The following is a 57,671-nucleotide window of genomic DNA, read 5'->3' on the forward strand; positions in this document are numbered from 1 at the left end:
TAAATCGCAAACAACAATTGTCATTGTTTTTTGTTTTATTGATGGGATTAACAGCTTGCTTTAAAAGCTGCAAGAGGCAGCAAAAATGAACGAAACAACTTAATCATAAATATCAAATGACTCTAAAAATTGTACTGCTAACCATACTCATTGTCGGGCTTTCAATTGCCGGAATTGCGATTAAAATGTTTTTCAAAAAAGGGGGTGAATTCCGCAAATCATGTGGAAGTGTAGACCCTACCACCGGAATGAAAATAGGGTGCTCCTGCGGCGCAGGAGGTGAGGGAAACGGAAGTTGTAAGAATAAAGAAGATTAATTTTTATTTTGTTGCGGGCGCTTCATTTTCGATGATTGCCAACAGCCCTTTACTGCCCCATGTTTTTAACTCATCATTTTTATCTGAGTAAATGATGTATGCTTCAAGTTCGGGATGCTGATCGAGAAAGGCTTTTGTTTTTTCAACACCCATTACCATAAATGCTGTTGCATAAGCATCTGCGGTCATACAATCATCAGCCAATACTGATACGCTCAAGGCTGTGTGTTCTACCGGGAACCCTGTTTTAGGGTCGATGGTATGCGAATATCTTTTTCCATCCTTAATGATATATTTCCTGTAATTGCCCGATGTTGCCAGCGCTTTATTTTCGAGTTTAACTACTGAATTCAGGGTTCTGGCCGCATCAGCATCTGCAGCGGGTTGCTCTATTCCAACTCTCCACAGCTCTTTTTTCGCTTTGGTGCCTTTAGCCAAGACTTCTCCTCCCACATCAATCAGGTAGTCTTGTATGCCTTTTGATTCAAGAATCTGACCAATCAAATCAGCTGAATACCCCTGCGCAATGGCATTAAAATCAATCATAATGTCGGGGTTTTTCTTCACAAGCTTGCCATTGATCAACTGCACATTTCTATAGTCAATCAGGGGCAGAATACTGTCAATTTTTGCTGAATCAAGTTTCATAGGGTCGGTAAAACCAAATCCCCAGGCATTGATAAGGGGCATAACGGTAATGTCAAAAGCTCCGTTGGTTTTGACCGAAACTTCCATTGCTTTATTAAAAACGGCTGTAAAATTATTGTCAGCAACCACATCCGTATCATTCCTGTTGAATCGTGAAATGATGGATTGATTCAGGTAATTGGAAGCCGAATAGTCAAAAGCTTTAAAAAAACTATCAATAGAGGGTTGTAAATCCTGCTCTTCTTTGTCATAATATGTTATGGCATAATATGTTCCCTGGGCAAGCCCGTTAATTTTAAATTCCTTTTTTGGGGTATGAGGGCCACATGACCATAAGGTAAAATTGATTAAAAAAAGAATAGAAAGGAACTTCTTCATGGTGCTTGACTGATTGATAAATGTTGTTGGCTAAATTAGTTAAATATGAAACTGGTGATATTAAAAAACGCCCAAAATATTTTGGGCGTTTTTTGAATGTAATGCGTTTAGGTTCTCTATCCGCCAAAGTCATCAAATGCAATATTCTCTTTGGGCACACCCAGGTTATCAAGCATTTTGAAAACAGCAGAGTTCATCATCGGGGGTCCGCAAAGGTAAAATTCAATTTCTTCCGGTTCGGGATGTTTGCTGAGATAATTGTCAAGAACTACCTGGTGAATAAATCCCTGGTAGCCAGTCCAGTTGTCTTCTGGAAGAGGTTCTGACAGGGCAATGTTGAATTTGAAATTCGGGAAGTTCTTTTCAATGGCTTCAAATTCATCATCGTAGAATACTTCACGTAAGGAACGGGCTCCGTACCAATAAGTTACTTTTCTGTCAGTTTTTTCGGTGTGAAACATATGGAATATCTGGGAGCGAAGAGGAGCCATGCCGGCACCACCCCCGATATAGAGCATTTCCTTTTTGGTAGGTTTAATATGAAATTCACCATAAGGCCCTGAAACCATTACTTTGTCGCCTGGTTTGCGCGAGAAAATATAAGATGAGCAGATTCCCGGGTTCACATTCATAAACTGATTTTTGGCTCTGTCCCAGGGTGGTGTTGCAATACGGATGTTGAGCATTACAATATTTCCTTCGGCAGGGTGGTTGGCCATTGAATATGCCCTGTAAATTGGCTCAGGGTTTTTCATTTTTAAATTCCAGATATTGAGTTTGTCCCAATCTTCACGGAATTTATCTTCAACAACTATGTCCTTGAAGTCAACATCGCACTTGGGAACATCAATCTGGATATAACCACCTGATTGAAAATCAAGTGTTTCGCCTTCGGGAAGTCTGACAACAAATTCCTTGATAAATGTGGCAACATTGCGGTTGCTAACCACTTCGCATTCCCACTTTTTAATGCCAAAAATTTCTTTGGGAATACTGATTTTGAGGTCTTCGCGCACTTTAACCTGGCAACCCAATCTCCAGTGGTTTTGTTGTTCTTTGCGTGTGAAATAGCCTTTCTCGGTAGGTAAAATTTCACCGGCTCCTTCAAATACCTGACATTTACACATGGCGCAGGTGCCTCCTCCTCCGCAGGCAGAGGGCAGAAAGATTTTTTCGGTAGCAAGTGTACTCAACAAGGTAGAACCTGGTTGAGCCTCAATTTCTTTTTCATCATTGATGGTAATTTTAACTTTACCCGGAGGGGTGAGTTTGGCGCGTACATAAAGGAGAACGCCAACCAAAAGAAGTATGATGGTTAAAAATACCACGATACTGATTAGTACAATCATTCCGGTTCCCATATCAGTTTTTTCTCAGTGTTAATTTAAAAATCAATTGAAGTTTTAGAGTTTAATTCCCATAAAACTCATAAATGCAATACCCATCAAACCTGTAATAATAAAGGTGATACCCAGTCCTCTTAGTGGCTTGGGTATATTTGAATAGCGTATTTTTTCACGGATTGCTGCAATAGCAACAATGGCAAGAAACCATCCGATGCCGCTGCCCAGACCGAATGCAGTTGCTTCAGCAATAGATTCGTAATCCCGTTCCTGCATAAAGAGAGAACCTCCCAGAATTGCACAGTTAACAGCAATGAGAGGGAGGAAAATTCCCAGCGAAGAATAAAGGGTAGGGGAAAATTTCTCAATAATCATTTCAACCAGCTGAACCATGGATGCAATTACTGCGATGAACATGATAAAGCTTAGAAAGCTCAGATCTACGTTGGCAAATTCACTGCCTAACCATGACAGGGCCCCTTCGCGAAGCAGGTAATTGTTGATAAGATAATCAACCGGGACGGTAATACCCAGAACAAAAACAACCGCGATGCCCAGACCAACAGATGTTTTAACTGTTTTTGATACTGCCAGGTATGAACACATACCGAGGAAGTAAGCAAAAATCATGTTGTCAATAAAGATGGATTTGACGAAAATATTTATCAGGTTTTCCATTTCTTGCAGGATAAAATAAAGTGACTAATTTTCTTCTTGAAGGTCAGGATTTCTCGAACGTTGAACCCAAATGATGATGCCAACCACAACCAGGGCCATAGGAGGCAGAATCATAAGTCCGTTGTTAACATATCCCAGGTCATAAAAAGCTTTGGGCATTACATGATAACCCCATATTGTGCCTGAGCCGAGTAATTCGCGGAAAAATGCTACAATGACCAGGATTACTCCGTAACCAAATCCATTCCCAATCCCGTCGACGAAGGAATGCCATGGCTTATTGGCCATTGCAAATGCCTCCAAACGTCCCATAATGATGCAGTTGGTGATGATAAGTCCTACAAAAACAGAGAGCTGTTTACTTACATCATAAACATATGCTTTAAGTATTTGGTCAACCAGAATTACAAGTGCTGCAATAACCACAAGCTGCACAATAATTCGGATTCGGGGCGGGATGGTATTGCGCAACAGCGAAATCAGCAGGTTTGACATAGCCGTAACCACAGTTACTGACAGTGCCATTACAAAAGCCGGTTCAAGTTTGACTGTAACAGCAAGTGCTGAACATATGCCAAGCACCTGCACTGTGATGGGGTTATCTTTATTGAGAGGCCCGAGCAGCAGCTTTTTAGTCTTTGCAGAGAACAAAGGTTCCTTTTCGGTTTTTACAGAGCTCATATAGCTTTTTGTTTTTTAATATACATTACATAATTTTCCAGACAATCTTTGATCATGTTACTAACACCTACACTGGTGATTGTACCTCCTGAAATGGCATCCACGCCATGTGAAGGGTTGATGTTGGAATTGTTGACGCCTCCTTTAACCACTTTAATGGATACAAAATTGCCGTTTTCGTCAAGAATTGTTTTACCGGGAAACTGGGAAACAAACATGGGTGTTGAGATTTCAGCACCCAGGCCAGGCGTTTCTCCTTTGTGACCGAAAGTTACACCTACAACAGTGGATAAGTCGTTTTTGAGCGCGATGTTTCCCCAAACGGGACCCCACAACCCCATCCCATACATAGGAATGATGTACATTTCTTCTTCTCCAACTTTGCATGCAAACAAAGGAAATACAGGCTGTTTGGTGCTTTTTCCGGCTTTAAAGTCCTGTTGGGCTTTAAGTTCTGCTTTCAGGTCGATGAGAAATGCTCTTTGGTTGCCTTTTTCAAATTTTCCGTTGGCATAAACACTTACTTCTTCGCCTTCGCTGGTGATTGTGATCTCTTTTACAATATGCTTATCGTAAAGTTCTTCGGCGTTAGCGGTGGTTGATTCGATGTTGGCAGACCGCAGGATGTCCTGAATTTTCTCAATTTTAACATTTCTTTCCTGCGCAGGTTTCAGCAATATTGCTGCAGCGGAAAGCAGTGCTGCTACCAGGATTACCATGATAGAAGCATATCTGAATATATAACCGTTACTGAACATTTTATGGTTTGTTTGGGTAATACAGATAAATTAATTGTCAGGCTTTAATTGGCTTTGCAGCTCGTTTCAGCCTCTTTTTAATGTTCGATTCTACCACGTAATGGTCAATGAGCGGCGCAAATACGTTTAAGAGAAGGATTGCAAGCATCATTCCTTCGGGATAAGCAGGATTTAGTACCCTGATAAGCACCGCCATCACCCCGATAAGGAATCCGTAAATAATTTTGCCTCTGGCTGTTTGTGCTGCTGTAACAGGATCGGTGGCCATAAAAACAGCTCCGAAAGCAAAGCCGCCCATTACCAAATGGTAATAAAACGGGACTTCCATATAAGCATTAACGGCCAGCAGGTTAAGTAAACCGCCCATAAAAACGCCTCCCAGCAAAACAGAAATCATAATGCGAAGACTACCTATGCCTGTAACAGCAAGAATTACTGCTCCTATTAAAATGGCCAGGGTAGAAGTTTCGCCAATTGAGCCCGGAATAAATCCCAGAAACATATCGCTGAAAGAATGTGAGAAGTTTACAACGCCTGTGCTAACGCCAGCAGCGGCTTCAGCTAATGGTGTTGCCCCTGAAAAAGCATCGGCCTTTTCGGCAATCCAGACTTTGTCGCCTGAGATTTGTGCCGGATAGGCAAAAAACAGAAAAGCTCTGGCGGTAAGTGCAGGATTTAGTATATTCATTCCAGTTCCACCAAACACTTCTTTGCCGATTACCACAGCAAAGGCAGTGGCAACTGCAACCATCCATAAAGGGATATCGGGTGGAACAACAAGCGGAATTAACATTCCGGAAACCAGAAATCCTTCGTTTACTTCATGATGCCTTATCTGAGCAAAAATAAATTCAATGCCCAGGCCAGTTACATATGAAACGATAATAATCGGTACGATTTTCGCGGCGCCAAATAATACTTTGGCCCAAAAATCAACCGTTTCTCCCTGTGAAAGAAAATGTTGATGACCGGCATTCCAGATTCCGAAAAGCAGAGCAGGAATCATGGCAATAACCACCACACTCATGGTTCGTTTCATATCTATACTGTCACGGATATGACTTCCTTTAAAGGTGGTTTTGTCAGGTACAAAAAGAAAGGTTTCGAAGGCATCAAATGTTGAGTGCAGCTTTTCGAACTTCCCGCCTTTCTGGAACTGAGGTTTGATTTTATCCAGGTAGCTTCTGAGCGCTTTCATTCAGTATTGTGTTATTTTTCGATTGAATTAGAATTTAATATTTTAATCTCAAAGAACCAGGCTGTTATCAGCTCATTTCTTTTCGCATCAATTCAAGTCCGTGACGAACGATTGACTGAATTTCGGTTTTCGAAGTGTCAATAAATTCGCATAAGGCAAAGTCTTCAGGTTCAATTTCGTAGATACCCAGATTTTCCATCAGATCGATATCTTCAGCCAAAATGGCTTTGATGAGCTGAAGCGGATAAATATCCATGGGTAATACTTTTTCAAACTGGCCTGTCATTACATAAGCCCTTACACCTCCATGCATGTTGGTGTCAAAGTTATACGCTTTGTTGGGGGTGAGCCATGAGAAAAATGAGCGTGAAAAGCTGAATTTATTTAAACCTGGTAAAGCCCATCCAATAAATTCATGGTAATCTCCTTCGGGAATAACTGTAAGCAGTGAGTCGTAAAATCCCAGATAGTTGTTGGGTTTTATCTGCGCTCCGCTTAATACATTTCCTGAAATGTAGCGAAGATTTCCTTCGGTGGTATTCCCTTCAACCAGTTTGGAAACGCAAGCGCCTCTTCTGGTTTTGAAGTATCCTGTTTTTTTGACTTCCGAGCCTGCAAGGGCAATGGTGATTTCAGAATTGTAAACCCCTTCCGTAAAAAGCCGTCCTATGGTAATTACATCCTGTACACCAGCAAACCAAACCAGTTCGCCTTTGTTAATCGGATCGATATGATGAATCTGGATGCCTGTGTTGCCGGCAGGATGTGGGCCACTAAAAGTGTTGATTTGCACATTGCGGCTGCTTAAAAATTCTTTGGCCGTAGTTTTATTGCTGACATTCAGATGTACTTTGCCGCTGGTAAGCTTAGCGAGTACGTCAAGTCCTGTTTGAAACGCATTGCCATTGCCATTCATGATAAAATCATAATCGGGCGCCAGCGGGGCTGTGTCAAAAGCTGAAACATGAATGGCCTTGGGTGAGCTTTCCGGATCGGCAATAATACCATATGGACGTTGCCTCACCAGGGGCCATAACCCGCTTTTAAGAAGTTTTTCGACAATGGCTTCACGGGTAAGATCTGATGGATTAGCTGTTCCAAACTTTTCTTGCTCATAAAGACCGTCGGATTCAATTCTGACTTCAAGCAGGACTCTTTTATCGCCTCTTTTGATTTCAGTTACTGTGCCACTGACCGGAGATGTAAATACAATGTTTTCCCTGTATTTATCAATAAATAGTGGCGTTCCTGCTTTCACTCTGTCGCCTTCTTTTACCTGCATTCTGGGAAAAACGCCGATAAAATCGGTGGGTTTGATAGCAAATTGTTGGGCGGTAACTTCCCTAAGGGTTTTTTCGGCCTCTCCTTTCAGCCTTATATTCAGTCCCTTATTAATTCTGATGGTTTTGGACATATTATTTTAAATTTCTGACACCTCTTTGTCTGCTGAATCTGAAATGCACAAACCGATATATTTATATTGGTACATGGGAATACATGGTATTCACCACTATATCAAGCCGCAAAAGTAAGGATTTTGTACCAAACGGTATGCACATAATTGCATCATTTTTGCAAATTTTAATCCTGATGAATCATTATTTCCCGACAAGGCAATGATCGCTTATTCTTTTCGTTCTTCCAGTCAAAAATGCTCAAATGCGGATAATTAAATGATTTATCCTTCGGAATGAATCATTTGTTATTTTTGTAACAAATCACCCCAATAACAAGCTTATGTTATCTATTGTTCATCAGTTCACAATAAGAATTTTAGTTTTTATTCTTGCTTTTCTGTTTATGACCGATGCTTTCGGGCAACAGGATGCGCAAAAGCGTAAACGGGTTAAGTCAGAAGTTGTTGATAAACAGGCCGAACGCAAGTCAGGCCAGGATAGTTATTTTGAATCGTCGTTTTTGCGATATTCTGATTATAATTATAAAGAGTCTGTTACCAGTGTTTTGTTTCATAGGTTGGGCTGGGAGCTTACTTCTCCTGTTATCGTTTATGGTACTGATGAAAAACTGTTTCTTTCATTTGATGATTTGGATGGCGACTATCAAATATGGCAGTATACTGTTATACATTGTGATGCTGACTGGAAGCCGACCGATATGTGGCCGAATGAGTATATTGAAGGGTTTACCGATGATTATATCCGTGACTATCAATTTTCATATAATACTTTACAGCCATTTACCAGCTATAGCCTTATAATTCCGAATGATCAGTTTAAGTTTACCTTGTCAGGAAATTATATTTTGAAAGTGTATCCCGAAGGGCAGCCTGATATGCCAATTTTAACCAGACGTTTTATGGTTGTTGAGCCTAAAGTATCAGTTAAGGCGCTGGTAAAGGCTGCCAGCACAATTAATGAGCGTTTTACTCATCAGGAAGTTCAGTTTTCAATTTTTACTGATGCCTATCCTATTAGCGAACCATTCAGAGATTTAAAGGTTGTTGTGCAGCAAAATAACCGTTGGGATAATGCTTTGCGAAATCTGAAACCCATGATGATCCGGGGGCATGAACTTGATTATCATTATACCGATGGGTCTAATATTTTTGAGGCTGGAAATGAATTTCGTTACTTTGATATAAAGAGTTTGAGATATAATTCAGAGAGAGTGAGAGCCGTTGAGAATCGTGCTGACGGATACCATGTTGAATTGTATCCTGATAAAGTCAGGGCCCAGGCACCTTATATTACATATGGTGATATTAACGGGCGAAGGCTTTTAAAAACTGAAGATGCCAATGATGCGACCAGAGAATCGGAATATGTCTGGGTCGATTTTTTTCTGCCTTATGCCGGGCCTTTGGTTAATGGCGGCATTTATATCATGGGAGCTCTGACTGACTGGCAGTTTAATGCCCCGGGTAATAGTCCGGCAAATGTGGAAGGTTACGGTAGAATGGAATATAATTACGCCCGGCAGGGTTATGAATCCACACTTTATCTGAAACAAGGGTATTATAATTATTTGTACGCTTTTCTGCCTGATGGAAAGGGCGTTGCAGAAACCGGGTTGATTGAAGGAAATCGTTTTGAAACTAAAAATTCTTATTCCATTTTTGTTTACTATCGTGAACCGGGCGCCAGATATGATAAACTGATAGCGGTTCAGGTGGTTGATAACTAATCATGGCTTAATGGATGGATTGTTTTTTGAGAAAAAGAAGAATTTTTCATCCCAATGCATGCGCCCTTTTTTCTGGCTTATATTGGCTGAAAATTTAGCCTGCAGATTCGCGTTGTGCTGGTGTTTCAATGGTCATTTAAAATTTGCATTTCCGGATGGATTTATTGGTTAGATTTGCAAATTGAAAAAGCAGCTGGTTTTTTGCTGGCTACTTTACGTAAATTATTCAATATAAATAAGATACATTTATTAAGTCTGTTATTTTGTTGGTTTTATCAATCAGAATCTTTAGCAAATTGTTTGATATATAATAGTTTCAGCTGAAGCAAATTGGTTAAAATAATTGAGAACAGGTGTTTAAGTTGAAACTTTAGTAACACTAAGGTTGTCTTATTTGGATTGAGTGAATTCTTTTTTTATTAAATCAATCAATATTTTAAGTCATGCTTGAATTGCAGGAATTTTCAACATCACGAAATTTTAATGTCAGAAAATATCTGGTATACCGTGCCTGGACAGACGCTGCGGAGCTGGAACAGTGGTGGGGGCCTAAAGCTTCAACATTGAAAGTTCTTAAACTGGAATTACGTCAGGGTGGATTGTTTCACTTTTGTATGAAAGCCTCTGATGGCAGCGAAAGTTGGGGGAAATTTGTTTTTAATGAAGTTATTCCCGGAGAAACACTTTCTTTTATTGCTTCATTTTCGGATGCTTCAGGCAATACCGTGCGAAATCCGGTGAACGATATCTGGCCACTTGAGGTGCTGAATACAGTTTTGTTCTCAGAAAGAGAAGGTAATACTGTGTTGAAAATTTCGGGGAAACCACTACATGCCACTGATGAAGAATGCATGGCTTTCTATAATGCTTCTGAATATCTGAAGGAAGAATTTGACAGTTCTTTTGAACGGCTTGAAGTTCTTTTATCCAAAACAGGGGTGTAATTTTTTCAACACCCGGTTCATCAAGTGTATTGTTCGTTTCTATAAGGGTTGTCAGGCCGGCGTTTTCATTCTGTCATCTAATTTTTGTGATAGTCTTGTGAACAGTTCAGGTATGGGTAACTGTTTTGCTTTGATTGAGAGGATACTTGAGAAAAAGCCTGTTTTACGAAGGCATTTCCGAAGCATTCACCAGCCTGCAAAATATCAGAAAGGCTGTTAAAATTTGCCATTATTTACATACCAATAGTGACTCAAATTGATTTTTCGCGTAAGTTTGACATCCCAAAAATCATCCGATTATCTGAATGGAAAACTTTATAGTATCAGCCCGAAAATATCGCCCTGCCGTATTTGCAACAGTAGTTGGCCAGTCATCAATTACCAACACGCTAAAGAATGCGATTCTTAATCAGCAAATAGCTCAGGCTTTTTTGTTTACAGGTCCCAGAGGAGTGGGAAAAACTACCTGTGCCCGCATTATGGCCAAAACCATCAACTGCCAGAATCTTACAGCAGAAGGGGAGGCTTGTGATCAGTGCCAGTCATGCAAATCGTTCAATAATTCTTCTTCGTTTAACATTTATGAGCTTGATGCTGCATCTAACAATTCGGTAGATGATATTCGCAATTTAGTCGACCAGGTTCGCATACCACCTCAGATGGGTAAGTATAAAGTGTATATCATCGATGAGGTTCATATGCTTTCTTCCCAGGCTTTCAACGCTTTTTTAAAAACGCTTGAAGAGCCTCCGGCGTATGCCAAATTTATTCTGGCAACGACTGAAAAGCATAAGATTATGGCAACCATTCTCTCGCGTTGTCAGATTTTTGATTTCAGGAGAATCAGCATAGAGGATATTGCGCATCATCTTGCTTTTGTGGCCCAGAGTGAACATATTGAAGCCGAGCCTGATGCTTTGCATGTTATTGCACAGAAAGCAGATGGTGCCCTGCGCGATGCCCTGTCTATGTTTGACCAGCTGGTGAGTTATGCAGGTAACAGGCTTACGTATAAGCAAGTAATTGAGAATCTGAATGTTCTTGACCATGATTATTATTTCAGGGTAACCGGCTCTATTCTTGCCGGAGATATCAGTAATACTCTTTTAACGCTGAATGAAATTATTGATAATGGGTTTGAAGGTCAACATTTTATTACCGGCCTGTCGCAGCATTTGCGCGATTTGTTGATTTGCCAGGATAAGGATACGTTAAAATTGCTTGATACAAGCGCAAATATTAAAAATCAGTATTTGCAACAAGCCGCCATTTGCAACCAGCGTCTGCTGCTGAAAGCGCTCGATATTTGCAATGAGTGTGATATCAATTACCGGTTAAGCAACAATAAACGATTACATCTTGAAATTACCATGATGCAATTGTGTATGCTTGTTCAGCCTGATTCCAATGCGCCGATTGTTGCTGTTGCCCAAGCTCCGCAAAGCCGGCCAGAGCCCGCAGTAACTAAGCCGGCACCGACAGTGGCATCGCCACCACCCGTTGTTGCTGAATCTAAACCGGTTGAACCCGTGGTGCAAAAAACGTTAGCTCCGGCAGCAGCCAGCCCATCACAACCGCAGCCATCGCATCGGCAAGAGCCGGCGACTCCCCCCAAACCTGAACCTGAAAAGAAACCTGTTGCCAGCACTCAGCCGGCTGGAGTTAAACCGAGTTATACAGGCATGAATATAGCCAGCCTGATGAATCCTGGTTTGAAAAACATGGTGCAGGAATCAGGTAAAGAACAGGAAACCACAGAAGATGAACTACCTGAACAGCACGAGGAATTTACACAGGCCGATTTGGAATCAGTATGGAAAGAAATGGCTCAGAGTGTTGCCCGTGATTTGCCTAATTTACTTAACACTCTTTTATGCCGGGAGCCCATGCTGCACGACGAATTAAGAGTGGTGATTACTGTAGATAACAAAATTCAGGAGGATGAAATATTTAACAACCGCCCTGAAATTACAAGGTATCTTCGGGTAAAACTTAAAAATACAGGCATATCAGTTGAGTCGGTAATTTCAGATAAACCAGTGGAAAGCCGCAGGCCATATACTGACACTGATAAGTTTGATGCCATGGCTCGTGTGGTTCCTGAAATCAAAAAAATGAAAGATCAGTTGAACCTTGATATTGAAATGTAAATGAATGCAGCCTGTTTAACTTGTCTATTGTGAATTTTAGCAAATAGTTACAATGACAAACCGGGGTGCAAAGCTTTAGAGTTTCAATGTTGAGGAACTGCTTTTCTGTTTTTGGAAGACTGTATGATTAGAAAACAGGTAATCTGAAAAGGATATTTGAGAATACGATCATCAATACCAGGGCAAGAGGATACACGGCTGCATATGCAACCTGAGCAATTCCACTGTCTGATTGCGTATTAATTGCAGCCAGCCCCGGCGTACTGGTCATGCCTCCGGTAATCACACCCAGGAGGGTTAAAAAATTCATTTTCATCAGGTATTTACCAATAAATAAAGCTGTAATCAAGGGTAGTAGTGTGATTAGAGCTCCGGCAATCAGGAGTTCGGCGCCATAATTATTGAAGGTTTCAGCTATGTGCCCTCCGGCTTCGCAACCGACCGTGGCCAGAAACATCAGCAGTCCGAGTTCGCGGAATAGTTGGTTGGCATTGCTCGACATTGACCATATAATCGGCCCAGTTTTGCCAATGCCGCTTAAAATTAATGCTGTAGCAAGTACACCTCCTGTAATTCCCAGGCTAAAATCAAACAGTCCGAATACGGGTACACGTATCATTCCGATAAGCACACCAATTGCAATGCCGAGTGTAATAGGCAAAAAGTCGGTTTCCGATAAGCGTTTATCGTCGTTACCGAGTAGTTTAACCACTTGCCGCATACTTTCGCGGCTAGCAGCTACCATAAGCCTGTCGCCAAAGCGGAGCATGGTGAAGTGCATAGGCCTGAGTTCAATTCCGCTTCTGCGGATGCGAACAACGGTGGCATCGTAATTGGCGCCAAGGTTTAATTTTTGCAATGGTTTGTTGATGACTTGTTTACTTGTAACCAAAATCCATTGGACATCGTGACCTTTATCCAGTTCAAGCGCTTCATCTGTTTCGGGGCCAATAAGTAATTTTACGTTTTCAAGATCTTCCCTTGTTCCAAGCGCTCTGATTACATCTCCTTGATAAAGAATGGTTTCGCGCGATGGAGTTGTTGTGATGCCAAGGTGTTTAACTCTCGATATTACACATTTGGTATTGGTTCTGAAACGTAAATCCTTTAAAGATTTCCCGTTGATGTTTGGATTTTCAACCCTGAAATTTCCGGGAATAAAGTCGGGATAACTCTGTTTCAGACTCTGATTGAATTCTTCTTCACTTTTTTTGAGATTGATTCGTAGAATTTTTGGAATCAGGCTCACAAACAGCACAACGCCCACTACACCAAAAGGATAAGCAATTCCGTAGCCAATTGAGGCCAGGGGTGATTTGCTTATTTCAACAGCAGCTGCCAAACCGGGGGTGCTTGTCATGGCTCCGTTAAACAGTCCGATGGCCAAAGACTGGTCAATGTCAAGTATGTTTATTATGCCCCAGGTCGTTAACGCGCCTCCCGCTATAATAATAGTGGCAATGATAAACAACTGTTTCCCGTATTGTTTGAAACTTCTGAAAAATCCGGGGCCCGATTGTATTCCGATTGTAAATATAAACAGCAGAAGTCCGATATACTGATATTCGGAAGGTAATCTGAACCCAAAATGCCCCAGCAGCATGGCGATAAAGATTACTGCAGAAATGTCGAGAGAGAATCCTTTGATTTTGAGCCGCCCGGCCATTAATCCCAGGCTAATAATGATAAAAAGAGCCAGATAGCTTACCGAAATAATGTTGTCCATTCAATGAAATTTTCGGGGCAAAGTTACAAAACAGCTGAATGAACAAATAGATATCTTTTTAAACAAGAAGCCGCAAAGATGTTTTAGTTGCTGAAAATCAAATGGTTATTAAAGTGAAAAATAAAATGCCGGGCAAATTACCGTGTTATTGTAAAATGCCTGGCATTGTGTTCATTCCGTTTTAAATTTACGATACGGAAATTTTCACCATCTGTTGAAGGTGGGGTGAATGTTCTGCAGTTTTTATTTATTCACCGTTTCATTGGCAAATATGAGTTCACCAGATTGAACATCAATTTTGATAGAAGAGTCTCTGATTAGTTCGCCTGAAAGGATTTTTTTTGATAAAGTATTGAGAATGGCGCGTTGAATAACCCTCTTTACCGGCCGCGCTCCATATTGAGGATCAAAACCCTTTTGCGCAATAAAATGGATGGCTTCATCGCTGATGTTTAGCTGAATGTCATTTTTTTTCAATGCCTGGGTAAGGTTATTTATCTGAAGTTTTACCACCTGGTTGATTTCGTTTTCGGTAAGTGGCTTAAACATGATGAGTTCGTCAATTCTGTTTAGAAATTCAGGCCTGATGGTTTGTTTGAGCAGGGTCATCACTTCTTTTCTGGTTTCTTCAAAAATGGCATCATCATTTTTTGGGCTTGGGTGACTGAGTTTCTGGCTGATAATATGCGATCCCATATTGGAAGTCATAATAATAATGGTGTTTCTGAAATCGGCAGTTCTGCCTTTGTTATCAGTCAGACGGCCATCATCCAGTACCTGAAGAAGAATATTAAAAACATCGGGATGTGCTTTTTCTATCTCGTCGAGGAGTACTACCGAATAAGGTTTTCTTCTGACTTTTTCGGTAAGCTGCCCGCCTTCATCGTATCCTACGTAGCCCGGAGGAGCGCCGATAAGCCTGGAGACAGCGTGCCGTTCCTGATACTCTGACATGTCAATTCTGACCATTGCGTTTTCGTCGTTGAAGAGGAATTCTGCAAGTGCTTTGGCCAGCTCTGTTTTTCCGACTCCGGTGGTGCCCAGAAAAATAAATGATCCAATGGGCTTGCGGCTGTCCTGCATGCCGGCTCTGCTTCTTCTGATGGCATCTGCAATGGCTTCAATGGCTTCGTTTTGCCCAACCACGCGCCGGTGCAGTTCATCTTCAAGGTTCAATAGTTTTTCACGCTCACTTTGCAACATTCTGTTGACCGGTATCCCGGTCCATCTTGAAACAATTTCAGCAATTTCTTCGGCACCTACTTCTTCTTTAATTAAAGCGGTGTCGGCTTGCATTTGATTTAGTTTTTCCTTTAGCTGCAGAAGTTTTTGTTCTGTTGCTTTGATTTTGCCATACCTGATTTCTGCGACTTTCCCGTAATCACCTTCTCTTTCAGCTTTTTCAGCCTCAAATTTAAACTGTTCAATATCTTTTTTGCTTTTTTGAATTCCGTCAACCAGCTCTTTTTCTGAATTCCATTTTGCGGCCAGCGTATTGCGCTCTTCATTCAAATTGGCAAGTTCTTCGCTAATTGATTGGATGCGATGGTTGTCGCCTTCGCGCTTTATGGCTGCTTTTTCAATTTCAAGCTGTTTAATTCTGCGCTCAACCTCGTCAAGCTCTTCGGGTACTGAGTTGATTTCAAGCCTGAGTTTTGAGGCTGCTTCGTCAATCAGATCTATGGCTTTATCGGGCAGAAAGCGGTCGCTGATGTAGCGCTGCGAAAGTTCAACTGCCGCAATAATGGCATCGTCCTTGATTCTGACCTGATGGTGCGTTTCGTAGCGTTCCTTTAGTCCGCGCAATATCGAAATAGCGCTTAAAGTGTCGGGTTCATCCACCAGTACAACCTGAAAGCGTCGTTCAAGCGCTTTGTCTTTTTCGAAGTATTTCTGGTATTCGTTTAAGGTAGTTGCGCCAATAGCCCTGAGCTCACCGCGGGCGAGAGCCGGCTTCAGAATATTGGCTGCATCCATCGCTCCTTCACCGCCTCCGGCTCCAACAAGGGTGTGAATTTCATCGATAAACATGACTACCTCACCCTCTGATTCGATAACCTCGCGTACAACACTTTTTAACCTTTCTTCAAATTCACCTTTGTATTTGGCGCCTGCCACAAGTGCGCCCATATCAAGCGAGAAAATTAGCTTTGATTTCAAATTTTCAGGCACATCTCCATTAATTATTCGGTGAGCAAGCCCTTCGGCAATAGCTGTTTTGCCCACGCCCGGCTCGCCTATTAGAATGGGGTTATTTTTAGTTCTGCGGGTCAGGATTTGTAATACCCGTCTTATCTCTTCGTCGCGACCAATTACCGGGTCAAGTTTTCCGGCACGTGCCAGTTCGTTAAGGTTGCGTGCATAACGGTTAAGCGCATTCCATGTTTCGTCAGAGGTAACTGTTTGAGCAGTAGCGCCTTTTCGCATTTCACGGATGGCTGCCTTTAGTGTTTTTTCGTTTAACCCGGCGTCTTTCAAAAGCTCTGAAATCCGTCCCCCATTTGCCAAAATGCTCAATAACAGATGCTCGGCCGTAATGTATTCATCTCCTGTTTCTTTCGCAAATACTGCTGCGCCCTGTATTACTTTTAACGACTGGTTGCTAAAGTACTGCTCACCGCCTGTAACCGTCGGAAGTGATTTTAATTCCCGCTCCAAAATGTTTTGAAGTAAAGCTGTGTCAATACCGGCTTTTTTAAGTAAAAATTTGCTGATATTTTCATCTTCGGAAAGAAGGCTCTTGAGTATGTGAGCTGGCTCAATTGCCTGATTGTTCTGTGCTGCAGCAATTTCCTGGGCCTGCTGAATGGTTTGCTGCGATTTTATGGTGAATTGATTCAGATTCATGGTGTCAGTTTTAAAGTTTCAAAACAGTGTCAGCATTTGATGCAACAAAATTTTTGCCACTGGTAAAAGTTTAATTAATATCTGACTAAATGGCATATGATGTGGGCTGGTTGTGTCATTTTGGCGTGTCCTTTTTTTGTTGAAGAAGTAAACAAAAACGAAAAACTCCTGTTACCTTTGCGTTTTAAATACAGTGTTGTTAATTAAATTTTCAAATTATGGCCAACAGACTAATGGATCCCATAGGCAGATTAATGGGGTTAAGGTATAAATCGCATCCGTGGCATGGCGTTGATATTGGAATTGATGCCCCCAAAGTATTGACAAGTTTTGTGGAAATGGTTACCACAGATACGGTTAAATACGAAGTTGATAAAGTTTCAGGCTATTTGAAAATTGATCGCCCTCAGAAGTATTCTAATGTTTCTCCTGCTTTGTATGGGTTTATTCCCCAGACTTTGTGTGCTAAAAAAGTTGCTGAATATGCAGTTTCTAAAACCGGAAGAGATGAAATAGTTGGGGATGGTGACCCCCTGGATATCTGCATTCTTGCTGAAAAAAGTATTTCGCATGGTGATATTCTGGTTCAGTCTATTCCGATAGGTGGATTTAGAATGATTGATGGAAATCAGGCTGATGATAAAATTATTGCTGTTATGAAAAATGATGCTGTATACGGCGAATATACTGACGTTGAGCAATTGCCTGCGCTTGTGGTTAACCGTTTAAAGCATTATTTTCTTACTTATAAGGATTTACCAGGCACTGAACGTGACTGTGAAATAACACACACTTATGGCCGGGAGGAAGCTTATGTTGTTATAGAGGCTTCAATGGAAGATTACCGGCAGAAATTTGAAAATCTCGACACATTGCTTTCTGAAGTTTAATTTATTCTCAATCGTTTTTGTGAGAAGCCTGTTGTCGCAGGCTTTTCTTTTTTGTTGAAATAGTGGATACTGATAATCATTGTTTAAGCTTGACTATCTTTGCAGATAGTTACAGATAAAAATTATAAAAAGTTTCATAAGTATCTGATGAATATGATGGCCCAAAATTCGCGAAAAACCCTTGTAATCGGAGCAAGTGTCAATCCTTTACGTTTTTCAAATATTTGTATTCATGATCTTGTTGCTCATCAGATACAGGTGGAGGCTTTAGGATTAAAACCCGGTGAAGTGTCAGGTGTAACAATTCAAACGGGGCAACCTCCGTTAAATGATATTCATACTGTTACGCTTTATATCGGACCCCGGCATCAACCCCAATATTACGATTATATATTGGGTTTAAAGCCCATTAGAATAATTTTTAACCCGGGAACATGGAATGATGAATTGGCTGAGATGGCTGTAAAGCAGGGTATTAAAGTTGAAAACGAATGTACCTTGGTGATGCTTTCAAACGGTGGATTTTAATCTGTCAATGTTTTCAATCAACTTTGTACGAAATTCTATCTTTTTACGTTATCAGGCAAACGTTGGATAAAAATCAGTAATTTAGCCCACTGTTATTAATTTATCCGTGCAATAACCGGAACCAGTTTAGCATGATGAAGCAATCCGCCTTACTCAACATCGTATTTCTGTTTGCATTTACTGCAATTTTTACTTCAGGTAATACAGCTTATTCGCAAAATGCGACAACTTCCATCAATGGAGGAGTATATTGTCCTGATAATGAATTAATCATTCCTGTAGCTGTTGCGGATTATTCAAATGTTGATTCTATTTATCTGAAACTGAATTTTCCGGTCAATACATTAACATATCTGAGTTACCGACTTCCTAATACCTTGTTAGAAACAGGTTTTCTTACTGTAAATGCTTCTGCCGGAACAGTAATCATCATCTGGCATTCTATCGCGCCGGTGAGTATCAGCAGTGGTAATCTCTTGCAACTTATATTCAGGGCCGGTTCAACCCCGGGAGCCGCTGTTTGGGATACCGAAACTGGTTATCTGCATCAGGCCGGTGGTGGTCAGTTGCTTACGGATTATGTTGATGCTGAGTTTGAATTCCTTCCTAAAATGTCAGTTGTTTTAGAAGAACTGGATGCAACCTGCTCGGGAAAGTGCGATGCCAATATTGCAGCTTCGGTAAGTGGTGGTGCGCGCCCTTACCATTATTTATGGAACGGGCAGCCGGCATTGTTCGACAGTATTAAAACACAGGCCTGCAGCGGAAATAATATTTTGAGTGTAACCGATGATAATGGTTGTGTCTTAGATACCACCTTTATTGTGTCTGAACTCCCTGCCACTAAAATTGAAGCACAATCCTTACCCGATACTGTTTATATTCAAAATCCTGTAGTTAGATTTTCTTTTACCGAAGATCTGAGTATTGTTGATTGGATTTGGGATTTTGGAGATGGCAGCGAAAAGTCCAGAGAACGGATTCCTGTTCATGTCTTTAGCTCAGCTCAAACCCCTGATTTAGATGCATACATTGTAACGCTTACTGCCATCAATGAGTTGGGCTGTGATACGGTTATTTCAATGAGTATTCCCATTGCCGAGGCTGAAGTGCACATTCCCAATGTGTTTACTCCGCCAACTGATCCCAATGGCACTTTTAAAATTGCGAAGAAAAACGACAGCGCGCTCACCGATAGTGAATTTATACCCATCGTAAACGAATTTATGAGGGTAGAGGTCATCATTATCGACCGTTGGGGACGAAGAGTTTATCACAACACGAATTACAAGAACGACTGGGATGGGGATAACCTGCCTGATGGTACTTACTTTTATAAAGTAAATACCTTCGGTTATTTTAAAGATCGTTCCTATACCGGAGCCGTTACTATTATCAGGGAAAAAAACTAGGGACTTAATTTAGTTTCTTTTCAAAGTCCATCTTGTTCAATTCGGTATGTTTGATGGCCGAAAGCTCATTTTCAAGTTTTTCCCACTCTGATGGATCACCTGTAAGCTCAATGATAATAAGCCCGCCCACTCCGCAATTATCGTCATCGGGTTCGTGCAAACCCAGTCGGGTTCTTATCGAACAGCCATATTTAGTTAGAACATTCTGAACGTCAGAAGCAACCTCTTTCCGGTCACTCACATTTATACCCATTATTCTGGTTATTGCCATAATTCAAGGATTTAATAGATGAATGACATTTTTTGCATTTCCAGTCCGCCAATATTTGTAATTTCATTCTCAAACTCAACCCATTGCTCCTGATTTCCGGTTAAATGAAGAATAATTACACCGGCTCTGCTGCATGTGTTTTCATTCAATTCGTGAAAACCCAGCCTTGTGTTGATAAGATGGGCGTATTTGCTTAACACCAGCTGGGTTTGGCCGGCTTCCTTTATTCTGTCACTAATCATGAGTCCTATAATTCTCGTTTCCTTCATTGCAGGGCTTTTTCAGATTGATTAAAAATACAAGTCTCTTTCACCTGATTGAACGCGCAAGAGCCTGATACGTAATTCATTAATGTTTACAGATTCTTCATGCTCCTGTAGTTCGTTCAGGTTTTTCTCAATAACTTCCCATCCTTTTTTACGGGTATCGGCGGGTGCGTAATCCTCAAGATATTCAGCCAGTGTAAGCATCGCATTGGGAGAACAAAAGCGCTTGATAAACCCCGGAACAGAAAATTCCATAAAATGCTCGCCAGTGCGTCCGCGGCGATAACAGGCGGTACAGAATGATGGTAAAAAGTCGTTGGAGACCAGTTCATCAACAATTTCATTTAATGAGCGGTTGTCATTGATTTGAAATTGTTCGCGGTTCAGATCCTGCTCTTCATTTTGAGAGTCAGAATAAGAGCCGAGTTCAAGTTTGGTGCCTCCGTCAATTTGTGAAACGCCAAACTGAATCACTTCGTGGCGAAGTTTAGCATTCTCCCGGGCTGTAAGAATCATTCCAGTATAGGGCACTGCCAGCCTGAGAATAGCAACCAGGCGGGCAAAATCTTCGTCACTAACCGTGTAGTCTTCTCCAAGGTCAAGCTTAGATGCGTTTTGTATACGTGGAAACGAAATGGTGTGCGGGCCCACGTGGTAGCATGCTTCCAGATGGTTGGTGTGTCTAACAAGAGCCATTACTTCATAGCGCCAGTCATAAAGTCCAAATAATGCACCGATTCCAACATCATCAATACCTGCTTCCTGAGCACGGTCAAGTGAAGTGAGCCGGTAATCAAAATCGCGTTTTTTGCCACCCAGATGATAATTTTTATAGGCTTCAGGATGGTATGTTTCCTGAAAAATCTGGTAAGTGCCAATGCCTGCTTCTTTTACAGTTCTGAATCCTTCTATTTCAAGCGGAGCTGCGTTGATATTTACTCTTCTGATTTCGCCCGGCCCTTTTTTGACCCCGTAAACAGTTTTTACAGTATGGGCAATGTATTCAGGAGAATATTCGGGATGTTCGCCATAGACAAGTATCAGCCGTTTCTGTCCATTGTCTTCGAGGGCTTCCACTTCTTTGATTAATTCCTGATCGTCAAGTGTTTTTCTGACAGCTTCCTTGTTCGAAGCCCTGAACCCACAGTATTTACAGTTATTGGTGCACTTATTACCTACATAAAGGGGGGCAAATAATACGATTCGGTTGCCATAAACCCGTTTTTTAAGCTCGCGAGCCCCTTCTTTTATTTCTTCAATCAGCTCAGGGTCTTTTGCATTGATGAGAATGGCAGTTTCGCGTAAGGTAAGCCGTTGTTTATTGAGTGATTTAGCAATAACAGCCTGAACTTTCTCACGATCAGAGCTGGTTTCATTAATTAAGTCCCATAATTCCTGAGGATCAATAAAGGGTTTCATCCTCTGGTCTGGTATGGTGCATTTTTCAGGTGTAAAAATCATTATATATTGATTTTAAGGAAGATGTAAGTTTAAATAATTTAAGTACAAAACTACTAAAATTGGCCGAGGATTGTCCTTAAAACGCTATCTTATTTCAAAATTGTTTTCAATTTCTTTGAAATTTTCTATTTGAAGCTTATATATCTATAATAAGATTATCGTAAGCCAGTTTTACGTTGTCGGGAAGTTTCTTTTCAACCTCTTCGTGCAGTCCTAGAAAATGGCTGATATGAGTAAGAAAAGCCCGTTCAGGTTTTAATTCCTCAATCAATTCAAGCGCTTCATTCAGCGAAAGGTGAGAAATGTGTTTTGAGTTTCTCAGGGCATTAAGCACCAGTACTTTTGATCCTTTAATTTTGTGTTTTTCCTCATCGGGAATCATGCTGGCATCTGTAATATAAGTGAGATCTCCGATGCGATATCCAAATACCGGCAGTTTATTGTGCATTACTTTTATGGGTAAAATATTTGTTTCCCCGATGGTGAATAGATTGTCGTCAATTTCATGCACAGTAAGCTGGGGCGCTCCAAAGTAGCGGTTTTCCGAAAAAATATAGGGAAATTCGGTCTGAATGGCTTCCATCACATTTTTTGAGCCATATATCGGAATGTTTTTATTCAGGATATAATTGAATGCACGTATATCGTCAAGCCCTGCTATATGATCCCTGTGTTCATGGGTGAAAAGCACTGCATCAATGTCTTCTACATTTTGTTTTAACATTTGAAACCGAAAATCAGGGCCGCAGTCGATTACAATGTTCTGATGGTTGATGTGAACCATGGCTGATGTCCTGAAACGTTTGTCACGGGCATCGGCTGACTTACATACCGGACAATTACATGCAATAACCGGAACACCAATTGATGTACCTGTTCCCAGAAATGTAAGACGGATGGTAGGTGCGGGTGAGTTTTGCATAGGTTTAGTATATAAGTTCTTCTACTTCAGACAGGTCGGATTTTAACTGATTGCGCATTTCTTCCTGATTCGCAAAGTGCAGCTCATCTCGTATGCGCTTGGCAAAGAATACAATAGCTGTTTGTCCGGCTTTAGGGGTTTCGTCGTTGAAAAAATGGATATCGATGAGGATTTCGTCGGTTTTCCTTAATTCAAGAGGGAGCGAATTTTTTATATTGAGTATGCCTTTGTAAAATTCTCCATCTATTAGCACATTAACTGCATATACGCCATCGCAAGGCACCAGTTTGTTCTCTTCTTCAATTTTTATCCGGTACGTTGGGAAATCAAGATCCTTGCAGGTGTCGCTTCCTTCAAACAGTTCGCTAATAATGATATAATGATGGTCCAGATAAGCATTGGCTCGCTGAATGCGGCCTTCGAGCAAGGCTTTTCTGATGGTTGTAGAACTAACGGTTTCATTATGAATGTCTTGTTCCGGAATTTCTTCAACACCAAAATTGTAGTATTTCCCCAATTCGTACAGATAATCAAAATTACCTTCGCGGTTATGTCCGAAATGATGGTTAAATCCTATGACTACCTTTTTTGCATGGAGTTTGCCAACCAGTATGTTGCGGATAAAATCAATGGACGAAATTTCTGAAAATTCCTTAGTGAAGTTGAGAATGATAAGATTGTCAAGTCCGGTTTTCCGGAGAAGCTCAATTTTTTCCTGTTGTGAATTTATCAGTAATAAAGTTTTTCCTGCGGTGTCGGGGAAAAGGACTTTGCGGGGATGGGGGTGAAAGGTAATTAAAACCGATTCGCCGTCAATATTGCCGGCAATTTCATTTAAGCGATTAAGAATGGTTTTGTGTCCGATATGAACGCCATCGAAAGAACCTGTTGTTACGACCGGATTTTTAATGTTTCCGATATGCTCAAGATCGTGATATATTTTCATTCGTCAGTAAATTCCGGTCTTTTCAGGATTTTTTAACAAAGTATGCTATTTTTTCAAGCATGGTTATCATGTCGTATTCCTGAAGGTAAACGTGAGGTGGAACATTTAGTGCTTTGGGCGAAAAGTTAAGAATGCCGCGTATTCCAGCCATAACTAATGTTTCGGCAACTTGTGTGGCAACTTCTCCCGGTACTGATATTACTGCAACCGAAATGCCTTCCCGTTTGATAATCTCCAGCATTTCATCAGAATGATAGCATTGCACACCTGCATATATTTTGCCTACTTTCTCAGGGTTACTGTCAAAGGCTGCAACAATAGACAATTTTGTCCTTTTGCCGCTGAAATATCCCATAATAGCTCTCCCCAGATTACCAATGCCAACTACTGCTACTTTTTGACCATCTCTGGTGTCAATTATTTTGCCAATGATGTCAATGAGTTCTTTTGCATCATAACCCTGCCTCAGTGTGCCTGTGTAGCCTATCAGCATTATGTCGCGTCTTACCTGAACAGCGGTAATATGCAGCAGATTGGCTATTTCATGTGAGAAAATATGGTGCTTTCCTCCTGAAAGGTAATTGAGCAGGGCCCTGCGATACTGACTTAGTCTTTCAACTGTTTTATCTGGTAGTTTTTTGTTCATGCTATTTGTATTGAGTTGTTTGTAATTAGTTGACCGGCAGGGTGATGATAAAAGTAGTGCCCTTGTCGGGGATGCTTTGAACATCAATATCGCCATGATACATGTCAACAATCTTTTTCATGATTGACAACCCAAGGCCTGAACCGGTTATATGTTTAGTTTTGGAGTTTTTTATTCTGACAAACTCCTGAAACAGCTTGCTTTTTTCTTCGTCAGTCATGCCAATTCCGGTATCAGTAACCAGTAATTGTACAGCTTCTTGTTTCATTTCAATAAAAACATCGACCCTTCCTCCGTTTTTGTTGTATTTAACCGCGTTTGAAATGAGGTTATTAAAAATGATTTCAATTTCATTCGGGTCGGCATCCATCATCACCTTATTTTTGGTGTTGAGATAAATATCCACATCTTTCTGAATGGCATAGGGCCGCATGGTATCAATAGAGATTTGTGCAACCTTAACAATGTCAACCGGCTGTAAGTTTTGTGTTGGAGCGCCAGATTCAATTTTGGTAAGATCAAGCAGGTCCATTATCAGGTTGCGCATGCCTTTTACCCTTTCCATGGAGCGGTCGAGCATTTCCTGATATGCATCAAGGTTGTCACCAAATTGCCTTTCGTTCATGATTTTTATATAGCCTTCTATGGCATTGATCGGGGCTTTTAATTCATGAGACAGAACCGACAGGAATTGAAACCTGATTTGCTTCCCTTCCTTATTCATTTTCTGTGTCATTCTTTTCAGGAAAAGCTGCTTGGTTATATTTTCAATTGAGCTTCTCAATTCCTGAGGAGTAAATGGTTTGGGAATAAAGTCATAGGCGCCATCGCGGGTTGCTTTTACAGCAAGTTCAAGTGATGCGTAGGAAGTAATCATCACCACCACAATGTCATACAACTTCTTTTTAACGTACTCAAGCACTTCAACTCCTTGTATGCCAGGTAATTTGTTGTCGAGCAGAATGATGTCAGGCATTTCATTGTCAATGATTTGAATGCCTTCTTCTCCGGTAGCAGCTTCAAGAACCTGAAATTCAATGTGTTCGTCCATAAAAGGGTAGTCCACCTTGAAGTTCTGAAGAATTCGTCTGGTGCCCATTCTGATACCGGGCTCATCATCAACAACCAGAATTTTATAGTACGCCATAGTTTAAATTTTAAGCAATTTGTTAATTTCTCGCTGCAATTGGTCCGATCTTATCCCCTTATCGAGAAACAAATCAGCTTTTATCCATTGTTTGTTTTCATCAGAATTAATGTCAAAAGTCATTCCTGTTTCTGCTGTAACAGCTGTTGCGATGATAATGGGTACATCAGGGTATTTACGTTTGATTTTATATGCCAGAATAAACCCCGAATCATCACTTTCCATCATTAAATCAAGGATTGCCAAATCGGGTCGCGTGGTTTCAATAATCAATTCAGCTTCTTTTTGCCCGTCAGCTGTAATTGTTTCAAATCCAAACTGCTCCATTTTAAGCTTCAATTGAAACAAATAATCCATATCATCGTCGACAATCAATACTGTTTTTTTCATTTTTATTTGTTTTATTTCTGACAGTTAACCTTTTAAATTTTTGTTGTGCCGTTTATCTGGGGTGTTCTGCTGAGCGGTTAGTTGATGGGTGTTCTGGGCAAGGTGATGGTAAACGTTGTGCCTGTGGGCCCTTTTTCAGGATCTGCATTTGATTTAACCGAAATGCCACCTTTATGCATTTTTACTATTCCGTAGATAATAGGTAAGCCTAGCCCGGTTCCTTTTCCAATGGCTTTGGTTGTAAAAAACGGGGTAAAGAGTTTGCTCATGTTATCCTTGGCAATGCCTGTTCCTGTGTCAGAAATGTAAATGGTAATTTCGTCGGAAGAATCGATAGACCTGACGTGTATTTGCCCGCCTTTTTCTGGCATTGCTTCAACTGCATTTTTTAACAAATTGGTAATAACCTGTGCCATTTGATCATAGTCAAGATTAGCCAGGGGATTTTTTATCTGAGATTCGAGAGATATTTTAACGTTAACAGGGACAATTACTGAACTGATAGAATGTTCAATTAATTTGTTGATATCTACTTCGTCGAGACTTACCTGATTTTTGCGGGCAAAGTTTAGCAAGCCTCCAACAATTTTTTTGCATCGCTCAGCTTGTTCAACAATCAGATCTAAGTCTTTTCTTACGGGATCATCTACCGGAGCCTCATCCTTTAGAATGTTGCTATACATGGTTATTATGCCCAGCGGATTATTGAGCTCATGAGCAATACCTGCCGAAAGCTGCCCCATTCCGGCAAGTTTTTCTGATTGTTTCAGTGCTTCCTGTGTGTTGGCAAGTTTTTCGTTCGAAATGTTGAGTTCCCTGATATAATTGTGCAGTTTTTCGATGGTATAGGGCAGGCACATTTCATGTTCGGCAAGTCCTCTGATAATAGCAATGGCATGGTCTTCGCACGAATCATAGCCACAAGCGCCGCAGTCGAGATGATCCTGAGGGCCAAATTTGCCCATCTTGTTCAGCGTATTTTCAATTTCTTCCTGCCCTGGCCTGTTATACCTGATGTCTTTTACTTCAAAATCTCTGAAAAGGTCAATCGTGGAGAATTCCTCCATGTCTTCTTCCCATTGTTTTTGATCGAGTGTTTCAAGTTTATTGAGTACATAATCACTCACACTGGCTCTTTTGCGATACCGGCGGCTGCTTGCTGAGAAAAACGGGTAAGGCGACATGCCTGCTCCCATTATACATCCTTCACAACACAGTAATTCGAGGTGTTCCTGGGCTATTTGTCCGCTTTCAAACTCTTTGATGGCTTCCTGAAAATCGCTTCGGCCTTCAGCAACAATGACATTCCGTTCAAAAATGTCTTCCCTTACTCCCATGGTGTTTAGCAAGCCCCGGCTCACGGGGAATATTGAGCCTTTACCACTGAAGGGGGGATCGAAATTTGTAGGTACTACATCTGCAGGCATAAGCCCTTTTTTAGCTATCATTTCGCGCAGTTCGCGGAATGTGAGTACGGCATCTATTTCATCTGATTCGTCTTTTTTGGCAATGCACGGGCCAATAAACACAATTTTTATTTCCTGCCCGTATTTTTTGCGCATGACCCTGCCCATGGCAACCATCGGTGAAACGATATGAGCCAGTGAACCTACCAGGTCGGGATAATAATGTTCGATATAACGCACAATTGCCGGGCAATCCGATGAAATTACCGGAGGATATTGACCTGATTTTAATATCTTTTTATATTCTTCGGCAACCAGGTCGGCCCCGAATCCAACTTCGGCAACATAATCGAAACCTAATGAACGAATTAATGATACAAGTAACCGGTGATTTTTAATTTCGGAAAATTCTGCCGGAAAACTGGGCGCTACAATAGCCGCCACTTTTGTATTTCCGCTGGTTAACAGGTTGCTAATATCAATTTCTTTGCGGAATACTTTAGCATTCTGACTGCATACTTTAATGCAATTGCCACATCCGATACAGCGCTCAGGAATAACCTCGGCCTGGCCGTTGCTGATTTTTATGGCTTTGGCAGGACATTCTCTCACACAGGTATAACAAACCCTGCAGCGTTCTTTCATCGTGCTGACAAGCGGTTTTTTAAAATTGTATTCAGATGGGTCCATGTCTTATGATTCAGATTATGGTTATAGCGGAACTTCTCTCTTTTTAAAGGTTGTATGAAGAAGCTCAAGGGCTTTTTCACTGCCGGGTTCTCCTAAAAAGTCGCTGTAAAGTTCAATTATAGATGGGTTTTTGTAAGGAAACCTGATGGAATCTTTATCATCGATTTCGTAGATGGTTTTTATTCTGGCTTTGATGGCTCCGGTATCCTCAACAATGGGTTGTCCACCTCCGTTTACACAGCCTCCGGGGCAGGTCATGACTTCAACAAAATGAATGTCATCGCGGCCGGCTTTTATTTCATCAATTAGTTTGGAGGCAAGTTTAACATTACTTACTACTGCAAAGCCCACCTTATAGTCACCGATCTTAAGTTTTATTTCTTTGTAATCTTTTTGTGTTCTTAATTCACTGATTTTTAAGTTTGTAAATTCTTTTCCGGTAATGCGATAATAAAGTGTACGGATTAGCGCTTCTGTAACGCCACCTGAAATGCTAAAAAGTCGGCCGGCCGAACTTCTTATATGAAAAGGGAAATCGGGTAACTCGGGTTCAATTTGTTGGATGTCAACCCCGTTAAGCCTGATAAATTGGGCCAGCTCGCGGGTGGTAAGTACTGCGTCAACATCACTAATTCCTTTGTGGGTCATTTGCTCCCGCTGAGCTTCAAATTTCTTGGCTGTGCAGGGCATGGCCGATACAATGTATAGTTTGTCGGGATTTATGTGAAATTGTTCAGTGTAATAGCTTCTGATAACCGACCCCAGCATCTGCTGAGGAGATTTACACCGCGACAGATGATTTAAAAAGTCGGGATGCCACTGTTCGGCATACTTTACCCAAGCGGGACAATCGCTGGTGAATACAGGTTGGTTTTGTCCCGATTTTATTTGATTTTCAACTTCAGTTGCCAGCTCCATGATATAAATATCGGCACCAAAAGTGGCATCAAAAACTTTATCGAACCCGGTTTTGCGCAAGGCCGCAGTTAACACGCCATTCATGTCTTTACCTGCTTTTATGCCAAATTCTTCGGCAATACTTACCGAAACTGTTGGCGAAATTTGCATTACTACATGAATGTCAGGGTTGTGCAATGCATTTTGCAAGTCGGAAGAGCTGCGCTTTTCATGCAAGGCCCCGGTTGGACAGGCCATAATGCATTGACCACAGGTAATGCAACTTGAGAGATTGATTTGTTTATTGAATGGAGGGCCAATAATGGTTTTATTCCCTCTGCCAATAAATCCTAAAGTAGAAGTTCCAACAATTTCATCGCAGGTACGTACACAACGGCCGCATAATATACATTTTGCCGGGTCACGTACGATACTTGAACCTGAAGGATCGGTTTTATACTTGTTTTTTTTGCCCGGGAAACGTCGTTCTCTGATGTTTAGTTCTTCAGCAAAATTTTGCAACTCGCAATTGCCGTTTCGTTCGCAATACAGGCAGTCGTCAGGGTGGTTGCTTAACAATAATTCTACATTTGTTTTTCGGGCGTTAACTACTCTGGGTGAATGTGTTTTTATTTTCATCCACTCTTCAACAGGGTATGCGCAGGCCGTTATCAGGTTGCTTTTCCCTTCCACTTCTACCACACACATGCGGCATGAACCGGTAGGGTAGAGGCCTGGCATGTGGCAAAGGGTAGGAACTTTTATACCGTTTCTTTCCAGTGCCTCAAGTATGGTTTCTCCCTTGCGTGCAGTAATGGTTTTGTTATTTACTTCAATCGGGAAATTCATTTTGGGTCTCTTTTGAACTCAGTTTTTATTTAACGAAAACAGCAACAAATTTGCATACATCAAAACAAATTCCGCAGCCGATGCACTTATCTTCTATGATAAAATGAGGGTTTCTCGGTGAACCGATGATTGCGGTTGTCGGGCATTTTTTAGCACAGGCTGTGCAACCTGTACATTTTTCAACATCAATATAGTAAAGCCTGAGGTCTTTGCAAACCCCGGCCCTGCATTTGCGATCAAAAATATGCTCTTCAAACTCTTCTCTGAAATACTTTAGTGCGCTGATTAATGGATTGGGGGCTGTTTGCCCAAGGCCGCAAAGTGATGTGTCTCTGATTACTTCAGCAAGATTGCCCAGTTGCATAACGCCTTTAAATCGTTCTAATGTTTCAAAACCGCTTTCATTTAACGGACGGCGCGTAATGTTTTCAAGAATTTCGTGCATCCTTCTTGAGCCTTCTCTGCATGGAATACACTTGCCACAACTTTCCCGCTGAAGAAAATCGGTGAAGAATTTGGCAATATCTACCATACACGTGTCTTCATCCATAACTACCAGTCCGCCTGATCCCATAATCGTGCCTGCTTCAAGGAGCGATTCGTAGTCAATTTCAACATCAAGGCTTTGTTCAGGCAGGCAACTTCCCGATGGTCCGCCGAGTTGAACGGCTTTAATTCTTTTCCCGTTTTTAACACCTCCAGCGATATGATAGATAAGGTCTTTAAGGGTAGTGCCCATGCTTACTTCCACCAAGCCTATAATTGATATTTTACCTGCCAGCGCAAATACTTTAGTGCCTTTGCTGCGGGCTGTGCCAATGGATGAGAACCAGGCCGGGCCATGGTCAAGTATGGCTGGTATATTGGCCAGCGTTTCAACATTGTTTACAATGGTGGGCTTGCCGAACAGTCCCCGCAAGGCCGGGAATGGAGGTTTGGGCCTTGGCGTTCCTCTCTTGCCTTCAATACTTGAAATAAGTGCTGTTTCTTCACCACAAACAAAAGCACCCGCGCCTTCGCGAACCTGAATGGTTAAATTGTAACCACTGTTTAAAATATTATGCCCGAGTAAGCCCGCTTTTTCGGCCTGCTGAATGGCGTGTTTCAGTCTGGTAACTGCCAATGTATATTCAGCACGAACATATATATAAGCTCGTTTGGCATTAATGGCGTAGGATGCAATGGCCAATCCTTCTATTACACGGTGAGGGTCACCTTCAAACATGGCTCTGTCCATAAACGCTCCCGGATCACTTTCGTCGCCATTACAGATCATAAAGCGTTCTTCATCGGGCGTATTTAGAGCGTATTTCCATTTTCTGCCGGTAGGGTAGCCTCCACCTCCTCGGCCTCTTAAGCCGCTTTCTTCCACAATTTCGCACACTTTTTCTGCTGAATAATTGCGCAATACGCGGGTTAATGATTTGTAGCCGCCTCTGGCTATATATTCATCAATTGAAAAGGGATTGATAATACCACAATTTTTAATAACCATCCGGTTTTGTAACCTGAAAAACGGGATTTCGGCAAGCAGCTTAACTTGTTCCCAGGCTTCATGGTGTGGGTGAGAATATTGCCCAAGTACCTGTTCGTCAGGTATTACCGAGTTTAAAATTTCATCGAGCAATGACTCAACCCGGTTTTCAGTAATGTTTGAAAATGAAATTCTTCGTTTACCCGGCAATTGTACATCCACAAGTGGTTCATGTGTGCAAAGGCCAATACAACCAACTTCAACAACCTCGGCATCTATGTTTTTTTCATGCAGATAGTTGTGAATAGCGTTTAATGTTTTGCCTGCTCCTGCAATCATACCGCAAGTGCCGGCACCCACGAAAATAACGGGTTTAACCACTGTGTCGCGACGAAGCAGTCCTAAGTGGTAATCGTATGCACTTTGGTTCTCAGCAGGTTTATTGAGCAATAAAATGTTTTTTAACATTTCGGTGCCGATATCCGTTGTCGAAGTCATAGTTAAACTGATTTTGTTTTGCAGTTTTCAATGATGTTCTTTAAGTCCTGAGGTTCAACCCCGCTAAAGTACTGGTCGTTAATGGCAATTACGGGCGATAATCCGCAAGCTCCCATGCAATTGACAACTTCAATGCTAAACAGCCCGTCACGGGTGGTTTGGCCCTGCTTAATTTTTAGCAAGCGCTCTGCTTCCTGTATGATTTTAGCAGAACTGTTAATATGGCAGGTGGTGCCATGGCAAATACGTATGTGAAAAACTCCTTTAGGCTCAAATCTGAACTGATCGTAAAAAGTAGCTACTCCGTAAATTTTGCTGATGGGCAAATTTAATGCGCTGCCAATGCGGATGATGGATTCTTCAGACAGGTACCCGGTTTCAAGTTGTATTTCCTGTAAAAGCGGCAACAGGCCATCGCGTTGAATGTTGGAATGGTTTTTTATTATTTCATCAATTTTGTCTGCCATATTCTGCTGTTATTCAGTAAAATATATGTTTGTTGAAAAGGTGCTTTTCAAATGTGAGCGCATGATTAAAATTAAAATCCGCTGCTAAAATTACTGTTATTTTTTTAACAATGTTAATCTTTTAACAGATATTTTTCATGAAATTTATTATTTTTGTTCTTTTGGTAACAACAATGCCCGAAAAATATCTTGGGCATTTATACGTCAGGATGCATTCATTCTAAACTTTATGTTTACTTTGCACCATCTGAAACGTTTAAATTTACGTTTTACCGAATCAAAGGTTTCAAGTTTAAATTTTCGAAATAATAATGGATGAGAGAGTAGATATTCAGATTTGTTTGGGCAGCTCCTGCTTTTCGAGAGGGAATAAACGGCTCGTTAAAGTTGTGGACGAATATCTGAATGTACATAATTTGCGACATTTGGTGCATTTTCACGGAGCACATTGTTTTAGTAGCTGCGATAAAGGCCCGTTGTTGCATATCGATGGCCGCGAGTATGATCAGTTAACTGAAGAAAAGGTTATCGCTATTCTTGACCGGAGGTTTGGGAGTGCCGACCCCAATATTTGATCGGAAACTTATTTGTTTTGTTACTGTTGGATAAACAGTTCTACGGTTTAACATATTTCCTTTAAATGAAACTACCTTTAATCAATATAAACAGTGATAAGTGCAAGATATGCTTTGCTTGTGTCAGGGCTTGTCCGGTAAATGCTATTCAGGTTAAATCAAATATTGAAGCGCCGGTTGTTGTTCACGACATGTGTATTGGTTGTGGTAGTTGCCTGCAGGTATGCGCTCCACTGGCAATTTCATACCGCGATGCCTGCGAAGAAACCAAGAGTTTACTGGCTTCAGGTGAGAAAACAGTGGCCATAGTGGCGCCAAGTATCTCAGGCGAGTTTGATGATATTACCGATTACCGGAAGTTTGTGAGAATGATTCGTGAGCTTGGCTTTTCCTATGTGAATGAAGTTTCATTTGGCGTTGATCTGGTGGCTGAACAATATCGTGAGCTTTTTTCAAACTTTATGGGGCGGTACTATATTGCGACCAATTGCCCGCCTATTGTGGCTCTTATTGAGAAATTTCATCCCGGATTAATAGACAATCTGGCTCCGATTGTATCGCCAATGATTGCATCGGCTCAGTTGGCCAGACAACTTTATGGCGAGCAGGTTAAAGTTGTTTATATAGGACCTTGTATAGCGGCTAAGGATGAAGCACTTAGATTTGAAGGAAGCTCAAAAGTTGACTCTGTTCTTACGTTTGTGGAGTTAAGGCAGTTATTTGACGAATTAAATATCAAGGAAAGCACTGTTGAATATTCTGACTTTGATCCGCCACTGGGCTATAAAGGTTCATTGTATGCTGTAAGCAATGGCATATTGCAGGCAGCCAATCTCAGTGAAGATTTAATGAAAGGCAGTATCATCACTGCTGAAGGCAAGGATAATGTGCTGGAAGCTATTCGTGAATTCGAATCTTCAATTGAATTTATCAAAAGACATTTTAACTTGTTTTACTGCGAAGGTTGTTTGATGGGGCCCGGTACTTCAAAAGGAGGAAAGAAATATGCCCGCAAAACCCTGGTGACAGAATATGCAATAAAAAAGCTGAAAAACTTTGATTTGGAAAAATGGGAAAAAGCCTGCAAAAAACATACGGCTCTCTCTAATTTCAAGGCTTCATTTGTAATTGATGATCAAAGGCTTGTTGAACCACCCGAAGAAAAAGTGGAAGAAATTCTGAAGGTAATTGGCAAACAGGAAACACATGATAAACTGGGGTGCGGGGCTTGTGGATTTGAATCATGCCGCGATTTTGCGGTTGCGGTAGCCAAAGGGCTAACCAAAACTGACATGTGTATCACTTATTCGTTGAGAAGTAAACATGATTTTATTAAAACGCTAAAACTTACCAACGAAAAACTTGCCCGTACTCAGGATGCTTTGCTGGAATCAGAACGTAAGGCCAGGCATGAACAACAGATGGCACAGGAAGCACTTGAAAGAACATCATCTATGCTGCAGAAATTGCCTAGCGCAATTGTTATTGTGGATGAAAACCTGAAAGTAATTGAATCAAACCAAAGTTTTATCAATACTCTAGGCGAGGATGCTGCTGATATTAATGAAATAATTCCCGGGTTGGTAGGGGCTGATTTAAAAACCCTGCTTCCGTTTCAGATTTATAAGCTGTTTTCGGCGGTCATTTCCAATAATGAAAATTTGGTGAACAGAGATGTGCATTTAGGCGAAAGATTGATAAATGTTTCTGTATTTTCAATAAAAAAAGGAAAAATTGCTGGAGCCGTGCTACGCGATATGTATTTGCCGGAAGTCAGAAAGGAAGAAGTAATCAGCCGGGTTACCGATGTAATAGATGAAAACTTTGACCTGGTCCAAAAAATCGCATTCCTGCTCGGCGAAGGAGCTGCAAAAACTGAGCGTATGCTTAATTCCATCATTGAATCGCACAAAGAAGGCAAAAAGTAAACTCCCGCATGGACAACAGGTTTTATATTGAAGTTAATGCTGAATTGAAAAATCATCACGAATCCAGAATTTGTGGAGATGTTTTCCTTTCAAGACGCATCAAGGAAGAAAACCGGATTGTGGCGGTGCTGTCTGATGGTATGGGGCATGGCGTTAAAGCAAATATGCTTGCAACGCTAACTGCAACCATGGCTTTAAATTTTACACTTGAGCATAAAGAAGTTCATCGCATTGCTGAGATCATTATGAATACTTTGCCGGTGTGCAGTGAACGAAAAATGAGTTATTCAACTTTTACCATTATTGATATTGAATTTGATGGTAAAGTGAGGATTCTGGAGTATGACAATCCCCAGGCTATTATTCTTCGCGGAAAGCAGGTGTTTGAACCTGAGTGGACTTGTGTGATGCTCGGTGGCGAAAAAAATGCCGGAAAAGAGCTTAAGAGTTGTGAGTTTATGCCTGAAAAGGAGGACAGAATTATCTTTTTCAGCGATGGTGTTGCCCAGTCAGGTTTAGGTACAGGCAAATACCTGTTTGGATGGGGACGCGAAAATGTTCTGCAATATGTGCATGAGCTGGTAAATCATGAACCTGAACTGTCGGCACTTCAACTCTCGCATAAGGTGGTAAATATGGCTCATGTCAATGATGCATATTTATCGAAAGATGACACCAGTTGTGGTGTAATCTATTTTAGAGATCCCCGAAAGCTGCTGGTTTGTACCGGGCCTCCTTTTGAAGATCACAACGATGCCTTGCTTGCCCGCCAGGTGAATGAGTTTCAGGGGCAGAAAATTATTTGCGGAGCAACCACGGCTGATATTATTTCAAGGGAATTAAACAGGGTAATTGAAGATAGTTTTGATTTTGACGATCCTGATTTGCCTCCCATTTCTATGATGGATGGTGTTGATCTGGTCACCGAAGGTATTTTAACTTTAGGGAAAGTTACGGAAATTCTTAAAACATACAGCAACAGTACCCGGCTAACCAAAGGACCAGCCGATCGTATCGTTAAAATGCTGATTGAAAGCGATGAAATCCATTTTTTGATTGGAACCCGTATCAACATTGCACATCAAGACCCCAGCCTGCCTGTTGAACTTGAAATACGACGTACTGTGGTTAAGAGAATTGCCAGACTACTCGAAGAAAAATTTCTAAAAGAGGTCAGCGTTACTTTTATATAACTTTCGTTTGCTTCCGGCTGATTTACTTGTTTGAATTATTGCACTCTGTTATATTTTGATTTTCAATGTATTATTAAATTTAATTATTAAAGAAAGGGAATAAAAATGAGAATTACTTTTGAAGGAAGTAAAAAGGTGATAGCCGAGTTTAATGGCCGTCAGATTGTTACAGATCAGCCTGTCAGGGCTGGAGGTGATGGCTCAGCTCCTGCGCCTTTTGACTTGTTTCTGGCTTCAATCGGAACCTGTGCAGGCATTTATGTGAAATCGTTTTGCGATCAGCGTGGTATCCCTACCGAGGGTATCAGCCTTGAGCAGGATATGAAATTTAACCCTGAAACACACATGATTTCTCATCTTGACATTAAAATTATTTTGCCGGAAGATTTTCCCGAAAAATATAAGGATGCTGTTGTGAATTCAGCCAACCTGTGTGCTGTTAAGCGTCATTTGCACAATCCTCCGGTAATGACAGTAAGTGCTACTATTGGATAGCTGACATTGTTTGTTTCCAGGTATTTATAAAAAAAGGCTTCACTATCCGGTGAAGCCTTTTTGCTTATGTAAAATGACTTACAGTCTTTCGTCAATCATGTTTTTATCCAACAGTCCCTTGATGTCGTAAATAACGGAATTTGTGCCGCCAAAAGCTTTAATATCCAGCTTTTTAAACTCATTGTGGGCAACAGCCAGAACAACTGCATCGTACGTTCCTTCAGGCTTGGCAATCAGGTCAACTCCATATTCATGTTTAACTTCGGCAGCATCAGCCCAGGGGTCAAAAACATCAACATTACATGAGTATTCCTTGAATTCAGAAACAACATCTATGACCCGTGAGTTTCTGATGTCCGGACAGTTTTCTTTAAAGGTCATACCCAGAATTAAGACTTTACTGCCTGCAATGGTATGCCCTTTTTGAATCATTTTTTTAATTACCCTGTTGGCAACATAAAAACCCATGTTGTCGTTGAGCCTGCGACCGGCAAGGATAATTTCGGGGTTGTAGCCCAATTCCTGGGCTTTGTATGTAAGGTAGTAAGGATCAACTCCAATGCAATGACCTCCCACCAGGCCCGGGTAGAATTTCAGGAAATTCCATTTAGTTCCTGCGGCAGCAAGTACTTCATGCGTGTCGATGCCTATTTTGTTGAAAATGAGTGAAAGCTCATTCACAAAAGCTATATTAATATCGCGTTGCGAATTTTCAATTACTTTTGCGGCTTCAGCTACTTTCAGGCTTGATGCCATGTAGGTTCCGGCAGTAATAATGCTTTTATAGAGGTTGTCAACCTTTTGGGCAATTTCAGGGGTTGAACCCGATGTTACTTTCAATATTTTTGTAACCGTGTGCACTTTGTCTCCAGGGTTGATTCGCTCAGGGGAGTAACCACAGTAAAAGTTTTGGTTGAATTTTAAACCGCTGAATTTCTCAAGCACTGGAACACACTCTTCCTCTGTAGCACCAGGGTAAACAGTAGATTCATAAATTACAATATCGCCTTCCTTTAATACTTTTCCAACTGTTTCCGAAGCTTTAATCAAAGGGGTTAAATCAGGCCTTTTGTGATTATCAATAGGTGTGGGCACTGTAACTATATAATAATTACAGTCTTTAATTTCTTCAAGTTGGGTAGTGTATTTTAGTTGAACTGCAGCTTTTAAATCTTCATCGGAAGTTTCCAGCGTGCGGTCATGGCCATTTTTTAATTCATCAATACGCTGCTGATTTATATCAAATCCCATAACCGGGAATTTTTTACCAAATTCAACTGCTAAAGGCAGTCCTACATATCCTAATCCAATAACACCGATGTTTATTTTTTCGCTCATATTCGTGGTTTTTATTCTGTTTGCCAGGATTTACCTGTATTTTACTAAAAAGTTTTTGAGGCCAAGGGATGATAATCACCTTTTAAACCAACAGGCTGCGTATTTCTGATATTGAAAACTGTAAGGATGCTTTGTCGTGCATCTTCCAGCCCAAACCCGCCTCCATTCAGTATGTGACGATAAGAGGTTGTGTGCAGGTCAGTAAACCCTTCGCTGAATTCGAACTCTTCTCCTTCAATGGTAAGGGAACGGAATGTGCGTTTACCAGCCTGAATGGCCGATTCGGGTAATGATTTTTCATTAATACTCAGGAACCACCGCACCCTGGCTTGTTTAAGCTGAAGGAAACCTGCGGCTTGGTCATCGGTAAGCACATGAACTGTGTTTTGCTCAACTTCTCCGAATATCCAGGTAAGCATGTCAAAAAAATGTACCCCAATATTTGTGGCTATGCCGCCTGATTTTTCAATGTCACCTTTCCATGATATAAAGTACCACCGTCCACGACTGGTTATATAGCTCAGGTCTATGTCGTAAATCTTGTCGGCCGGGCCTTCTTCAATTTTTTTCTTCAGGGCAATAATGGCAGGATGAAGCCTGAGCTGAAGAATGGTAAAAATGTGCTTTCCTGTTTCCTTTTGAATATCCGACAGTGCATCCACATTCCAAGGATTTAAGACCAATGGCTTTTCACAAATGGCATGTGCATCGTTGCGTAAAGCCAGTCTTATATGAGCATCATGCAGGTAATTAGGGGAGCAGATACTTACAAAATCAATCTTATTGTCGCCTTTGCGGCGTAATTTGTCCAGATGTCGATCGAAACGTTCCGGCTCGGTAAAAAAATCTGCTTCAGGAAAATAGCTGTCAATGATGCCTACACTGTCATATTTGTCGAGGGCCGTAACCAATTTATTTCCTGTTTCTTTAATGGCTTTCATATGCCGCGAAGCTATGTAGCCTGCTGCGCCAATCAGGGCAAAATTCAGTGGATTGTTATGCTGTTCAGTCATTCAGATTTTGATTAATGTGGTATCAGCCTGGGTGAATTTATAGTATGAGAAGTGTATTTATGTTTTGCTGCTGTGTTTTCCTGCAGCTTTCATTGGTACAAAGTTAGAAAACATTGTTTATTGATTGGCTTAATACGCACAAAATAAACAATGCTTTTCATGAAATGATTTATAATTCATTTTAATTTTTAACTGGCTCCGGGCGGTTGACTGTTTTACGAATCAGGCAATAAATTGTTAAGGATATTGGATTGCCATAAGTACAGACAAACCGGCATAAAAAAACAAAGAAGCACGACGAAATGGCTTTATAATGGCTTTTTGGAAAACAGTACGATAAATGAAAAGGTATTGCTGATTTTAAAAATTTTTGTAATAGAATGTTAGTGAGTGGATTAGATTAGTTTGTGGAATGGCAATATCGGATTGATAAAATGTTAAAACTAACTTACTTTTGCCAAAATTAATTCAGGCTTTTATTATTCTGCCCAATTATGGTTTCGCCTTTATTCAGCACCTTACTCATCCCGTTTATTATCGCAATGTTATTGGCCATTACGATGGGAGGTAGTGGAACGGGGCCTGCATTTTCTGCAGCTTATGGTGCCAATGTTATCAGAAAGAGCCTTATTCCTGGTTTGTTTGGTTTGATGGTTTTTTTGGGTGCCATAATTGCTGGCAAGGAAACAGCAACCACAATGGGAAAAGGTTTGATAAATCCTGAATTTCTTACTTTTCCGGTAGTATCCGTAATTTTGTTTTCTGTGGCTATTTCATTGCTGGTTGCAAATTTGGCAGGCATTCCGCAGTCAACCAGTCAATCAACTGTTTTAGCGGTTGTTGCACAATCCATTTATTTTCAGCAGGCCAATGCGCATAAGCTTTTTGTTGAAATAATTCCAGCCTGGTTTATTTTACCCGTTATCGCCTTTTTTATCAGTCTGTTTCTTGGAAAATATATCTATAAGCCCATGCGCAGAAGGGGTTTGACGATTTCACGTTCGAGCAATGTGAACAGAAAGCCTGTACTGGATGTGATTATACTTTTTATGTCGCTCTATGTGGCTTTCTCTATCGGGGCCAATAATGTGGCAAATGCTTCAGGTCCTATAGCTTCCATGACAGCAAATGAACTCAATATTTCAATGGATAAAAACTTTATCCTGATTATGATTCTGGCAACACTTATTGTGGCTCCTAGTTTTGCTATCGGGAGTTCGATTTTTGGCAATAAAATCTTGAAAAATACCGGAAAGGAGATTGTTTTGTTCGGAAAGTTTGAAGCAGTAATTATAGCTTTTGTTTCTGCCAGTTTATTGCTGACAGCTTCAATTACCAAGGGAATTCCAACATCGCTTGTTCAGTTGAATGTGGCTGCAATTTTGGGAATTGGTGTGGCCAAATTAGGGACAAAGAATATCTTTAAGAGAACTGAAGTCAAAAAATTCTTTCTCATGTGGATCATTGCTCCGGTTATAGCCTTCAGCTTGTCATTGACTTTGATTTATATTGTTGATAAATTGGGCTACCTCTGATGGTCGTAATTCTGTTCTGCTCAAATTTTAAGTAGTTTGATTTTATTGTGACGAGTTTATCCTGTCCTGAAGTATGGATGTTGGAATCAAAGGTGTAGGTACAAAATAAAAGGCCATTTGTGAAAATGGCCTTTTCCTTTGCAATCGAATGAGGTTTATGTTAGCTTAACTGCGCCAGCGATTCTTTTATTCTTTTGGCTGCTTCTGTCAATTCGGCTTCTGAAGTGGCATAGCTAAGTCTGATGCAGTCAGGATTTCCGAAAGCTTCGCCAGGCACCAGGGCAACATGAGCCTGATCGAGCAGGTAGTTGCAAAGGTCTGTGCTGTTTGAAATCGTGATGTCGTTGTTTTTTTTGCCAAAATACCAGGTTACATCCGGGAAGAAGTAAAAAGCGCCATCGGGAATATTGGTTTTAAAGCCGGGAATGTCGTTGATAAGCTTAAGAAATAAATCGCGTCGTTTTCTGAAAACTTCAATCATGTTTTTAAGTTCTTCAGATTCGGCCGGATTGGTAAGTAAAGCTGCAATACTTGCTCTTTGCGAAATAGAACTTGCACCAGAAGTGAATTGTCCCTGGATTTTATCACATGCTTTTGCAATATCAGGCGCTGCAACACAATAGCCTAAACGCCAGCCTGTCATGGCAAATCCTTTTGAAACGCCATTGATGATAATAACCCTGTCTTTAATTGACTCAAATTGAGCAATTGATTCGTGTTTGCCTTTAAAATTTATCAATTCGTAAATTTCGTCAGAAATAATATAAATACCCGGGTGTCTTTCAAATACAGCGGCTAATGCAGCAAGTTCTTCTTTTGAATATACAGAACCGGTTGGGTTGCATGGGCTGCTAAAAATAAAAACCTTGCTTTTGCTGGTGATAGCTTTTTCGAGCTGGTCAGGCGTAACCTTAAAATCAGTTTCAACTCCGGCCTGTATCAGTACCGATTCTCCTTCGGCAAGTTTAACTATTTCGCGGTAAGAAACCCAATATGGAGCCGGAACAATGACTTCGTCGCCCGGATTAACCAGACTTAGCATGGTGTTGGCCAGAGCTTGTTTGGCTCCGGTCGATACTACTATCTGTTCAGGTGAATAGTCAAGGTTGTTATCTCTCTTTAACTTAAGGGCAATGGCTTTGCGTAAATCAAGATACCCGTTGACCGGTGGGTAAAACGTGAAATTCTGATCAAGAGCTTCGCGGGCAGCTTCTTTAATATAGTCGGGCGTATTAAAATCGGGTTGCCCGATGCTTAAGTTGATAACGTCAAAGCCCTGTTCTTTCAATTCTCTGCTGCGCCTGGTCATTGCCAGCGTTTCCGATTCAGCTAATTTGTTAATTCTGTTAGATAGTATATTCATGGGTATCTTTTTTTATTCTTGTACGAAATGAGAAAGGTGACAAATTTAATGAATTTAAAATGTGGGATACAAGCATTTTATATGCTAAAAACTTGAAAATTTGCGACCTTTGTCCGATTGTAAAGTGTTAATCAGCTAAATTTTGAAATTATGCGTGATGTTTTATTGATGTTAATTCCCTCCTTGCTCGTAGGTGTTACAGTTTTTGCTTTGTTAAAGATATACCTGAAATCTCAAACAGAACAACTTAATCACGAATATAAAGCAGAAAGGTTGCGGTTGATAAGTCCTGTTCGTCTTCAGGCGTACGAACGAATGGTGATGTTGCTCGAAAGGATAACACCCTCTCAGCTGGTTATGCGTAATATGATGCCCGATGGCTCTGCAGCTGAATTGCAAAGTGCCTTGGTTGGTAATATAAGAATGGAATTTGAGCATAATCTCTCTCAACAGCTTTATATTTCGTCAAATGCCTGGGAACTGATTAAAAATTCACGTGAAGCTGTTATTGCTTCCATTAATGCAGCCGCCAGTCAGCTTGCAGATGATGCTTCGGCAACAGACCTGGCTCAAATGATTTTTCAGTACGAGATGAATAAAGAATTTTCAACTGTTCACAAAGCACTGGAGTTTCTGAAGAATGAGGCGCGCCAGTTATTTTGAATTTTACCGATTGAGGTGATGCCCTATTCTTTTTGAGAAAAATATTTCAATAATGAATAAAACTAAAAACCGCAAACCGGATTTCCCGGTTTGCGGTTTTTGCTGTTTCAAACAATTTTAATTAACTGTAAATTTTTGTACAGCTCTTCCACTTTCAGTGTCAATAAGTATAAAATAAATACCACTTCTGAGGTTGCTTACATCAAGCTTGCAGTTGTATTCATTAACCTCTGTTTTGAAGACTTCAAGTCCGCTCAAATCTGTAATTCTCAGCAAATCAATTTTTACCGGAGATTCAACCTGCATATGGCCAGCTGCAGGGACAGGATAAAGTTTGATTTGTTGTGATAAATTATTTTCTCCAATGCCTTGAGGGCCTACCTGTATATAGGCTACCTTGGTTTCGGTAGATTGTGTGGAGCCATTATTTACTGTGAGCGAAATGGTGTAGTTGCCGTTTGCGTTAAAAGTGTGTGAAGGGTTTTGAATGTTAGAAGTGCTTCCATCTCCAAAATCCCACGACCATGAAATTATGTTTCTTTCGTTATTTACCAGAGTGGTGATTTGTTTTACAGGTAATTTGTCTCTGAAAGAACCCGGGGCTGTTGCCTGTATTACATTTCGAAGTGTAATTTGACCGGTAGCACCGTTCACATCGCAAACATACCAGTATAATCCTGTGCCGCTTGTAGGAATCTGCAGGGTGTGCAATAATCCGGCCTGATTGTATATCTGAACAACGGCCTGAGAAGTAGTAATGTCAGGTGTTTCAGAATAATTGTGGATGTAATATTGGTAAGTGCCATTAAACATTTGGTAAATAGTCATAGTTTCAGGGCCATATCCTGTGGTAATGTCATAATCCAGCAAGGCGTAAGGTGCTGAAGTTGCATTTCCTTCATTGTTGTAGAAAATGTGATGGGCCTGTCCTTCAATCTCAGGTGTGTTCAAATGTGAATCCAGGTCAGATGGCGAAGCGCCCCAGTTAAGTACAAATCTCATGTTGCCTGCTGCCAGGATGGGCGATAATGAAATATTGAGTGTGAGCGAGCCTCCGGCAGGAATCACTACCTGATTATTTGAGTAGGTGATAAAGTCGGCTGCTGAGCAGGTAACAGTGCTGGAGTTTTCAGTTGATTGGTCTGCAAAGTTAACTGTCAATGGCGCAGCTCCTGATGTTTGACTGGCGGCGAAATTGGCAACCAATACACCCGCAGGTACATTGTTGATTGTGTAATTGCCATTGTTGTCAGTAATCGCAGATAAACCTGCAATACTTACCAGCGCTCCAGCAACAGGATTGCCATTGGTGGCGTTGGTTACCTGGCCTGTCAGAGTGGAGTTGCCCACTGTGCCTCCTGTAACTGTAATGTAGCCGTTTTTGGTTTCTGTATCAGAGCCACTGGCTCCATTAACCGTGAGGCTGACATTGTATGTTCCGGCTGTATTGTACGTGTGAGAGGGGTTTTGCAAAGTGCTGGTTGTGCCATCTCCAAAATTCCACAGCCATGAAGTTATATTTTTGCTGTTCAATAATCCATGGTTGTTTTCTTTTTCAGGATATGTTTCTTTGAATGTGCCAGGAGCATTGGCCTGAATTGTATTCTTTATGGTTATCTGTCCATTGGCGCCATTAATATCGCAAACATACCAGTAGAGCCCTGTGCCTGATGTGGGAACCTGAAGGGTTTGTATCAGGCCATTCTGATTGTAGATTTGCAATACAGCCTGTGAAATGGTGATGGCTGGGCTTTCAGAATAGTTATGGATATAATACTGGTAAGTGCCATTAAACATCTGATAGATGGTCATCGTTTCTGGTCCGTACCCTGATGTAACATCGTGATCAAGAGCTGCATAGGGCGCCGAGGTTGCACTACCCTGACTGCTGTAAAAAATATGATAAGCCTGTCCTTCAATGGCGGGTGTGTTTAAGTGAGAGTCAAGGTCGGTTGGTTCTGCACCCCAGTTGAGTACAAATCGCATGGAGCCTTCCATGAGGGTTTGCGAGAGTGAAATGTTCAGGTTCAACGTTTGCCCGGGCTCAATTACTACCTGGTTGTTAACGTAGGTAATATATCCTTCTTTTGAACAACTGACAGTGTGAGAACCTTCGGTGGATAAATCGAAGAAATTAACACCAAGGGGAGCTTCACCCTGGGTAACATTCGAGTTGAAATCTGCGTTTAAGGTGCCAGCCGGAATATTGCTGATAGTGTAATTTCCGTTTTCGTCTGTTGTTGCAGTTAAACCTGCAATACTTACCAATGCACCTTCTATAGGTGAGCCGTCAAATGCATCGGTAACAAGTCCTGTTAGGCTGTTAGTTTGGGATGTGGTGGTTGTAAAACTGAAATCATCCACCATAAAAATAAAAGCATCATTAGAAACGCACTGAATGCCTACATAAATAGTTTGTCCGTTATAAGCATTTAAATCAAATGTTTTTTGTTCCCAGATATCTGCTGGAGCGGTCAAATAATTGCTGCCCGATATGATGGTGAAACTTTCGGGCGAAGCATCTGTTGTTGAAACCCCAACTTTATAACGTTCGAGGCCATATTGGGCGGTGTAGGATTTTACCCAAAAGGACACAGAAGTGCCTGAGCCTGCTACTAAAGGCGGGGAAATTAACCAATCATTGTTCGGTGGCGTTTGTGCAGCAAAACTTGCTGCAAATTTACTACCCGAATGGGGCTGGATAGTAGTGGTTGTCATTGGAGGTGTGGTTGACGACGGGTTGAAAATCATAAAGCCCATAGGCGAATATTGATTTTCAAATTCAATGCCCTCTATTCCCCATGTTTCAGAACCGTCAACATCAACAACAGTCCAAGGCGCAAATTCAAGACTGAAATTTGTGTAAGATTCAAATCCGTCGCTAAAATCAGTTAAGCTTTGAGCAGACGAAAGCAACACTGATTTTTGGATGTTTTCCGTTGGGATTTTGGCTTTTCCAGCTACTTTCTGATACGATTGTGCTGATGCGTTTATACAGAAAAGCGCTGCAAGAATGGTCAGTAGGTAGTTTTTTCTCATGGCTGAAAAGTTTAATTTGCCTCAAATATAACCAGACTTCTTCTCGATTCAAAATGTATGTTAATAAAATAATATAAGAATTTCTGATTTTGGAGATATTATTGGAAATTTGTTCAATCTAAGCGAAATGCTTTGACGGATTTTGTTATAGATTGATATTGTGACTTATGCTTGAGACTTTGTGAAGATAAAAGGGATGTATGATTTGTCATTTGGGTGAGGATATTTAATTATTTATTTTCTGCTTTGTCCTGTTCATAGGGGTTTGGTTTATAAAATCTGGCTATGGGATATTTAATGGGAGATTCGTTTTGTCAGGTTGATTTTGTTATTTATGGCATAGGCTGGATTTTTATTTTTCAACAGAAATGTTGCTCCGTAAATAAGCATGGCTGCCCTTTACCTGGGCAGCCATGCAGCATGAAAATAAATTAATCGAAATGTTAGTTAATCACCTGTATTTTGTGAGAAATCTGACTTCCCCCTGCATTTAAAATCATGATGTAAAGACCTGAAGGGAGATTGGTAACGTCAATGTTAATTTTGTGCTGGTTCTCATTCAACATTCCAAGGTCGTTGTTTTTTACGATTTTTCCTGTTGAACTTACCAGTTGGTAACTAACCTGGGCACTGTTTCTTAATGAAAACTCGGTGTAAACCTGATCTTTTACCGGGTTTGGATATACCGTGAGGCTTTCCTGATTAAATGAGTTTTCTTCAATGCCAGTAGTGTTACCGAGCGATACAAACGGGCCGCCGGCGGGCAGAACAGCGTATAGTCCAAAAGCAGCTCCGTTGTTGTTGTTCTCGGGGCTCAGGAATCCTGAAGCGATTACCGTCATTGCCACGCCTTCAAGTCCTAAATCAGCTAATGGGGCGTTAAAGGTTGCAACAGTTTCTGTGCCACTTTCTCCTCTGATATCAAGTTGGTAGTTTTCTGAAGGTAATTCAAGGTATCCTGCAAATTGTCCATAAGCCAGATTGTCCACAACTGTGCCGGCACCGGCATATGTTTCAACCACATCAACTACAGGAGCGTCGGTTGAGCCATGAAAGACAAGAATGTCAGTATTCCCTGCGTTTGAGGCAGCTTCGCGTCCCATGGCATAAACATAAATGTCAAAAGGAGTAGCAGGGTTGTAACCGGCAGGCACCACAATGCCGTTGGCAACAAGAATGTAAGTTTCGCCATCCATCAGATTGTAGGTAAACCTGGCTAAAGCATTGGTAGTATCGGTAGAGTTGGCGGGTTGAATCACAACGTCGAAGTCAACGCCGGCCGGAGCATCAATAAAAGGAGAAGCTGTGCGGAAAGCAAAATTATCAAGCAACAGCTGGTCGTTCAGCCATACATCCACCTGGGAGGCTGCAGCATCAGCAGAGTTGTGGATAACCTGTACGCGAGCGGTTGGGGTGTAAACCGGAAGTTCAACCAGTTCGCCACCGCTTGGCAAGGCAACAAATAATCCAAAAGCAGGGCCATTGTTATTGGCGGCCGGATTTAAGAATCCTGAAGCTACTACTGTTAAGGCCTGGCCTTGTAATCCGAGAGTAGCCAAAGGGGCAGCATAGGAAACAACGGTAGCGGTTCCTGTTTCGTCGCGAACAGCCAGAACGTAGTCGTTTGTTGGTAATTCAAGGTATCCGGCGAAATCGCCATAGGTGAAGTTGTCAATAATAGTACCTGCGCCAACGCCTGTTTCAACCACATCAACTACAGGAGCATCGGTTGAGCCGTGGAAAGCGAGCACATCTGTATTGGCTGCGTTTGAGGCAGCTTCGCGTCCCATGGCATAAACATAAATGTCAAAAGGAGTAGCAGGGTTGTAACCGGCAGGCACCACAATGCCGTTGGCAACAAGAATGTAAGTTTCGCCATCCATCAGATTGTAGGTAAACCTGGCTAAAGCATTGGTAGTATCGGTAGAGTTGGCGGGTTGAATCACAACGTCGAAGTCAACGCCGGCCGGAGCATCAATAAAAGGAGAAGCTGTGCGGAAAGCAAAATTATCAAGCAACAGCTGGTCGTTCAGCCATACATCCACCTGGGAGGCTGCAGCATCAGCAGAGTTGTGGATAACCTGTACGCGAGCGGTTGGGGTGTAAACCGGAAGTTCAACCAGTTCGCCACCGCTTGGCAAGGCAACAAATAATCCAAAAGCAGGGCCATTGTTATTGGCGGCCGGATTTAAGAATCCTGAAGCTACTACTGTTAAGGCCTGGCCTTGTAATCCGAGAGTAGCCAAAGGGGCAGCATAGGAAACAACGGTAGCGGTTCCTGTTTCGTCGCGAACAGCCAGAACGTAGTCGTTTGTTGGTAATTCAAGGTATCCGGCGAAATCGCCATAGGTGAAGTTGTCAATAATTGTACCTGCGCCAACGCCTGTTTCAACCACATCAACTACAGGAGCATCGGTTGAGCCGTGGAAAGCGAGCACATCTGTATTGGCTGCGTTTGAGGCAGCTTCGCGTCCCATGGCATAATCATAAATGTCAAAAGGAGTAGCAGGGTTGTAACCGGTAGGTACTACAATGCCGTTGGCAACAAGAATGTAAGTTTCGCCATCCATCAGATTGTAGGTAAACCTGGCTAAAGCATTGGTAGTATCGGTAGAGTTGGCGGGTTGAATCACAACGTCGAAGTCAACGCCGGCTGGAGCATCAATAAAAGGAGAAGCTGTGCGGAAGGCAAAATTATCAAGCAACAACTGGTCGTTTAACCAAACATCAACCTGAGCGGCTGCAACATCAGCAGAGTTGTGGATAACCTGTACGCGAGCCTGACCAAAAATGGATAGCGGTAAGATTATCATTATAAAAATAAAGGAACGGAGTAAAAGTTTGTAAGTTTTCATGGCTCATTGTTTTTAATGATTACCCCAAATAAACAGAAGTGAGGATATAATGTTCAACATAAAAGACAAAAAGATAAACAAAAAATAGTTAAAAAATTGTTAAAAATGTTGTAAATAGCTTAAAATAAGGAATAAATAAAATATTAAATTTTTTCTGTGTTGTTAATAATGTGTAATGAAATATGGATAAAGATAAACAAAAATAAGAAGGGCTGAACTTTTTTATGGCGATGGTGTTTTTTAGTAAATACCTATAAATGATGATTAACCTGATTAAGATGTTTAATGAAACAGATCGCCGCCTTGCCGGATTTATGGCTTCTAATGGAATTGGGATACTAAGGCTGAGTATAGGGGTTGTTTTTGTTTGGTATGGTGTGTTGAAATTTTTTCCGGATGTTAGTTCGGCAGAAAATATTGCCACCCAAACAATTGAAAAGATTTCGTTCGGCTATCTTGAAGGTCGCCATGCAATGTTGGTGCTTGCAATTTGGGAAACCTTAATTGGAGTTGGTTTATTATTTGGTATATTCTTACGCGAAACACTGCTGTTGCTTTTTTTGCAAATGGCGGGCACATTTACTCCGCTTTTTTTCTTTCCGGCTGAAACATTCAGCATATTTCCATGGGTTCCGACCCTTTAAGGTCAGTATATTATTAAAAATTTGGTATTGATCTCTGCGGGGATTGTCATTGGGTCAACAGTGAGAGGCGGCCGCCTGATTTCAGAACCTGCAAAAGAGGATGATAATGATTTTTCTAACCCTTAATTCTATAAAAATGCCTGTATTTGAAATCAAGCAGATTGTTGAAACAGATTTAGCTACTTGTTGGGATTTTTTTTCTGATCCTCGCAATCTGGCGATGATCACTCCTCCTGATATGAATTTTGTAATTAAGTATCCCCATACGATTCCTCGGATGTACAGAGGTATGATTATCAGGTATACTGTTAGTCCGATGTTTAAAATTCCATTAGAATGGGTTACAGAAATTACCCAGGTTGAGAATGAAAGCTATTTTGTTGATAATCAAATTAAAGGGCCTTTTAAGTTGTGGCATCATCAGCATATTTTTAAACAAACAGAAACGGGTGTGGAAATGACTGATATTGTAAATTATGAACTTCCATTTGGGTTAATCGGAGAATTAACAGCGAAGTCTTTGGTTGAAAAAAGAATAGAAAATATCTTTCGTTTTCGCCGTACGGTGATTGATAACAGGTTCAAAGCTCAAATACAGGACACACATTTGCTGAATAGTCTGAAATGAATTGTGAATTGATTGTATATAGTTTGTAGCTTTGCATCCTGTTTTTGAATGCTCTTTGCCTGAATATGACATCTGCCAAAACTTCTGTGATTGCCGGAGCCTTTGCAATATGCCTTAGTGCTGTGCTTTGGGGGCTCGATGGTATTGTGCTTACGCCCCGGTTGTATAATTTAAATGTTGGGTTAGTTGTGTTTGTGCTGCATGCACTTCCGTTTCTCATCATGAATTTATTTTTATATAAGGAGTACAGGTTGCTGAAGGTGCTTTCGCAAAAAGAAATATTATATCTTTTTCTTATTGCTTTAATGGGAGGTGCAATTGGGACAATGGCGATTGTCAGGGCTCTTTTTCTGGTTGAATTCCGCGATTTAACCATTGTTGTTCTGCTGCAGAAGCTTCAACCCATTTTTGCGATTGCTCTTGCCGCTATCTTGCTTCGTGAGCGTGTGAAAAAGAATTTTTTCTTATGGGCTTCCTTGGCTATTATAGCAGGCTATTTCTTAACTTTTGGCTGGGGGCTTCCTTACCTGGGCTCTGATTCCAAAACGGCCCTTGCTGCTGCTTACTCCCTGCTGGCAGCATTTTCATTTGGTTCTGCAACTGTGTTAAGTAAGGGGGTTCTTCACCGGTTACCATTTCAGGCTGCAACCTTCTTCCGGTATGGTTTTACTACCATTATTATGTTGGTATTTGTTATAGTTACCGGTACCATTTCCGGAATAGCGGGTGCTACTTCTCATAATTGGTTGATTATTCTTATCATCACATTTACTACCGGCTCCGGAGCTATTTTTCTTTACTATTATGGATTGCGCAAGGTCAAGGCTATGCTTGCCACCATATGTGAACTCTGTTTTCCGCTGTCAGCTATAGTTTTTGATTATATTTTTCACGGCAAAGTATTGAGTGCCGTGCAATGGGTGAGCGCAATGGTGATGTTGATTGCCATTGTCAGGCTTAGCATCGGGGGTAATACTGAAAAAAAAGCCTGAAAGTGAAGATGTGTCGCTTATTTATTTGGCTTTATATTCAATGTCGTTGTTGTTCATTATATTAGTATATTTGAGTTGAATTTAAATGTTTAGGAGTATTGTGCTCTTTTTTATTTCATTTTAGTTATTTTGTTGATTATCAAGTTGGTAATTTAAATGCAATCTAGGATCAAATATAATTTTACTCTATTAATTGTTGAAGATATTTCCTCCAACTATCTTTTTCTTGAGTCTGCTATCGGAAGGTGTTTTAAAAAAGTCTTACATGCCCCGAGTGGCCTCGAAGCGGTTGAATTGTGTAAAAATAACCAGGATATTGGCCTTGTGCTTATGGATGTGAGTATGCCTGTCATGAATGGCTTTGATGCCACCAGGTTAATTAAAGACTTTCGACCTGATTTGCCTGTAATCGCACTTACTGCTTATATCATTGATCAGCTGGAAGAGAAGCTGAAGGATGCAGGCTGCTCTGATTTCATGCTAAAGCCATTTGACTATCAGGAGCTTGAGGGTAGAATTGCCCAACTTTTATCTTCGAGGCAAAGCAGATAATTGTATTTAAAACGAATCGCTATCCAATTATTATTTGCTTCTCTTCTGAAATACAAAGAATGCGTATCCGCTGAAAATCAGTGTGGTAATGATTTGAATCCAGATGGGGGTTGCAAAAAGCCCCGGACCAATTAAAGTCAGTGAAACAAACACAGCCTTTAATATGTAATAGGCTGTTTTGCTTAATACGATGGCACTTGCCATGGCTATAAAGTTATTTTTAATTTTTGAGCTTAGTAAAAAGAAAAGCCAGACATTGAGCGTGAGTTCTATTGTAATCAGTAGCATTTTGTAAAAAACAGGATGCGCTGACACTGCAAATGAGAACAGAGGAAGAGTTAAGGCAAGCAGGTATGCATTTCTTTTATCGCTATGCAGCATGGCCAGAATCAAAACAAGTCGCATGGGTTCAATCAAATAAACCGGAAAGTTTAAGACGTGCGACAATGCAGGCGTAAAATAGATAAGCAGTATGGCCGCAGAGTTAATGATAATAGATCTGATTATCAGTGGTCTTGGTAAAGAAATGTTGTTCATGGCGAATACTGCGTTTTGTGAATTAATTCAGGTTTTGTCTTTTATTATGCAGGCATACAAAGATAATTTTTTTTTGTTTCGTGCGATTTCTTGCCTTCGCTGTTTCATTTTCTTTCAAATTGAGTATTTTTACAGTTTAATCTGATATTCCGGGCTGGAATCTTGATAAGATGTAGCTGAATTGAATGAAATTAACTGTAGTTTATGAAACGTCGTGATTTTATTGCTAAAAGTGTTAGTGCCGGCATAGTGGCTGGTGCTGCCGGAAGCTTGGGTGGAATCGTAAATCTGGCCACAGCTGCGCAGGCTCAGAAAAATTGGGACTTAGTTGCTGTTCGCGACGGTGAGCCTGAAGTGATGTTTGAAAGGGCCATTGCTTCCTTGGGCGGAATGGCCAGATATGTAAAAAAAGGACAGAAAGTTGTTGTAAAACCAAATATCGGATGGGATGTTGTTCCTGAAAGAGCTGGGAATACCAACCCTAAACTGGTCGGTCGAATTGTAAAACATTGTCTTGACGCCGGCGCTGCCGAGGTTTATGTGTTTGATAATACCTGCGATGCATGGAACCTGTGCTACAAAAATAGTGGCATTGAAAAAGCCGTAAAAGACGCCGGTGGTAAAATTGTCCCGGGAAATACGGAGAATTACTATAAACCCATAATTATCCCCCGTGGCAAGCGGTTGAAAGAAGCCAAAGTGCATGAATTAATTCTTAATTCAGATGTGTTTATCAATGTGCCTGTATTAAAACATCATAGCTCGGCAAGTCTTTCTCTTTCAATGAAAAATTTAATGGGAGTCGTTTGGGACAGAGGTTATTGGCACAGGAATGATTTGCATCAATGCATTGCTGACTTTGTTTCCTGGCGCAAACCTACCCTGAATATTATTGATGGTTACCGAGTGATGATGCGCAACGGGCCTCGGGGCGTTTCTACTGCTGATGTTGTTACAATGAAACAAATGATAGTTTCAGCTGATATTGTTGCTGCTGATGCTGCTGCTGCACGCATTTTCGGAAGTAAACCTGAAGAGATTGATCATATCAGAATTGCCCATGAAATGAAACTGGGAAATATGTTGTTGGATCAACTCACCATAAACAGAATTAAAATCTGATATGCATCGGTTATCCTGGCTCAAGGCTGTTCGTGTAGCCGTTTCAATGCTATTCTTTCTTTCGGTAGGGTTGATTTTTATTGATTTAGTGCAGTGGATTCCGGTAAAAATTATCAACGCCATTACCTGGACACAATATGCCCCTTCTTTGATTAGTTTCTTTACTTCTCCCGGTTTCGCAGCCGCAGGTTTTATCCTTTTTACTATTCTTACACTGCTTTTGGGAAGAGTTTATTGTTCTTCTGTTTGTCCGTTAGGAACTTTTCAGGATATTATTTACAGGATGGGCCGACGGTTTTTTAAACAAAAACCTTTAAAGTATTCAAAGCCCAAAAATATACTGAGGTATACCGTGCTTGTTGCCGTAATCATTTCATTTATATCCGGTACATCACTTCTGCTTTCGCTTCTGGATCCTTACAGTAATTTTGGAAGAATTACAGGTGATATTTTCAGACCCGCTTTTCAATTTGTGTCAAATAGCCTGGCAGCTGTACTTGAGCGACAGGATATTTTTTGGCTGGCCCGAAAAGATTTAAAAGGGATTCATACATCGTCGGTTGTTTTTGCATCGGGCTTTCTTTTTCTGGTAGTGATCATGTCCTTTTCACGCGGACGGCTCTTTTGTAATACGCTTTGTCCTGTTGGTGCTTTACTCAGTATTTTCTCCCGGGGCTCCCGCTTGCGGATTGTACTTGATAAATCGAGCTGCAATAGCTGCGGCCAGTGCAGTAAGGTGTGTAAAGCCCAGTGTATCGACATTAAAAGCAAAGAGGTGGATTTTACAAGGTGTGTGGCTTGCTTCAATTGTTTAAGCGCCTGCCCTTCTGATGGTGTCTTGTATTCTTCACGGAAAAGTACGCCCTATATTCCTGAAGATGAGAAATTACAGGCAAGCTCCGGCAAACGCAGAACCATTTTAAAGGCCATTTTATTAACAACAGCATTTACATCTGTTAAGGCATTTGCAACCCGGTTAAAGGGCGGCGAAAAACCTACCGAAATTCCTGAAGATAAAAAGCTGGTTGCTACTCCGCCTGGCTCTGGTAGTCATGAACATTTTAATTTATTCTGTACGGCCTGTCATTTATGTGTGAGTGCTTGTCCGACTCAGGTTTTGCAACCTTCCTTTTTACAGTACGGACTTCATGGGCTGATGCAACCTTACATGGATTATCATTCAGGATTTTGCAATTTTGAATGTACACTTTGTGCAGAAATTTGCCCGGCTGATGCTATTAAAATAGTGAAACCTGAGCAAAAAAAGAGGGTTCAACTTGGAGTGGCCCATTTTATTGAGAAAAACTGCGTGGTTTACACTGACAATACTGCTTGCGGAGCCTGTTCCGAACATTGCCCTACAAAGGCTGTAAACATGGTTCCTTATAAAAATGGCCTGACAATTCCTGAAGTCAATGATAAAATTTGCATTGGCTGTGGCGCATGTGAATATGCTTGTCCAACCAGGCCTTACCGCTCTATCTTTGTTGAAGGAAACGCTGTTCATCAATTGGCTGATGAGCCTGTTCAGGAAAAAATTGAACTTCAAAAGACCACAGAAGATTTTCCTTTCTGATAAGACAAAACGTAGATTTTATACCCCATTCCTGTTTTGTCAGTAACATTTTGTTCGATAAATCCATGGGTGTATTCCTGGAAAGAATCATACATTTTATTTGTCAATTCAACAGATTGCCCCAAAAAAAAGAGCCGTAATTGACGGCTCTCTTTATAGGTGATTGTATGTTTTTAAGACATTGTGTATTTCTTAAAAATCTGGTCGGAATGGAGCAGAAGATCAATGTATTGAGCTCTCTTGTAAATGTATGGGTCTTTGACATTGGCTTTGGATAATTTGCCTCTGAAGGCTTCAAGGCTATCAAAACCATGTTTAGACATAAATTTCTCGAGGTCAGCCAGAATATTTGTAATGGTCTCAGGCTTTTGCTTGTATAAAACACTTACAATTTGCACTGTGTCGGTTCCGGCAAGTATCATTTTGGCTATATCGCTGCCAGTGTAAACTCCCGATGAACCGCAAATGGATGCATTTGTGTTTTTATATAATAATCCGGCATATCTTAAAGCGAGTTTGTAATCACCTTCATTGCTCAGATTAAAGGGGGTGCTGTGTTGCAATGAATCGAGATTAATGTCAGGTTCAAACATTCTGTTAAAAAGCACAAAGGCTTTTGCACCTGCTTTTTCCATACGTTTGATAACCTGTAACGGATTGCTGTAAAACGGGCTAAGTTTTACACTTACAGGGATTTTTACCTTTTTACAAACCTGTTCTACAACCGAAACCTGTTCGTCTTCAATTGATTTTGCATCGGTTTCAAAGTCGCGCGGAACAGAGAAAAAATTCAATTCAAGTCCGTCAACTCCTGTTTTTTCGATAAGTCCGGCGTACTCAACCCAGGTGTCGCTGAAAACACAGTTTAAACTTGCAATTAAAGGAATGTTGACCGACTCTTTTGCCTCTTTTAGCTTCAGAAGATGTTCTTCTGGTCCGGCATGTTCCATTCCAGGATAAAGGCTTATCATTTCAGCGTTGCGTTCGTTATACAGCTCCATTTCGTCCTGAAACTGTATGCTTTCCAATTGTATTTGCTCTTCAAACAAAGATTTGTAAACAACAGCTGCAGCCCCGGCTTCTTCAAGCCTGCGCAACATCTCAATGTTGTTTACCATATTGCTTGAACCCACAATTATTGGATTCTTTAGCTGAATACCCATGTAATTCACTGCCAGTTTTGTCATATGAAATCTCCTTGTGTGATTAATTTGCACTTGAATCGTTCGTATAACAATGAGTGAAAGGATTTTGTTCTCATTGATTTTGATTTTTATTTTTTGATAAGTCAAATTGTATAAAGGTGTCACACTTTTTTGGGGTCATTAAAATGATGAAGCAGGTTTTCATTTTTTTTTGGAAGAGGAAGGCATTTTTTTAGGGTCCAACTTCTCATTTCGGCCTGTTATGTTTTTACACTAACGAATTGCGAATGCCTACAAACATCTATTGCGGAGCATATGTAGACTCTCTTCATTGTTGTTTTAGTGTGTGTAAATTGGTTAAAAATCTTAATTAAATTGAATATAAATAGAGGGTTTTCGATATAAAGGTGATTGATTTTTGGCCTCAATTCTCTATAAATAAGTAATTTTGCGGTGCTTTTTAAGAAAGAGTGCGAGTAATTGTTAATGAGCGTTTTAAACAAAAACTAAAATGACAAAAAAGAAAAATTTTGTTACGTGTGACGGAAATTATGCCGCTGCGCACATTGCTTACATGTTTAGCGAAGTAGCTGCTATTTACCCTATCACGCCATCTTCAACCATGGCAGAGTACGTAGATGAGTGGGCTGCTCATGGACGGAAAAACATTTTTGGTGAAACTGTAAAAGTTGCAGAAATGCAATCGGAAGCTGGTGCTGCCGGAGCTGTTCATGGCTCTCTTCAGGCTGGAGCCTTAACAACAACCTATACTGCTTCGCAGGGATTGTTGCTGATGATTCCGAATATGTATAAGATCTCCGGTGAATTGCTGCCGGGAGTATTCCATGTTTCTGCAAGAAGTCTCGCAGCACAGGCCCTGTCAATTTTTGGTGATCATTCTGATGTTTATTCTACTCGTCAGACTGGTTTTGCAATGCTGGCAACAGGTAGCGTACAGGAGATTCTTGACCTGGCAGGGGTTGCCCATCTGACCTCCATTAAATCAAGAGTGCCGTTTTTACATTTCTTCGATGGTTTCCGTACTTCACATGAGATTCAGAAAGCTGAAGCTCCTTCAACCGAAGATATGGCTGCATTGCTTGATTGGGATGCCCTTAAAGCTTTCCGTGAACGCGCATTAAATCCGGAGCACCCTGTTACCAGAGGTACAGCTCAGAACCCTGATATCTACTTCCAGTCTCGCGAAGCCGCTAATAAATTTTACGATGTGCTTCCCGATATGGTTGAGGATTATATGCGTCAGATTACCAAACTAACCGGACGTGAATATCATCCGTTTACCTATTATGGTGCACCTGATGCTGAAAATGTTTTGATTGCCATGGGATCTATTACCGATACCATTAAAGAGGTAATTGATCATCTGAATGCCAAAGGTGAAAAAACCGGCCTTGTGTCTGTACATCTTTACAGGCCTTTCTCAGCTAAATATTTCTTCAATGTAATGCCGAAAAGCGCCAAACGCATTTGCGTTCTCGACAGAACCAAAGAGCCGGGTGCTAATGGAGAACCGCTTTACCTTGACGTAAAAGAACTGTTTTATGACAGAGCCGAAAAGCCAATTATTATCGGCGGACGTTATGGTTTAAGCTCCAAAGACACCACTCCGGCTATGATTATTTCTGTAATCAATAACCTGAAAAGTGCAGAGCCTAAAAACAGATTTACCGTGGGTATTGTTGATGATGTAACTTTTACATCATTGCCAATGCTTCCTGAAATTGACCTGGCTCCCAAAGGAACTTTCCAGGCTAAATTTTATGGAATTGGTGCTGATGGTACCGTGGGCGCAAATAAAAACTCTATTAAAATTATTGGCGATACTACCGATAAATACTGTCAGGCTTATTTTGCTTATGACTCCAAAAAATCAGGTGGTGTAACAACTTCCCATCTTCGTTTTGGTGATAATCAGATTCGTTCACCATATCTGGTAAATACACCTGATTTTGTTGCATGTCATGTTCCTGCTTATCTCGATAAGTATGATATGCTGAGAGGATTAAAAAAAGGTGGAACATTCCTGCTCAACAGTATCTGGAATGCCGAAGAAACCAAAAATCACCTGCCTGACTATATGAAAAAGTATATGGCAGACAATGATATCAATTTCTACATCATCAATGCTACTGAAATTGCTGAAGAAATTGGACTTGGTGGCCGCACAAATACTATCATGCAATCAACTTTCTTCAAAATTTCTGAGGTTATTCCTTATGCTACTGCTGTAGATTATATGAAAAAGGCAGTTGTGAAGGACTTCGGTCGTAAGGGTGAAGAAATTGTGAAGATGAATCATGCAGCTATTGATCGTGGAGGTGAAGCTGTTAAAGTAGAAATTCCTGAAGAATGGAAATCTATTGAGGTTGTTGCTGCCCATGTTGAAAACGATGCCCCTGATTTTATCAAAAATGTAGTCGAACCTATCAATGCTATGAAGGGTGATTTATTGCCTGTAAGTGCATTCCTGGGTCGCGAAGATGGT

General features: G+C 41.0%; 47 protein-coding genes and 1 pseudogene (1 of these 48 only partly in view). 20 read left to right on the plus strand and 28 right to left on the minus strand.

The features are described from left to right. Positions 1-116: 116 nt before the first annotated feature. Positions 117-317 (plus strand): membrane or secreted protein, encoded by a 201-nt coding sequence (locus H6541_12170; GenBank protein MCB9016545.1) that lies wholly within the window; start codon positions 117-119, stop codon positions 315-317. A gap of 3 nt (positions 318-320) precedes the next feature. Here the strand turns inward: H6541_12170 and H6541_12175 are convergent, their stop codons facing one another. The 7 genes from H6541_12175 to H6541_12205 all read right to left on the minus strand — a co-directional run bounded on the left by H6541_12175 (position 321) and on the right by H6541_12205 (position 7,415). Beyond that, the gene (locus H6541_12175) at positions 321-1,343 is read right to left on the minus strand and encodes an FAD:protein FMN transferase (protein MCB9016546.1); all 1,023 of its coding nucleotides are present in this window, start codon (positions 1,341-1,343) and stop codon (positions 321-323) included. 116 nt (positions 1,344-1,459) lie between these two features. Further along, complete coding sequence (locus H6541_12180; protein MCB9016547.1) at positions 1,460-2,692, minus strand: NADH:ubiquinone reductase (Na(+)-transporting) subunit F; 1,233 nt, start codon at positions 2,690-2,692, stop codon at positions 1,460-1,462. A gap of 54 nt (positions 2,693-2,746) precedes the next feature. Next, the gene (nqrE, locus tag H6541_12185) at positions 2,747-3,364 is read right to left on the minus strand and encodes an NADH:ubiquinone reductase (Na(+)-transporting) subunit E (GenBank protein MCB9016548.1); all 618 of its coding nucleotides are present in this window, start codon (positions 3,362-3,364) and stop codon (positions 2,747-2,749) included. 24 nt (positions 3,365-3,388) lie between these two features. Then, positions 3,389-4,045 carry an NADH:ubiquinone reductase (Na(+)-transporting) subunit D gene (locus H6541_12190; GenBank protein ID MCB9016549.1) on the minus strand — a complete coding sequence of 219 codons (657 nt, stop codon included), beginning with the start codon at positions 4,043-4,045 and terminating at the stop codon, positions 3,389-3,391. Then, positions 4,042-4,803 carry an NADH:ubiquinone reductase (Na(+)-transporting) subunit C gene (gene nqrC, locus H6541_12195; protein MCB9016550.1) on the minus strand — a complete coding sequence of 254 codons (762 nt, stop codon included), beginning with the start codon at positions 4,801-4,803 and terminating at the stop codon, positions 4,042-4,044. Before nqrC ends, H6541_12190 begins: the two co-directional genes overlap by 4 nt. A 37-nt stretch (positions 4,804-4,840) precedes the next feature. Further along, positions 4,841-6,001 carry an NADH:ubiquinone reductase (Na(+)-transporting) subunit B gene (locus H6541_12200; protein MCB9016551.1) on the minus strand — a complete coding sequence of 387 codons (1,161 nt, stop codon included), beginning with the start codon at positions 5,999-6,001 and terminating at the stop codon, positions 4,841-4,843. 67 nt (positions 6,002-6,068) lie between these two features. Then, complete coding sequence (locus tag H6541_12205) at positions 6,069-7,415, minus strand: Na(+)-translocating NADH-quinone reductase subunit A (protein ID MCB9016552.1); 1,347 nt, start codon at positions 7,413-7,415, stop codon at positions 6,069-6,071. A 323-nt stretch (positions 7,416-7,738) separates the two neighbouring features. Between H6541_12205 and H6541_12210 the strand changes: the two genes are divergently transcribed. The 3 genes from H6541_12210 (at position 7,739) to H6541_12220 (ending at position 12,239) form a co-directional block, all read left to right on the plus strand. Next, complete coding sequence (locus tag H6541_12210; protein MCB9016553.1) at positions 7,739-9,145, plus strand: DUF5103 domain-containing protein; 1,407 nt, start codon at positions 7,739-7,741, stop codon at positions 9,143-9,145. A gap of 443 nt (positions 9,146-9,588) precedes the next feature. Further along, positions 9,589-10,089 carry an SRPBCC domain-containing protein gene (locus H6541_12215; GenBank protein MCB9016554.1) on the plus strand — a complete coding sequence of 167 codons (501 nt, stop codon included), beginning with the start codon at positions 9,589-9,591 and terminating at the stop codon, positions 10,087-10,089. Between the two features lie 305 nt (positions 10,090-10,394). Continuing rightward, entirely contained in the window at positions 10,395-12,239 is a 1,845-nt protein-coding gene (locus tag H6541_12220; protein MCB9016555.1) for a DNA polymerase III subunit gamma/tau, read from the plus strand. Between the two features lie 127 nt (positions 12,240-12,366). Here H6541_12220 and H6541_12225 read toward each other — a convergent pair whose 3' ends face one another. Both H6541_12225 and clpB read right to left on the minus strand, forming a co-directional pair. After that, positions 12,367-13,965 carry a transporter gene (locus H6541_12225; protein MCB9016556.1) on the minus strand — a complete coding sequence of 533 codons (1,599 nt, stop codon included), beginning with the start codon at positions 13,963-13,965 and terminating at the stop codon, positions 12,367-12,369. A 243-nt stretch (positions 13,966-14,208) separates the two neighbouring features. Continuing rightward, positions 14,209-16,812: an ATP-dependent chaperone ClpB gene (clpB, locus tag H6541_12230; protein MCB9016557.1), complete on the minus strand. Its 2,604-nt coding sequence runs from the start codon at positions 16,810-16,812 to the stop codon at positions 14,209-14,211. 218 nt (positions 16,813-17,030) lie between these two features. On the opposite strand from clpB, the gene H6541_12235 reads away from it, so the two are divergent. The 3 genes from H6541_12235 (at position 17,031) to H6541_12245 (ending at position 19,642) form a co-directional block, all read left to right on the plus strand. Then, on the plus strand, positions 17,031-17,702 hold the full coding sequence (locus tag H6541_12235) for an inorganic pyrophosphatase (GenBank protein MCB9016558.1): 672 nt from the start codon (positions 17,031-17,033) through the stop codon (positions 17,700-17,702). A 156-nt stretch (positions 17,703-17,858) separates the two neighbouring features. Beyond that, entirely contained in the window at positions 17,859-18,230 is a 372-nt protein-coding gene (locus H6541_12240) for a CoA-binding protein (protein MCB9016559.1), read from the plus strand. Positions 18,231-18,361: 131 nt separating this feature from the next. Then, positions 18,362-19,642 (plus strand): gliding motility-associated C-terminal domain-containing protein, encoded by a 1,281-nt coding sequence (locus H6541_12245; protein ID MCB9016560.1) that lies wholly within the window; start codon positions 18,362-18,364, stop codon positions 19,640-19,642. 4 nt (positions 19,643-19,646) lie between these two features. Here H6541_12245 and H6541_12250 read toward each other — a convergent pair whose 3' ends face one another. From H6541_12250 to H6541_12305, 12 genes are all read right to left on the minus strand, one after another. Beyond that, positions 19,647-19,913, minus strand: coding sequence for a hypothetical protein (locus H6541_12250; protein ID MCB9016561.1), 267 nt, complete (start codon positions 19,911-19,913; stop codon positions 19,647-19,649). Between the two features lie 11 nt (positions 19,914-19,924). Beyond that, positions 19,925-20,182, minus strand: coding sequence for a hypothetical protein (locus H6541_12255; GenBank protein ID MCB9016562.1), 258 nt, complete (start codon positions 20,180-20,182; stop codon positions 19,925-19,927). Positions 20,183-20,203: 21 nt separating this feature from the next. Then, on the minus strand, positions 20,204-21,640 hold the full coding sequence (hydG, locus tag H6541_12260) for a [FeFe] hydrogenase H-cluster radical SAM maturase HydG (protein ID MCB9016563.1): 1,437 nt from the start codon (positions 21,638-21,640) through the stop codon (positions 20,204-20,206). Between the two features lie 136 nt (positions 21,641-21,776). Then, positions 21,777-22,538, minus strand: a complete 762-nt coding sequence (locus tag H6541_12265; protein ID MCB9016564.1) for an MBL fold metallo-hydrolase — start codon at positions 22,536-22,538, stop codon at positions 21,777-21,779. A 28-nt stretch (positions 22,539-22,566) separates the two neighbouring features. After that, complete coding sequence (ribF, locus tag H6541_12270; protein ID MCB9016565.1) at positions 22,567-23,508, minus strand: riboflavin biosynthesis protein RibF; 942 nt, start codon at positions 23,506-23,508, stop codon at positions 22,567-22,569. 22 nt (positions 23,509-23,530) lie between these two features. Beyond that, positions 23,531-24,154 (minus strand): redox-sensing transcriptional repressor Rex, encoded by a 624-nt coding sequence (locus tag H6541_12275; protein MCB9016566.1) that lies wholly within the window; start codon positions 24,152-24,154, stop codon positions 23,531-23,533. Positions 24,155-24,179: 25 nt separating this feature from the next. Beyond that, positions 24,180-25,301, minus strand: coding sequence for a hybrid sensor histidine kinase/response regulator (locus H6541_12280; GenBank protein ID MCB9016567.1), 1,122 nt, complete (start codon positions 25,299-25,301; stop codon positions 24,180-24,182). Between the two features lie 3 nt (positions 25,302-25,304). Beyond that, entirely contained in the window at positions 25,305-25,691 is a 387-nt protein-coding gene (locus H6541_12285) for a response regulator (protein ID MCB9016568.1), read from the minus strand. 77 nt (positions 25,692-25,768) lie between these two features. Next, a complete protein-coding gene (locus H6541_12290; GenBank protein MCB9016569.1) occupies positions 25,769-27,787 on the minus strand; it encodes a 4Fe-4S binding protein in 2,019 nt (672 codons plus the stop codon). 21 nt (positions 27,788-27,808) lie between these two features. Then, on the minus strand, positions 27,809-29,533 hold the full coding sequence (locus tag H6541_12295) for an iron hydrogenase small subunit (GenBank protein MCB9016570.1): 1,725 nt from the start codon (positions 29,531-29,533) through the stop codon (positions 27,809-27,811). A 25-nt stretch (positions 29,534-29,558) separates the two neighbouring features. Next, positions 29,559-31,475, minus strand: a complete 1,917-nt coding sequence (locus H6541_12300) for a 4Fe-4S binding protein (GenBank protein ID MCB9016571.1) — start codon at positions 31,473-31,475, stop codon at positions 29,559-29,561. 32 nt (positions 31,476-31,507) lie between these two features. After that, positions 31,508-31,972 carry an NAD(P)H-dependent oxidoreductase subunit E gene (locus H6541_12305; protein MCB9016572.1) on the minus strand — a complete coding sequence of 155 codons (465 nt, stop codon included), beginning with the start codon at positions 31,970-31,972 and terminating at the stop codon, positions 31,508-31,510. A gap of 311 nt (positions 31,973-32,283) precedes the next feature. On the opposite strand from H6541_12305, the gene H6541_12310 reads away from it, so the two are divergent. The 4 genes from H6541_12310 to H6541_12325 all read left to right on the plus strand — a co-directional run bounded on the left by H6541_12310 (position 32,284) and on the right by H6541_12325 (position 36,163). Then, positions 32,284-32,547 carry an NAD(P)H-dependent oxidoreductase subunit E gene (locus tag H6541_12310; protein ID MCB9016573.1) on the plus strand — a complete coding sequence of 88 codons (264 nt, stop codon included), beginning with the start codon at positions 32,284-32,286 and terminating at the stop codon, positions 32,545-32,547. Between the two features lie 65 nt (positions 32,548-32,612). Further along, complete coding sequence (locus H6541_12315; protein MCB9016574.1) at positions 32,613-34,475, plus strand: 4Fe-4S dicluster domain-containing protein; 1,863 nt, start codon at positions 32,613-32,615, stop codon at positions 34,473-34,475. A gap of 8 nt (positions 34,476-34,483) precedes the next feature. Further along, on the plus strand, positions 34,484-35,668 hold the full coding sequence (locus tag H6541_12320; GenBank protein ID MCB9016575.1) for a SpoIIE family protein phosphatase: 1,185 nt from the start codon (positions 34,484-34,486) through the stop codon (positions 35,666-35,668). 105 nt (positions 35,669-35,773) lie between these two features. Next, complete coding sequence (locus H6541_12325; protein MCB9016576.1) at positions 35,774-36,163, plus strand: OsmC family protein; 390 nt, start codon at positions 35,774-35,776, stop codon at positions 36,161-36,163. A 78-nt stretch (positions 36,164-36,241) separates the two neighbouring features. Here H6541_12325 and tviB read toward each other — a convergent pair whose 3' ends face one another. Together tviB and H6541_12335 are read right to left on the minus strand one after the other, a co-directional pair. Beyond that, a complete protein-coding gene (gene tviB / locus H6541_12330; GenBank protein MCB9016577.1) occupies positions 36,242-37,501 on the minus strand; it encodes a Vi polysaccharide biosynthesis UDP-N-acetylglucosamine C-6 dehydrogenase TviB in 1,260 nt (419 codons plus the stop codon). 44 nt (positions 37,502-37,545) lie between these two features. Beyond that, a complete protein-coding gene (locus H6541_12335; GenBank protein ID MCB9016578.1) occupies positions 37,546-38,514 on the minus strand; it encodes a Gfo/Idh/MocA family oxidoreductase in 969 nt (322 codons plus the stop codon). Positions 38,515-39,056: 542 nt separating this feature from the next. On the opposite strand from H6541_12335, the gene H6541_12340 reads away from it, so the two are divergent. Beyond that, positions 39,057-40,049, plus strand: coding sequence for an inorganic phosphate transporter (locus H6541_12340; GenBank protein MCB9016579.1), 993 nt, complete (start codon positions 39,057-39,059; stop codon positions 40,047-40,049). A gap of 160 nt (positions 40,050-40,209) precedes the next feature. On the opposite strand, the gene H6541_12345 is transcribed toward H6541_12340, so the two are convergent. Further along, entirely contained in the window at positions 40,210-41,412 is a 1,203-nt protein-coding gene (locus tag H6541_12345) for a pyridoxal phosphate-dependent aminotransferase (protein ID MCB9016580.1), read from the minus strand. A gap of 150 nt (positions 41,413-41,562) precedes the next feature. Here H6541_12345 and H6541_12350 point away from each other — a divergent pair, with 150 nt between their 5' ends. Continuing rightward, positions 41,563-42,075 carry a hypothetical protein gene (locus tag H6541_12350; protein MCB9016581.1) on the plus strand — a complete coding sequence of 171 codons (513 nt, stop codon included), beginning with the start codon at positions 41,563-41,565 and terminating at the stop codon, positions 42,073-42,075. Positions 42,076-42,192: 117 nt separating this feature from the next. Here the strand turns inward: H6541_12350 and H6541_12355 are convergent, their stop codons facing one another. Beyond that, positions 42,193-45,114 carry a carboxypeptidase regulatory-like domain-containing protein gene (locus H6541_12355; GenBank protein MCB9016582.1) on the minus strand — a complete coding sequence of 974 codons (2,922 nt, stop codon included), beginning with the start codon at positions 45,112-45,114 and terminating at the stop codon, positions 42,193-42,195. Positions 45,115-45,557: 443 nt separating this feature from the next. Then, on the minus strand, positions 45,558-47,969 hold the full coding sequence (locus H6541_12360; GenBank protein MCB9016583.1) for a DUF4397 domain-containing protein: 2,412 nt from the start codon (positions 47,967-47,969) through the stop codon (positions 45,558-45,560). Between the two features lie 257 nt (positions 47,970-48,226). On the opposite strand from H6541_12360, the pseudogene H6541_12365 reads away from it, so the two are divergent. The 4 genes and pseudogenes from H6541_12365 (at position 48,227) to H6541_12380 (ending at position 50,785) form a co-directional block, all read left to right on the plus strand. Then, positions 48,227-48,739 (plus strand): annotated as a pseudogene (locus H6541_12365) (DoxX family protein). Between the two features lie 10 nt (positions 48,740-48,749). After that, on the plus strand, positions 48,750-49,241 hold the full coding sequence (locus H6541_12370; GenBank protein ID MCB9016584.1) for an SRPBCC family protein: 492 nt from the start codon (positions 48,750-48,752) through the stop codon (positions 49,239-49,241). Positions 49,242-49,306: 65 nt separating this feature from the next. Then, positions 49,307-50,233: a DMT family transporter gene (locus H6541_12375; protein MCB9016585.1), complete on the plus strand. Its 927-nt coding sequence runs from the start codon at positions 49,307-49,309 to the stop codon at positions 50,231-50,233. Between the two features lie 156 nt (positions 50,234-50,389). Further along, entirely contained in the window at positions 50,390-50,785 is a 396-nt protein-coding gene (locus tag H6541_12380; protein ID MCB9016586.1) for a response regulator, read from the plus strand. A gap of 30 nt (positions 50,786-50,815) precedes the next feature. Here H6541_12380 and H6541_12385 read toward each other — a convergent pair whose 3' ends face one another. After that, a complete protein-coding gene (locus H6541_12385; GenBank protein MCB9016587.1) occupies positions 50,816-51,322 on the minus strand; it encodes a hypothetical protein in 507 nt (168 codons plus the stop codon). A gap of 204 nt (positions 51,323-51,526) precedes the next feature. On the opposite strand from H6541_12385, the gene H6541_12390 reads away from it, so the two are divergent. Both H6541_12390 and H6541_12395 read left to right on the plus strand, forming a co-directional pair. Continuing rightward, on the plus strand, positions 51,527-52,444 hold the full coding sequence (locus H6541_12390) for a DUF362 domain-containing protein (GenBank protein MCB9016588.1): 918 nt from the start codon (positions 51,527-51,529) through the stop codon (positions 52,442-52,444). A gap of 1 nt (position 52,445) precedes the next feature. Beyond that, complete coding sequence (locus H6541_12395) at positions 52,446-54,020, plus strand: 4Fe-4S binding protein (GenBank protein ID MCB9016589.1); 1,575 nt, start codon at positions 52,446-52,448, stop codon at positions 54,018-54,020. A gap of 173 nt (positions 54,021-54,193) precedes the next feature. Here the strand turns inward: H6541_12395 and H6541_12400 are convergent, their stop codons facing one another. Continuing rightward, complete coding sequence (locus tag H6541_12400; protein ID MCB9016590.1) at positions 54,194-55,207, minus strand: dihydroorotate dehydrogenase-like protein; 1,014 nt, start codon at positions 55,205-55,207, stop codon at positions 54,194-54,196. 469 nt (positions 55,208-55,676) lie between these two features. On the opposite strand from H6541_12400, the gene nifJ reads away from it, so the two are divergent. Further along, positions 55,677-57,671 carry the 5' portion of a pyruvate:ferredoxin (flavodoxin) oxidoreductase gene (nifJ, locus tag H6541_12405; GenBank protein MCB9016591.1) on the plus strand. The gene runs 1,542 nt beyond the window's last position, so only the first 1,995 of its 3,537 coding nucleotides appear in the window; its start codon is at positions 55,677-55,679; the stop codon falls past the right edge of the window.

The organism is Lentimicrobiaceae bacterium (assembly GCA_020636745.1).
GTDB lineage: Bacteria > Bacteroidota > Bacteroidia > Bacteroidales > Lentimicrobiaceae > Lentimicrobium.

Coding starts and splice junctions, on each gene's coding strand:
- H6541_12340 (MCB9016579.1), top strand. CDS start 39,057: ATGTTATTGGCCATTACGATGGGAGGTAGTGGAACGGGGCCTGCATTT.
- H6541_12205 (MCB9016552.1), bottom strand. CDS start 7,415: ATGTCCAAAACCATCAGAATTAATAAGGGACTGAATATAAGGCTGAAA.
- H6541_12200 (MCB9016551.1), bottom strand. CDS start 6,001: ATGAAAGCGCTCAGAAGCTACCTGGATAAAATCAAACCTCAGTTCCAG.
- H6541_12355 (MCB9016582.1), bottom strand. CDS start 45,114: ATGAGAAAAAACTACCTACTGACCATTCTTGCAGCGCTTTTCTGTATA.
- H6541_12190 (MCB9016549.1), bottom strand. CDS start 4,045: ATGAGCTCTGTAAAAACCGAAAAGGAACCTTTGTTCTCTGCAAAGACT.
- H6541_12285 (MCB9016568.1), bottom strand. CDS start 25,691: ATGAAAAAAACAGTATTGATTGTCGACGATGATATGGATTATTTGTTT.
- H6541_12335 (MCB9016578.1), bottom strand. CDS start 38,514: ATGACTGAACAGCATAACAATCCACTGAATTTTGCCCTGATTGGCGCA.
- clpB (MCB9016557.1), bottom strand. CDS start 16,812: ATGAATCTGAATCAATTCACCATAAAATCGCAGCAAACCATTCAGCAG.
- ribF (MCB9016565.1), bottom strand. CDS start 23,508: ATGAAAATATATCACGATCTTGAGCATATCGGAAACATTAAAAATCCG.
- H6541_12210 (MCB9016553.1), top strand. CDS start 7,739: ATGTTATCTATTGTTCATCAGTTCACAATAAGAATTTTAGTTTTTATT.
- nqrC (MCB9016550.1), bottom strand. CDS start 4,803: ATGTTCAGTAACGGTTATATATTCAGATATGCTTCTATCATGGTAATC.
- H6541_12350 (MCB9016581.1), top strand. CDS start 41,563: ATGCGTGATGTTTTATTGATGTTAATTCCCTCCTTGCTCGTAGGTGTT.
- H6541_12385 (MCB9016587.1), bottom strand. CDS start 51,322: ATGAACAACATTTCTTTACCAAGACCACTGATAATCAGATCTATTATC.
- H6541_12250 (MCB9016561.1), bottom strand. CDS start 19,913: ATGGCAATAACCAGAATAATGGGTATAAATGTGAGTGACCGGAAAGAG.
- H6541_12370 (MCB9016584.1), top strand. CDS start 48,750: ATGCCTGTATTTGAAATCAAGCAGATTGTTGAAACAGATTTAGCTACT.
- H6541_12170 (MCB9016545.1), top strand. CDS start 117: ATGACTCTAAAAATTGTACTGCTAACCATACTCATTGTCGGGCTTTCA.
- H6541_12320 (MCB9016575.1), top strand. CDS start 34,484: ATGGACAACAGGTTTTATATTGAAGTTAATGCTGAATTGAAAAATCAT.
- H6541_12325 (MCB9016576.1), top strand. CDS start 35,774: ATGAGAATTACTTTTGAAGGAAGTAAAAAGGTGATAGCCGAGTTTAAT.
- H6541_12390 (MCB9016588.1), top strand. CDS start 51,527: ATGAAACGTCGTGATTTTATTGCTAAAAGTGTTAGTGCCGGCATAGTG.
- H6541_12360 (MCB9016583.1), bottom strand. CDS start 47,969: ATGAAAACTTACAAACTTTTACTCCGTTCCTTTATTTTTATAATGATA.
- H6541_12235 (MCB9016558.1), top strand. CDS start 17,031: ATGGCCAACAGACTAATGGATCCCATAGGCAGATTAATGGGGTTAAGG.
- hydG (MCB9016563.1), bottom strand. CDS start 21,640: ATGATTTTTACACCTGAAAAATGCACCATACCAGACCAGAGGATGAAA.
- H6541_12375 (MCB9016585.1), top strand. CDS start 49,307: ATGACATCTGCCAAAACTTCTGTGATTGCCGGAGCCTTTGCAATATGC.
- H6541_12380 (MCB9016586.1), top strand. CDS start 50,390: ATGCAATCTAGGATCAAATATAATTTTACTCTATTAATTGTTGAAGAT.
- H6541_12310 (MCB9016573.1), top strand. CDS start 32,284: ATGGATGAGAGAGTAGATATTCAGATTTGTTTGGGCAGCTCCTGCTTT.
- H6541_12345 (MCB9016580.1), bottom strand. CDS start 41,412: ATGAATATACTATCTAACAGAATTAACAAATTAGCTGAATCGGAAACG.
- H6541_12280 (MCB9016567.1), bottom strand. CDS start 25,301: ATGGCGTACTATAAAATTCTGGTTGTTGATGATGAGCCCGGTATCAGA.
- H6541_12290 (MCB9016569.1), bottom strand. CDS start 27,787: ATGGACCCATCTGAATACAATTTTAAAAAACCGCTTGTCAGCACGATG.
- H6541_12305 (MCB9016572.1), bottom strand. CDS start 31,972: ATGGCAGACAAAATTGATGAAATAATAAAAAACCATTCCAACATTCAA.
- H6541_12295 (MCB9016570.1), bottom strand. CDS start 29,533: ATGAATTTCCCGATTGAAGTAAATAACAAAACCATTACTGCACGCAAG.
- H6541_12255 (MCB9016562.1), bottom strand. CDS start 20,182: ATGAAGGAAACGAGAATTATAGGACTCATGATTAGTGACAGAATAAAG.
- H6541_12220 (MCB9016555.1), top strand. CDS start 10,395: ATGGAAAACTTTATAGTATCAGCCCGAAAATATCGCCCTGCCGTATTT.
- H6541_12245 (MCB9016560.1), top strand. CDS start 18,362: ATGATGAAGCAATCCGCCTTACTCAACATCGTATTTCTGTTTGCATTT.
- H6541_12240 (MCB9016559.1), top strand. CDS start 17,859: ATGGCCCAAAATTCGCGAAAAACCCTTGTAATCGGAGCAAGTGTCAAT.
- H6541_12180 (MCB9016547.1), bottom strand. CDS start 2,692: ATGATTGTACTAATCAGTATCGTGGTATTTTTAACCATCATACTTCTT.
- H6541_12215 (MCB9016554.1), top strand. CDS start 9,589: ATGCTTGAATTGCAGGAATTTTCAACATCACGAAATTTTAATGTCAGA.
- H6541_12400 (MCB9016590.1), bottom strand. CDS start 55,207: ATGACAAAACTGGCAGTGAATTACATGGGTATTCAGCTAAAGAATCCA.
- H6541_12225 (MCB9016556.1), bottom strand. CDS start 13,965: ATGGACAACATTATTTCGGTAAGCTATCTGGCTCTTTTTATCATTATT.
- H6541_12395 (MCB9016589.1), top strand. CDS start 52,446: ATGCATCGGTTATCCTGGCTCAAGGCTGTTCGTGTAGCCGTTTCAATG.
- nqrE (MCB9016548.1), bottom strand. CDS start 3,364: ATGGAAAACCTGATAAATATTTTCGTCAAATCCATCTTTATTGACAAC.
- H6541_12275 (MCB9016566.1), bottom strand. CDS start 24,154: ATGAACAAAAAACTACCAGATAAAACAGTTGAAAGACTAAGTCAGTAT.
- H6541_12315 (MCB9016574.1), top strand. CDS start 32,613: ATGAAACTACCTTTAATCAATATAAACAGTGATAAGTGCAAGATATGC.
- H6541_12175 (MCB9016546.1), bottom strand. CDS start 1,343: ATGAAGAAGTTCCTTTCTATTCTTTTTTTAATCAATTTTACCTTATGG.
- tviB (MCB9016577.1), bottom strand. CDS start 37,501: ATGAGCGAAAAAATAAACATCGGTGTTATTGGATTAGGATATGTAGGA.
- H6541_12300 (MCB9016571.1), bottom strand. CDS start 31,475: ATGTTAAAAAACATTTTATTGCTCAATAAACCTGCTGAGAACCAAAGT.